General features: G+C 69.0%; 57 protein-coding genes, 2 tRNA genes and 1 other RNA gene (1 of these 60 only partly in view). 24 read left to right on the forward strand and 36 right to left on the reverse strand.

Features of this window, described 5'->3' with window-relative positions; genetic code table 11:
• Positions 1-56: 56 nt before the first annotated feature.
• Positions 57-899 (reverse strand): maleylpyruvate isomerase family mycothiol-dependent enzyme, encoded by an 843-nt coding sequence (locus tag ACTH43_RS01745; protein ID WP_441443205.1) that lies wholly within the window; start codon positions 897-899, stop codon positions 57-59.
• A 136-nt stretch (positions 900-1,035) separates the two neighbouring features.
• On the opposite strand from ACTH43_RS01745, the gene ACTH43_RS01750 reads away from it, so the two are divergent.
• The 5 genes from ACTH43_RS01750 to ACTH43_RS01770 all read left to right on the forward strand — a co-directional run bounded on the left by ACTH43_RS01750 (position 1,036) and on the right by ACTH43_RS01770 (position 5,238).
• Positions 1,036-1,251 carry a heavy-metal-associated domain-containing protein gene (locus tag ACTH43_RS01750; protein WP_299304866.1) on the forward strand — a complete coding sequence of 72 codons (216 nt, stop codon included), beginning with the start codon at positions 1,036-1,038 and terminating at the stop codon, positions 1,249-1,251.
• Entirely contained in the window at positions 1,251-1,388 is a 138-nt protein-coding gene (locus ACTH43_RS01755) for a hypothetical protein (protein ID WP_345078976.1), read from the forward strand. Before ACTH43_RS01750 ends, ACTH43_RS01755 begins: the two co-directional genes overlap by 1 nt.
• Positions 1,389-1,473: 85 nt before the next feature.
• A complete protein-coding gene (locus ACTH43_RS01760) occupies positions 1,474-3,852 on the forward strand; it encodes a heavy metal translocating P-type ATPase (RefSeq protein ID WP_441443206.1) in 2,379 nt (792 codons plus the stop codon).
• Positions 3,853-3,923: 71 nt separating this feature from the next.
• The gene (locus tag ACTH43_RS01765) at positions 3,924-4,262 is read left to right on the forward strand and encodes a metal-sensitive transcriptional regulator (protein WP_441443207.1); all 339 of its coding nucleotides are present in this window, start codon (positions 3,924-3,926) and stop codon (positions 4,260-4,262) included.
• A 202-nt stretch (positions 4,263-4,464) separates the two neighbouring features.
• Positions 4,465-5,238 (forward strand): TetR/AcrR family transcriptional regulator, encoded by a 774-nt coding sequence (locus ACTH43_RS01770; RefSeq protein WP_441443208.1) that lies wholly within the window; start codon positions 4,465-4,467, stop codon positions 5,236-5,238.
• A 62-nt stretch (positions 5,239-5,300) separates the two neighbouring features.
• Here the strand turns inward: ACTH43_RS01770 and ACTH43_RS01775 are convergent, their stop codons facing one another.
• The 5 genes from ACTH43_RS01775 to ACTH43_RS01795 all read right to left on the reverse strand — a co-directional run bounded on the left by ACTH43_RS01775 (position 5,301) and on the right by ACTH43_RS01795 (position 9,672).
• On the reverse strand, positions 5,301-5,864 hold the full coding sequence (locus tag ACTH43_RS01775; RefSeq protein ID WP_441443209.1) for a cysteine hydrolase family protein: 564 nt from the start codon (positions 5,862-5,864) through the stop codon (positions 5,301-5,303).
• Positions 5,861-6,754, reverse strand: a complete 894-nt coding sequence (locus ACTH43_RS01780) for an SDR family oxidoreductase (protein WP_441443210.1) — start codon at positions 6,752-6,754, stop codon at positions 5,861-5,863. The genes ACTH43_RS01775 and ACTH43_RS01780 overlap by 4 nt, the downstream gene beginning before the upstream one ends.
• 120 nt (positions 6,755-6,874) lie before the next feature.
• Positions 6,875-8,080, reverse strand: coding sequence for a zinc-dependent alcohol dehydrogenase (locus ACTH43_RS01785; RefSeq protein WP_441443211.1), 1,206 nt, complete (start codon positions 8,078-8,080; stop codon positions 6,875-6,877).
• A gap of 57 nt (positions 8,081-8,137) precedes the next feature.
• A complete protein-coding gene (locus ACTH43_RS01790; RefSeq protein WP_441443212.1) occupies positions 8,138-9,151 on the reverse strand; it encodes a cation diffusion facilitator family transporter in 1,014 nt (337 codons plus the stop codon).
• Positions 9,148-9,672, reverse strand: a complete 525-nt coding sequence (locus tag ACTH43_RS01795; RefSeq protein WP_441443213.1) for a transporter substrate-binding domain-containing protein — start codon at positions 9,670-9,672, stop codon at positions 9,148-9,150. The genes ACTH43_RS01790 and ACTH43_RS01795 overlap by 4 nt, the downstream gene beginning before the upstream one ends.
• 185 nt (positions 9,673-9,857) lie before the next feature.
• Here ACTH43_RS01795 and ACTH43_RS01800 point away from each other — a divergent pair, with 185 nt between their 5' ends.
• The 4 genes from ACTH43_RS01800 (at position 9,858) to ACTH43_RS01815 (ending at position 13,902) form a co-directional block, all read left to right on the forward strand.
• Positions 9,858-10,598 carry an ANTAR domain-containing protein gene (locus ACTH43_RS01800; protein WP_441443214.1) on the forward strand — a complete coding sequence of 247 codons (741 nt, stop codon included), beginning with the start codon at positions 9,858-9,860 and terminating at the stop codon, positions 10,596-10,598.
• Positions 10,599-10,684: 86 nt separating this feature from the next.
• Entirely contained in the window at positions 10,685-11,725 is a 1,041-nt protein-coding gene (locus tag ACTH43_RS01805) for a TetR/AcrR family transcriptional regulator (RefSeq protein WP_441443215.1), read from the forward strand.
• Between the two features lie 92 nt (positions 11,726-11,817).
• The gene (locus ACTH43_RS01810) at positions 11,818-12,591 is read left to right on the forward strand and encodes an ABC transporter ATP-binding protein (protein ID WP_441443216.1); all 774 of its coding nucleotides are present in this window, start codon (positions 11,818-11,820) and stop codon (positions 12,589-12,591) included.
• Between the two features lie 180 nt (positions 12,592-12,771).
• Entirely contained in the window at positions 12,772-13,902 is a 1,131-nt protein-coding gene (locus ACTH43_RS01815) for a ScyD/ScyE family protein (RefSeq protein ID WP_441443217.1), read from the forward strand.
• A gap of 390 nt (positions 13,903-14,292) precedes the next feature.
• Here the strand turns inward: ACTH43_RS01815 and ACTH43_RS01820 are convergent.
• Positions 14,293-14,369: transfer RNA gene (locus ACTH43_RS01820), tRNA-Lys, on the reverse strand.
• A 221-nt stretch (positions 14,370-14,590) separates the two neighbouring features.
• Between ACTH43_RS01820 and ACTH43_RS01825 the strand changes: the two genes are divergently transcribed.
• Positions 14,591-15,487 (forward strand): NAD-dependent epimerase/dehydratase family protein, encoded by an 897-nt coding sequence (locus tag ACTH43_RS01825; protein ID WP_441443218.1) that lies wholly within the window; start codon positions 14,591-14,593, stop codon positions 15,485-15,487.
• Positions 15,488-15,593: 106 nt separating this feature from the next.
• Here the strand turns inward: ACTH43_RS01825 and ACTH43_RS01830 are convergent, their stop codons facing one another.
• Both ACTH43_RS01830 and ACTH43_RS01835 read right to left on the reverse strand, forming a co-directional pair.
• A complete protein-coding gene (locus tag ACTH43_RS01830; protein ID WP_441443219.1) occupies positions 15,594-16,178 on the reverse strand; it encodes a sugar O-acetyltransferase in 585 nt (194 codons plus the stop codon).
• 63 nt (positions 16,179-16,241) lie between these two features.
• A complete protein-coding gene (locus ACTH43_RS01835) occupies positions 16,242-16,706 on the reverse strand; it encodes a GNAT family N-acetyltransferase (RefSeq protein ID WP_441443220.1) in 465 nt (154 codons plus the stop codon).
• Positions 16,707-16,754: 48 nt separating this feature from the next.
• Here ACTH43_RS01835 and ACTH43_RS01840 point away from each other — a divergent pair, with 48 nt between their 5' ends.
• Positions 16,755-17,171: a YchJ family protein gene (locus ACTH43_RS01840; RefSeq protein WP_441443221.1), complete on the forward strand. Its 417-nt coding sequence runs from the start codon at positions 16,755-16,757 to the stop codon at positions 17,169-17,171.
• A gap of 144 nt (positions 17,172-17,315) precedes the next feature.
• Here the strand turns inward: ACTH43_RS01840 and ACTH43_RS01845 are convergent, their stop codons facing one another.
• Together ACTH43_RS01845 and ACTH43_RS01850 are read right to left on the reverse strand one after the other, a co-directional pair.
• Complete coding sequence (locus tag ACTH43_RS01845) at positions 17,316-17,711, reverse strand: hypothetical protein (RefSeq protein WP_441443222.1); 396 nt, start codon at positions 17,709-17,711, stop codon at positions 17,316-17,318.
• Between the two features lie 69 nt (positions 17,712-17,780).
• Positions 17,781-18,536, reverse strand: a complete 756-nt coding sequence (locus tag ACTH43_RS01850) for an SDR family oxidoreductase (protein WP_441443223.1) — start codon at positions 18,534-18,536, stop codon at positions 17,781-17,783.
• Between the two features lie 81 nt (positions 18,537-18,617).
• Between ACTH43_RS01850 and ACTH43_RS01855 the strand changes: the two genes are divergently transcribed.
• The 3 genes from ACTH43_RS01855 (at position 18,618) to ACTH43_RS01865 (ending at position 19,950) form a co-directional block, all read left to right on the forward strand.
• Positions 18,618-18,699, forward strand: a tRNA-Leu gene (locus ACTH43_RS01855).
• A gap of 31 nt (positions 18,700-18,730) precedes the next feature.
• Complete coding sequence (locus tag ACTH43_RS01860; protein WP_441443224.1) at positions 18,731-19,411, forward strand: histidine phosphatase family protein; 681 nt, start codon at positions 18,731-18,733, stop codon at positions 19,409-19,411.
• Positions 19,408-19,950, forward strand: coding sequence for an NUDIX hydrolase family protein (locus tag ACTH43_RS01865; RefSeq protein ID WP_441443225.1), 543 nt, complete (start codon positions 19,408-19,410; stop codon positions 19,948-19,950). The genes ACTH43_RS01860 and ACTH43_RS01865 overlap by 4 nt, the downstream gene beginning before the upstream one ends.
• A gap of 179 nt (positions 19,951-20,129) precedes the next feature.
• On the opposite strand, the gene rdgB is transcribed toward ACTH43_RS01865, so the two are convergent.
• The 6 genes from rdgB to clpS form a co-directional block, all read right to left on the reverse strand.
• A complete protein-coding gene (rdgB, locus tag ACTH43_RS01870; protein WP_441443226.1) occupies positions 20,130-20,768 on the reverse strand; it encodes an RdgB/HAM1 family non-canonical purine NTP pyrophosphatase in 639 nt (212 codons plus the stop codon).
• The gene (gene rph / locus ACTH43_RS01875) at positions 20,765-21,523 is read right to left on the reverse strand and encodes a ribonuclease PH (RefSeq protein ID WP_441443227.1); all 759 of its coding nucleotides are present in this window, start codon (positions 21,521-21,523) and stop codon (positions 20,765-20,767) included. Before rph ends, rdgB begins: the two co-directional genes overlap by 4 nt.
• Positions 21,524-21,605: 82 nt before the next feature.
• Positions 21,606-22,388 (reverse strand): MBL fold metallo-hydrolase, encoded by a 783-nt coding sequence (locus ACTH43_RS01880; RefSeq protein WP_441443228.1) that lies wholly within the window; start codon positions 22,386-22,388, stop codon positions 21,606-21,608.
• Positions 22,385-23,197 (reverse strand): glutamate racemase, encoded by an 813-nt coding sequence (murI, locus tag ACTH43_RS01885; protein ID WP_441443229.1) that lies wholly within the window; start codon positions 23,195-23,197, stop codon positions 22,385-22,387. The genes ACTH43_RS01880 and murI overlap by 4 nt, the downstream gene beginning before the upstream one ends.
• 102 nt (positions 23,198-23,299) lie before the next feature.
• The gene (locus ACTH43_RS01890) at positions 23,300-23,935 is read right to left on the reverse strand and encodes a DUF2017 domain-containing protein (protein ID WP_441443230.1); all 636 of its coding nucleotides are present in this window, start codon (positions 23,933-23,935) and stop codon (positions 23,300-23,302) included.
• Entirely contained in the window at positions 23,935-24,258 is a 324-nt protein-coding gene (gene clpS, locus ACTH43_RS01895; protein WP_441443231.1) for an ATP-dependent Clp protease adapter ClpS, read from the reverse strand. Before clpS ends, ACTH43_RS01890 begins: the two co-directional genes overlap by 1 nt.
• Positions 24,259-24,368: 110 nt before the next feature.
• Here clpS and ACTH43_RS01900 point away from each other — a divergent pair, with 110 nt between their 5' ends.
• Positions 24,369-25,748 carry a nicotinate phosphoribosyltransferase gene (locus tag ACTH43_RS01900; RefSeq protein WP_441443232.1) on the forward strand — a complete coding sequence of 460 codons (1,380 nt, stop codon included), beginning with the start codon at positions 24,369-24,371 and terminating at the stop codon, positions 25,746-25,748.
• A gap of 46 nt (positions 25,749-25,794) precedes the next feature.
• Here ACTH43_RS01900 and ACTH43_RS01905 read toward each other — a convergent pair whose 3' ends face one another.
• Both ACTH43_RS01905 and ACTH43_RS01910 read right to left on the reverse strand, forming a co-directional pair.
• The gene (locus ACTH43_RS01905; protein WP_441443233.1) at positions 25,795-27,612 is read right to left on the reverse strand and encodes a DEAD/DEAH box helicase; all 1,818 of its coding nucleotides are present in this window, start codon (positions 27,610-27,612) and stop codon (positions 25,795-25,797) included.
• Between the two features lie 103 nt (positions 27,613-27,715).
• On the reverse strand, positions 27,716-28,084 hold the full coding sequence (locus ACTH43_RS01910; RefSeq protein WP_441443234.1) for a DUF3039 domain-containing protein: 369 nt from the start codon (positions 28,082-28,084) through the stop codon (positions 27,716-27,718).
• Positions 28,085-28,254: 170 nt separating this feature from the next.
• On the opposite strand from ACTH43_RS01910, the gene ACTH43_RS01915 reads away from it, so the two are divergent.
• A complete protein-coding gene (locus tag ACTH43_RS01915; protein WP_441443235.1) occupies positions 28,255-28,728 on the forward strand; it encodes a VanZ family protein in 474 nt (157 codons plus the stop codon).
• 185 nt (positions 28,729-28,913) lie between these two features.
• Here ACTH43_RS01915 and ACTH43_RS01920 read toward each other — a convergent pair whose 3' ends face one another.
• Positions 28,914-30,371, reverse strand: coding sequence for an NAD-dependent malic enzyme (locus ACTH43_RS01920; RefSeq protein WP_441443236.1), 1,458 nt, complete (start codon positions 30,369-30,371; stop codon positions 28,914-28,916).
• Between the two features lie 182 nt (positions 30,372-30,553).
• Between ACTH43_RS01920 and ACTH43_RS01925 the strand changes: the two genes are divergently transcribed.
• The 3 genes from ACTH43_RS01925 to ACTH43_RS01935 are packed head-to-tail and all read left to right on the forward strand — an operon-like array spanning position 30,554 to position 32,502.
• On the forward strand, positions 30,554-31,663 hold the full coding sequence (locus ACTH43_RS01925; RefSeq protein ID WP_441443237.1) for a C2 family cysteine protease: 1,110 nt from the start codon (positions 30,554-30,556) through the stop codon (positions 31,661-31,663).
• Positions 31,656-31,991, forward strand: a complete 336-nt coding sequence (locus tag ACTH43_RS01930) for a hypothetical protein (protein WP_441443238.1) — start codon at positions 31,656-31,658, stop codon at positions 31,989-31,991. Before ACTH43_RS01925 ends, ACTH43_RS01930 begins: the two co-directional genes overlap by 8 nt.
• Positions 31,984-32,502: a hypothetical protein gene (locus tag ACTH43_RS01935; protein WP_441443239.1), complete on the forward strand. Its 519-nt coding sequence runs from the start codon at positions 31,984-31,986 to the stop codon at positions 32,500-32,502. The genes ACTH43_RS01930 and ACTH43_RS01935 overlap by 8 nt, the downstream gene beginning before the upstream one ends.
• Before the next feature lie 107 nt (positions 32,503-32,609).
• Here the strand turns inward: ACTH43_RS01935 and ACTH43_RS01940 are convergent, their stop codons facing one another.
• On the reverse strand, positions 32,610-33,251 hold the full coding sequence (locus ACTH43_RS01940) for a hypothetical protein (protein WP_441443240.1): 642 nt from the start codon (positions 33,249-33,251) through the stop codon (positions 32,610-32,612).
• Positions 33,252-33,695: 444 nt separating this feature from the next.
• Positions 33,696-37,619, reverse strand: coding sequence for an ATP-dependent RNA helicase HrpA (gene hrpA / locus ACTH43_RS01945; RefSeq protein WP_441443241.1), 3,924 nt, complete (start codon positions 37,617-37,619; stop codon positions 33,696-33,698).
• Between the two features lie 168 nt (positions 37,620-37,787).
• On the opposite strand from hrpA, the gene ACTH43_RS01950 reads away from it, so the two are divergent.
• Positions 37,788-39,191, forward strand: coding sequence for a hypothetical protein (locus ACTH43_RS01950; RefSeq protein WP_441443242.1), 1,404 nt, complete (start codon positions 37,788-37,790; stop codon positions 39,189-39,191).
• A 383-nt stretch (positions 39,192-39,574) separates the two neighbouring features.
• A complete protein-coding gene (locus ACTH43_RS01955; protein WP_441443243.1) occupies positions 39,575-40,156 on the forward strand; it encodes a hypothetical protein in 582 nt (193 codons plus the stop codon).
• A 51-nt stretch (positions 40,157-40,207) separates the two neighbouring features.
• Here the strand turns inward: ACTH43_RS01955 and ACTH43_RS01960 are convergent, their stop codons facing one another.
• Positions 40,208-41,155 (reverse strand): phosphotransferase, encoded by a 948-nt coding sequence (locus tag ACTH43_RS01960; protein ID WP_441443244.1) that lies wholly within the window; start codon positions 41,153-41,155, stop codon positions 40,208-40,210.
• A gap of 190 nt (positions 41,156-41,345) precedes the next feature.
• On the opposite strand from ACTH43_RS01960, the gene ACTH43_RS01965 reads away from it, so the two are divergent.
• Entirely contained in the window at positions 41,346-42,227 is an 882-nt protein-coding gene (locus ACTH43_RS01965; RefSeq protein ID WP_441443245.1) for a sugar phosphate isomerase/epimerase family protein, read from the forward strand.
• Positions 42,224-44,251, forward strand: coding sequence for a glycoside hydrolase family 3 N-terminal domain-containing protein (locus ACTH43_RS01970; protein ID WP_441443246.1), 2,028 nt, complete (start codon positions 42,224-42,226; stop codon positions 44,249-44,251). Before ACTH43_RS01965 ends, ACTH43_RS01970 begins: the two co-directional genes overlap by 4 nt.
• 247 nt (positions 44,252-44,498) lie before the next feature.
• On the opposite strand, the gene ssrA is transcribed toward ACTH43_RS01970, so the two are convergent.
• Positions 44,499-44,869: a transfer-messenger RNA gene (gene ssrA, locus ACTH43_RS01975) on the reverse strand.
• Between the two features lie 213 nt (positions 44,870-45,082).
• On the opposite strand from ssrA, the gene ACTH43_RS01980 reads away from it, so the two are divergent.
• The gene (locus tag ACTH43_RS01980; protein WP_441443247.1) at positions 45,083-45,655 is read left to right on the forward strand and encodes a hypothetical protein; all 573 of its coding nucleotides are present in this window, start codon (positions 45,083-45,085) and stop codon (positions 45,653-45,655) included.
• A 90-nt stretch (positions 45,656-45,745) separates the two neighbouring features.
• On the opposite strand, the gene smpB is transcribed toward ACTH43_RS01980, so the two are convergent.
• The 12 genes from smpB to ACTH43_RS02040 form a co-directional block, all read right to left on the reverse strand.
• Complete coding sequence (gene smpB / locus ACTH43_RS01985) at positions 45,746-46,252, reverse strand: SsrA-binding protein SmpB (protein WP_299306216.1); 507 nt, start codon at positions 46,250-46,252, stop codon at positions 45,746-45,748.
• Between the two features lie 190 nt (positions 46,253-46,442).
• Complete coding sequence (locus tag ACTH43_RS01990; RefSeq protein ID WP_441443248.1) at positions 46,443-47,777, reverse strand: peptidoglycan DD-metalloendopeptidase family protein; 1,335 nt, start codon at positions 47,775-47,777, stop codon at positions 46,443-46,445.
• Positions 47,778-47,779: 2 nt separating this feature from the next.
• Positions 47,780-48,697: a permease-like cell division protein FtsX gene (gene ftsX, locus ACTH43_RS01995; RefSeq protein ID WP_441443249.1), complete on the reverse strand. Its 918-nt coding sequence runs from the start codon at positions 48,695-48,697 to the stop codon at positions 47,780-47,782.
• Positions 48,694-49,644, reverse strand: a complete 951-nt coding sequence (ftsE, locus tag ACTH43_RS02000; RefSeq protein WP_441443250.1) for a cell division ATP-binding protein FtsE — start codon at positions 49,642-49,644, stop codon at positions 48,694-48,696. Before ftsE ends, ftsX begins: the two co-directional genes overlap by 4 nt.
• A gap of 282 nt (positions 49,645-49,926) precedes the next feature.
• Positions 49,927-51,042: a peptide chain release factor 2 gene (prfB, locus tag ACTH43_RS02005; protein ID WP_441443251.1), complete on the reverse strand. Its 1,116-nt coding sequence runs from the start codon at positions 51,040-51,042 to the stop codon at positions 49,927-49,929.
• A 93-nt stretch (positions 51,043-51,135) separates the two neighbouring features.
• Entirely contained in the window at positions 51,136-52,287 is a 1,152-nt protein-coding gene (locus ACTH43_RS02010; RefSeq protein WP_441443252.1) for a glycerate kinase, read from the reverse strand.
• Entirely contained in the window at positions 52,284-52,691 is a 408-nt protein-coding gene (locus tag ACTH43_RS02015) for a pilus assembly protein TadG-related protein (RefSeq protein ID WP_441443253.1), read from the reverse strand. Before ACTH43_RS02015 ends, ACTH43_RS02010 begins: the two co-directional genes overlap by 4 nt.
• Positions 52,692-52,744: 53 nt before the next feature.
• Positions 52,745-53,137: a hypothetical protein gene (locus tag ACTH43_RS02020; RefSeq protein WP_441443254.1), complete on the reverse strand. Its 393-nt coding sequence runs from the start codon at positions 53,135-53,137 to the stop codon at positions 52,745-52,747.
• A 95-nt stretch (positions 53,138-53,232) separates the two neighbouring features.
• On the reverse strand, positions 53,233-53,703 hold the full coding sequence (locus ACTH43_RS02025) for a TadE/TadG family type IV pilus assembly protein (RefSeq protein ID WP_441443255.1): 471 nt from the start codon (positions 53,701-53,703) through the stop codon (positions 53,233-53,235).
• Positions 53,704-53,731: 28 nt separating this feature from the next.
• Complete coding sequence (locus tag ACTH43_RS02030; protein WP_441443256.1) at positions 53,732-53,992, reverse strand: hypothetical protein; 261 nt, start codon at positions 53,990-53,992, stop codon at positions 53,732-53,734.
• A 137-nt stretch (positions 53,993-54,129) separates the two neighbouring features.
• Complete coding sequence (locus ACTH43_RS02035; protein WP_441443257.1) at positions 54,130-55,074, reverse strand: type II secretion system F family protein; 945 nt, start codon at positions 55,072-55,074, stop codon at positions 54,130-54,132.
• Positions 55,071-55,083: the final stretch of a type II secretion system F family protein gene (locus ACTH43_RS02040; protein ID WP_441443258.1), read on the reverse strand. Its footprint extends 860 nt past the window's final position; the window shows 13 of its 873 coding nt (coding positions 861-873); the start codon falls outside the window, past its right edge; its stop codon occupies positions 55,071-55,073. Before ACTH43_RS02040 ends, ACTH43_RS02035 begins: the two co-directional genes overlap by 4 nt.

Here is a 55,083-nt window from a genome sequence, read left to right on the forward strand (position 1 = left end):
TCAGTCGTGAGGGGTCAGTCGTGGGGGCTCAGTCGTGAGGGCTCAGTCGTGAGGGCTCAGTCGTGCCCCTCGGCGATCAGCGCCTCGAGCTGCCTGATGGCCTCGGGGTCCCCGTGGATCTCGACGGCGTCCGGGCCGTCCGCGAGGTGGTCGAGCGCCTGGGCGCGTCCCCAGGCCCAGAGGTTCGCGCTGATCGCGCTGCCGGAGACGGTGGCCCGCGGGAGGCCCTCGGCGTCAGCGGGCTCCTCGAGCAGCCGGCCGACGGGCGCGTCGAACTCCTGCCCATCCCGTGGTCTCGTGCCGGACCAGCGGCTGATGCCCAGCAGCTGGGGTGCGCCACCGTCGGGACGGATCTCGATCGCGGCGACCGGCGTCGTGCTCGCCCAGTCGGGGATCCATTCATGGCCGGCCGGCCACATCACGCGCAGGACATGGTCCAGTCCTGCCGCAGCCACCTCGGGACTGATCGAGGTGACCGGGCGACCGGCGGTGAGCTCGGCATCCACCCGGTGGATGGTCGCCTCGTGGGTCTGCATCCGGCGGGTGACGCCGACGGTCTGCTCCTGGGAGAACCAGAACCAGGCGGCCTCCTCGTCGCTGCGCGCAGTGAGCTGGGCGAGGAGGGACTTCGTCGCGGCCTCGCGGCGGGCACTCAGCACGTCCTGCTCAGCGGGGCGCGGGGCCTTCGCCTCCTCGATCGCCATCACCTCCTGCTCGGTGGTGGCTCGGGAGGCGAGGATCGCCGCCCAGAACTCATGGACCTCGGTGAGATGCCACAGGAGGTCCGCTGCGGTCCAGTCGGGGCAGGTGGGGACCCGCTGTGCGGGATCGGTGGCCGCGAGGACGGTGGCCAGTCGGTCCGCTTCCTGCTGGATGATGGTCAGGGAGTCGATGCTCATGACCCCATCGAAGCACCTGGGAGTGACGGGCGACACCCCCGCGAGAATCGATCATCCTTGCCCCTCATACCCCTTGGGGGTATAAATAGGAGGAGCCGATACCCCGCCGGGGTATCCCGAGAGCAAGGAGAACCCCATGAGCGCAACCACCACCCAGTTCCAGGTGACCGGCATGACCTGCGGCCACTGCGAGATGTCCGTGCGCGAAGAGGTCAGCGAGCTGGCCGGGGTCCAGGGCGTCGAGGTCAGCCACGAGACCGGTCTGCTGAGCGTCTCCTCCGAGCAGCCCGTGGATGAGGCCGCGGTGCTCGCAGCTGTCACCGAGGCCGGCTATTCAGCGGTGCGCGCCTGATGAAGGCCGGCACCACCGTCGCACTGTACGGCCTGCTGCTGGTGGCGCTGTTCTTCGCGTCGTACCTGCTGGCCGGGGTGCTGGTCCCCTCGGAGTGGGTGGACAGCTGGTCGAATTCCGGTGGCTCCGGCCACTGACCGGCTGCTCCCCTCCGCCGAGCTCTGCCACTCCAGTCCCGTCCGTGCGCGATTCCTCGGATTCGCGAGAGAGAAAAGGCCCATCATGACCACTCCCCCGTCCCCGCTGCAGGTGATCACCACCGATATCGAACTCGAGATCGGTGGGATGACCTGCGCCTCGTGCGCGAATCGGATCGAGCGGAAGCTGAACAAGCTCGACGGGGTCACCGCTGCGGTCAACTACGCGACGGAGAAGGCGCGGGTCACCGTGCCCGAGGACTATGACCCGCGGGATCTGGTCACGGTGGTCGAGCAGACCGGCTACACCGCCGCCCTCCCCACCCCGCCCGAGGCGGAGCAGGAGACGTCAGGAGCGCACGAGCGTGAGGACCCGGAGCTGACCTCGCTCCGCCACCGCCTGATCGGCTCGGTGCTGCTGTCGGTTCCGGTGATCCTGATCTCGATGATCCCGGCGCTGCAGTTCACCTACTGGCAGTGGGCGGTCCTCACGCTCACCGCTCCCGTGATCGTCTGGGCCGCCTGGCCCTTCCATCGTGCGGCGGCCGTCAACCTGCGCCATGGCGGGGCCACGATGGACACCCTGATCTCGGTGGGCACCATCGCCGCCTTCCTGTGGTCGCTGTACGCCCTGTTCCTGGGCACGGCCGGCGTGCCCGGCATGACGCATGAGTTCTCGCTGACCATCGGACCGTCTGACGGGGCGGCGAACATCTATCTCGAGGTCGCGGCCGGGGTGACCATGTTCATCCTGCTGGGCCGCTACTTCGAGAAGCGCTCGAAGCGACAGGCCGGAGCCGCGCTGCGCGCCCTGCTGGACATGGGCGCGAAGGACGTCGCCGTGATGCGCGACGGGGTCGAGACCCGTCTCGCGGTGGCTGACCTCGCCGTCGGCGACACCTTCGTGGTGAGGCCCGGCGAGAAGATCGCGACCGACGGCGTGGTCGCCTCCGGCACCTCGGCGGTGGACGCCTCGATGCTGACCGGCGAGTCCGTCCCGGTCGAGGTCGGGGTGGGCGACGCAGTCACCGGCGCGACCGTCAACGCGGGCGGCCGCCTCCTGGTGCGGGCGACCCGCGTGGGCGGCGACACCCAGCTCGCCCAGATGGCGAAGATGGTCGAGGACGCCCAGTCGGGCAAGGCCGAGATCCAGCGCCTCGCTGATCGGGTCTCAGGGATCTTCGTACCGATCGTGATCGCCTTCGCAGTGGTGGTGCTCGGCGCCTGGATCGGTGCCGGGTTCCCGCTCGAGGCGGCATTCACAGCGGCGGTCGCGGTGCTGATCATCGCCTGCCCGTGCGCGCTGGGGCTCGCGACTCCCACGGCGCTGCTGGTCGGCACCGGCCGCGGTGCTCAGCTGGGCATCCTCATCAAGGGACCCGAGGTGCTCGAGTCCACCCGGAAGATCGACACCGTGGTGCTCGACAAGACCGGCACCGTCACCACCGGAAAGATGACGCTGGCCGACGTGGTCACAGCCGAGGGTGTGGAGCGCAGCGAGCTGCTGCGCCTCGCGGGCGCGGTCGAGGATGCCTCCGAGCATCCGATCGCTCAGGCGATCGCGAAGGGCGTCACCGAGGAGATCGGTGCCCTGCCCGGCGTCGACGAGTTCGAGAACCTCGAAGGTCGGGGCGTGCGCGGCACGGTCGAGGGGCGCTCAGTCCTCGTCGGCCGCACGACGCTGGTCCCGGGGCAGGAGCTGCCCCCGCTGCTGGCCGAGGCGAAGGCCGCTGCGGAGTCCCGCGGGCAGACGGCGGTCGTCGTCTTCTGGGACGGCCGGGCCCGCGGCGTGCTGGTCGTCTCCGACACCGTCAAGCCCACCAGCGCCGAGGCGATCGCGCAGCTGAAGGGTCTGGGGCTCACCCCGATCCTGCTGACCGGTGACAACCGTGCCGCCGCCGAGCAGATCGCCTCGGAGGTCGGCATCGACCAGGTCATCGCCGAGGTCCTCCCGCAAGACAAGATCGATGTCGTCCGCCGCCTGCAGGCCGACGGCAAGGTGGTGGCGATGGTCGGTGACGGTGTGAATGACGCCGCCGCCCTCGCTCAGGCAGATCTGGGCCTGGCCATGGGCACCGGCACCGATGTCGCCATCGAGGCATCGGACATCACCCTGGTGCGCGGCGATCTGCGCAGCGTGACCGACGCGATCCGGTTGTCACGCCGTACTCTCGGCACCATCAAGGGCAACCTGTTCTGGGCCTTCGCCTACAACATCGCGGCGATCCCGCTGGCCGCGCTGGGGCTGCTGAACCCGATGCTGGCCGGCGCCGCGATGGCGTTCTCGAGCGTGTTCGTGGTGGGCAACAGCCTGCGGCTGCGTTCGTTCCGCAGCCGTGCGCTCACCGCCCCGGCGGGTGCCCCCGCCCTGGCTGGCTCAGTCCCGGCTGCCTCCACCCCGGTCACCTCCACCACCCCGGTCACCTCCACCGCGCCGGCAGAGCCACCCGCCGCGGGAGCCTGAATGTCCGCCGCCGAAGATCCGTTGCATGCCCGTATAGCAGACCCGCCCCGCTCTCTCCGCTGGAGGACCTCATGACCACCACCGATGCCACGCCCAGTCCCGCTCCCGTCCCGGAGGGGCATGAGCACCATCATGGCTATATCTCCGACCGGGCCCGCTATCTCGCGCGTCTCAAGCGCATCGAAGGACAGGCTCGCGGCCTGCACCGCATGGTCGACGAGGAGAAGTACTGCATCGACATCCTCACCCAGATCAGCGCGCTGAAGAGCGCCCTGGACGGGGTGGCGATGGGGCTGCTGGACGACCACCTCCAGCACTGCGTGCTCGACGCCGCCCGCACCGGTGGCGACGAGGCCGAGCAGAAGCTGAAAGAAGCCTCGGCGGCGATCGCTCGTCTCGTACGCTCGTGACCCGTTGGGTCACACCCGGAGCTCTACCGGCACGCATCATCTGCCGAGGTGGGAGCGCATCTCACCCATGACGATTCCCTCCTGCATGCATTAGAGTCCCAAGTGATCTGTATGACCGGTCAAGCAGTCCATCTCGCCGCACGCGCAGTGCGACGGCTCCGACCAGACGCATGGTGATACGAACGCGGAATCGAGGAGACGGATGACCGACAAGACTGCGCCGCCGCACTCAGAGGCAGAGCACGGAAGTGTCGCGGAGGCGCCCTGGCCACAGGGAGTTCCGCGCGCCGAGCCCGCCTTGGATGAGTCCAGGGCCATTCCGAGCCTGCCTCCGGCCGGTCTCTCCAGCGATGCCGGCGAATCCGCTCCCGCGCGCACCGGACGGCGCGAGGAGATCCTCGACGGCGCAGCGGAGATGTTCGCGGAGCACGGGTACCACGGCTCGAGCCTGCGGGACATCTCGAGCCACATCGGCATCTCCCATTCCGGGATGCTGCACCACTTCGGGTCGAAGGACGCTCTGCTCGACGGCGTGATCGACCGGATGGAAGAGCACGCGCAGGCGGCACTGGACCGGATCCATGAGATGGGCGGCGGGCGCGAGGTCCTGCTGCGCGGGCTCGCTGAGGTGTGGCATCCTGCGTCGCTTCCGATCAGGCTCCTGGCCACCCTCGATGCAGAGAGCGTCAGCGAGGACCATCCCGGCCGCTATCGGCTCGCGCGACTGCGGCGCGTCCACGAGAACCTGCTCGAGACGTGTTTCACGACGATGGGCGAGAAGGGCCTGCTGCGCACGGACACCGACCCCGCCTTCGCGGGACGTGCACTGCTGGGGGCGGTGCTGAACCTCGCCGTCCGTGAGAAGACGGTCCGCACGCTCCAGCATCGGGGCTACGGCGATGCCCCGCTGGAAGATCTGGCCAAGCAGGTCGAGGCCTTCCTCGATGCACCGGAGGACTCGACGCCGCAGCGCTGACCGCTCGCCTCGCTCGTCATCGGCGACAGCCGCTGCGGCGAGGTCCGATCCGCTTCGCGGGGTCACCGTGCCCACCGCCCCAGGAGTTCGTCGACCGTCACGAGCTCGGCCTGGCGGTCTGCGGCGAGCTGGTCGAGCACCCTCTCCTTGTGGGCGGCTCTCTCGTCAGCCACCGCATCGGTGACGATCACGGCGCGGACATTGTTCGCGTAGGCGTCACGGGCGGTCTGGGCGATGCAGGCATGCGTGGAGACCCCGGCCATCACCACCCGTTCCACCTGCAGGTTGCGCATTCGCAGCAGCAGATCGGTGCCGAACCAGGCGCTGTCGCGGGTCTTCTCGATTCGCGTCATCCCGGTGGTGTCGAGCTCGTGGACCACCTCGGTGCCGGGATCCCCGTGGAACAGAAAGCCCTGATCGTCGTCGAGCATGCTCAACGTCCACGTCGAGCGGTCGCGGCTGTGCTCGGTCGTGATCAGGAGGATCGGCACCTCGGCGCGGCGCGCGGCCTCGGCGAGCGTGGTGACCGCACGGATCACCTCGGCGCGGGCCTCCGCCAGCGCAGGCTCCTCGAAGAAGGATTCCTGCAGATCGATCAGCAGCAGCGCACTGCCCTGGCCGCTCACGGGGTGGGGCTCCCCCCGGTGACGGCGAGGGTCTCGCCGAGCACATAGCTCGACTCGGGAGAGGTGAGGAAGACGTACGCCGGAGCGAGCTCGGTGGGTTGGCCGGCCCGGCCGAGCGGCGTGTTCTTCCCGAACTCGGGCAGGGCCTCCTTCGGCTGGCCGTCCGAGACCTGCAGCGGGGTCCAGATCGGGCCTGGAGCCACGGCGTTCACCCGGATGCCACGAGAGGCGACCTGCTGTGCGAGCCCCTTGGTGAAGTTGTTGATCGCCGCCTTGGTCGAGGCGTAGTCCACGAGCGTCGGCGAGGGCTGGTACGCCTGGATCGAGGTGGTGTTCACAATCGTGGAGCCGGCGGGCAGGTGCGGGAGCGCGGCTTGGGTGATGCGGAACATCGCGTGGATGTTCACGGCGAAGGTATCCACCCACTGCTGGTCCTCGATCTCCTCAAGGGTCTCCACCGCGATCTGCCGGCCAGCGTTGTTGACCAGCGCGTCGAGGCCGCCGAGCTCGCGCACCGCATCCGCGACCAGGCTGCGACAGAAGTCCGCGTCGATCAGGTCCCCGGGCAGGAGCACAGCCTTGCGACCCTCCTTGCGGATCACCTCCGCGATGTGCTGGGCATCCTCCTCTTCCTGCGGCAGGTAGTTCAGGGCGACGTCCGCGCCCTCGCGGGCGAAGGCGATCGCCACTGCGGCTCCGATGCCGGAGTCAGCGCCGGTGATGAGCGCCTTCCGCCCCTTCAGCCGGCCGGTGCCGCGATAGGACTCCTCGCCTCGGTCCGTGCCGGGAATCAGCTCCGCATCCAGTCCGGGCTCGGGCTGGTCCTGCTTCGGCGGGGTGATGTCGGGGAAGCGGGTGACGGGATCGGTGAAGGTGAGCTGGTCGGCCATGGGGTTCCTCCTGGGACTGGGCGGTCTCGGTCAACGCTCTCGGGCGGGGCCGGGAGACAGGGCACGTTCAGGGTCAGGGTCGTCGGGGTCACAGGCGCGAGTGGGGCGCCTGCGCCGGGTTCAGGGGATCTGCGTCGGAGCGGGGGCGATCGTGGGATCGAGGACGACCTTGATGCAGCCGTCGTGCTTCTTCTGGAACAGGTCGTAGCCAACGGCAGCTTCCTCGAGGGGCAGCCGGTGGGTGACGAGGTCCCCGACCCCGAGCGGGTCGGCGGGGTCTTCGACCAGCGGCAGGAGGTCGTCGGTCCAGGCGCGCACGTTGCATTGGCCCATCCGCATCTGGAGCTGCTTGTCGAACATCGTCAGCAGCGGCATCGGGCTCGCTGCTCCGCCGTAGACGCCGGACAGCGAGACGGTCCCGCCGCGGCGAACGAGATCGATGGCGGTGTGGAGGGCCGCGAGCCGGTCCACTCCGGCACGCTCCATGAGTGGCCGGGCCACGGCGTCAGGCAGTTTGCCTGCGATGGTCTGGGCGAGGCCCGCGACGGGGCTGCCCTCCGCTTCCATTCCCACCGCGTCGATGACGGCGTCCGGGCCGCGCCCCTGGGTGCGCTCGCGAATCTCACCGACGGTATCCTCCGCGAGGTCGAACACCTCGACGCCGTGGCGTTCAGCCATGGCTCGTCGCTCGGGCACGGGATCGATGCCGAAGACCCTCGCCCCCAGGTGACGACCGATCCTCGCGCACAGCTGGCCCACGGGGCCGAGACCGATCACCGTGAGGGTGCGATGAGCGGGGACCCCGGCGTACTGCACTGCCTGCCAGGCGGTGGGGAGGATGTCGCTGAGGAAGAGGTAGTTCTCATCCGGGAGCTCGGTGCCGACCTTCATCAGCCCGTAGTCCGCATGCGGCACCCTGAGGAACTCGGCCTGACCGCCGGGCACCTGGCCGTACAGCTTCGAATAGCCGAGCAGTGCGGCGCCTGAGCCGTGCTCGGTGACCTGGGTGGTCTCGCACTGCGAGGGCAGTCCCTGGGAGCACATGACGCAGTGGCCGCAGGAGATGGTGAAGGGCACGACGACGCGGTCGCCGGGCCGCACATGGGTGACGCCCGCTCCGACCTCCTCGACGATGCCCATCGGTTCATGGCCGATGATGTCGCCGGCGGTCATGAAGGGGCCGAGCACCTCGTAGAGATGCAGGTCCGAACCGCATATCGCCGTCGACGTGACGCGGATGATCGCATCAGTGGGGTCTCGGAGTATCGGGTCGGGCACGGTCTCCACGCTCACGCGCTCGGTGCCCTGCCAGGTCACTGCTCTCATCATCCTGCCTTCCGGTGGTGATCGCGATCGTCTCTCCACGCTATGGGCGGTCGCCGCTCATGTCCTCAATGTCGACCGAAAGGTCTGCCTCGGGGGCAGCTCAGGCACTGGGGCCACGACCACGTCATGGACCTTCCAGTCGAGCTCGTGGATCCGGTCTCGCAGATCTGCGACCTGTCGAACCGACGGCTCGATTCCCGGCCGGGGAACGACGAACACCTCTGCGTGGAAGACGTGTCCCTGGTCGCGGACGCGAGCTGCGGCCTCGCCCACCCACGGCTCCTGCCCCGCCCGCACCTCGATCTTGCGGGTCAGCGGGTGGGGCTCGGAATCGTCATAGGTGCGGGCCTCGGCATCGGTGAGACCACCGATGGAGCCGCGCAGATTCTTCAGGCCGTCGCGGAGGATCGAGACGGACACGAGCAGCGCCGCGGTGGCGTCCGCCCACCACAGCCCGAGCCCCACACCGAGCACGCCGGCTATGGTCGCGATCGCGGTGGTCCAGTCGGCCTTGCTCATGTCGGCGTCCGCGAACAGGACCTTGTCGTGCAGCTGCTCGGAGAGTTTGAGCTTCTTCAGCCCCAGGATCACCGGACCGATGCTCGTGACCACCATGACCGCGACCATCAGCCAGCCGGCCCAGATCCCCTGCCCGAACAGCACCGTGAGCCCGATCGGGGGGCGTTCGACCTTGACCAGACCCATCACGGAGTCGAACACCAGATAGCCGCCCATGGTCAGCAGCGCGATCGCGGCGACCAGGTGGGCGACACCGATGGACCGGTGATAGCCGTAGGGGTGGCTGCGATTCGGCGTCTTGCGGATCCGCCGGGTCGCGACGAGGAAGGCGATCGGGGGAAGGAGGGAGAGCATGTCCTCGGCCCAGGCCGCCTGCATCGCCTGCGACTGCCCGGCGACCAGTGCGACCAGCACGACGGTGCCCGTCATCCAACCAAGCGTGATCCATTCCAGCCGGATCGCTCGCTGCAGTGCCTCGCGCTGTGCATCACCGAAGGCGTCGTGCCCCGATCCGGTGTCCTCCTCGCCACCCTCCGACTTGGTGCCGTTCACAGCTCACCACCCCGTTCGGCGAGGTATCGCTCGAGGTCCACCAGCAGCGCGTTCTCTCCCGGCCGCACTCCCATCACGATGTCGACGGGCTTCCCATCCGGGCCCTGTGTGGTGGTGTAGGGCCGCGTCAGCGCGATCTCCGACGTCCAGGGGACATCCGAGGCGAGGCCGCCGACCACCAGATCGAGGTTCCCCTCCTTCATCTCGGCAGCCAGCACGTTCTCTCCCCCGGGGACCCAACGGATCTCGGCATCGATCGTCTCGGCGTAGTCGCTCAGCAGATCGACCTCGCTGCCGCTGACCGCACCGTCGGGAGCCACCTCGGTCCAGGGCGGATTCTCGGCGATCCCGACGCGGAGCTCGCCCCCGGTCGCCCGCTCCAGGGTGCCCTGCGTGTCGGCGGGGATGCTCCCCTGGCAGCCCGCAGCCACCAGCAGGAGGATTCCCGCCAGGACCACGTGCCGTATCCGTTGCCACACAGACATGTCCACATCCTCACCGTGCTCTCCACGGGTCGCCACGCCTTGGTTCCTCGTGCTCATGCACTCTAGGCAGTAGCCGCCGCGAGGGTCCGTCCGATCGGTCGAGGCCCGCGACCTGCACTGGATGGCGTCGCCTGTTGACCCTCCCCCCACGGAGCGCGTGGGATGACTCCGTGGGCCACGCCCCGCAGGGAACGCCAGCACCCCACGAGGGAGGACCCAACATGCTCGATGATGTCGACGACGCAACGCACCAGCACCTGAGCACGATGCAGGCGCTGCTGCTCGAGAGCGAGGACATCGCTTCGTTCCTCCGGGACTTCACGGAGCTGCTCTCGGGCCGGCTGACGGGCGCCGAGGGGCACCGGTGGTGCGCCATCACGCTGCAGCGGGACCGCAAGGCCGTCACCGCCGTGTCCTCCGGTCCCGAGGCCCGGGAGCTCGACGCGCTGCAGAACTCCTTCACGCAGGGACCGTGCATGACCGCGATCCGCGAGAACACGGTGATCCGAGCCGGGGACCTGCGCACCGACGACCGCTGGCCCGCGTACCAGGCAGCGGCGGTGGCCCAGGGCGTGCGCTCCGTGCTCGGGATGCCCTTCGACCTGGATGAGGACGCCAAGGCGGGCCTGAACATCTACTCCGAGATCCCGCACGATTTCGACCGCGAGATGATCGACTCCATCGAGTTCGAGAAGAATCTTGCGGCCGGTGCACTGCGCCTGGCGGTGCGCATGGCAGGCCAGCGGGAGTCGGAGAGCGACCTGCGGGCGGCGATGGAGTCCCGGACGGTGATCGACCTGGCGGTAGGCGTCATCATGGGCCAGAACCGGTGCAGCCAGGAGGATGCGGTGATGATCCTCAAAACAGCGTCCAACCACCGCAACGTCAAGCTGCGGCAGCTGGCGGCAGAGCTCGTGGCCTCGGTGAGCTCCACGCCGACGCGCACCGCGTTCGAGACCTGATTGTGTCCCGGGAGGACCCCGGATACTCTGACCACGAGGTCTAGCAGGAGGCCTTCTCTTCATGCTGCACGGAACGGCCTCCGCTCATGCCCCACACCCTGTCGGTGACCGTCCACGTCGATCTGGACCTCCGTGAGATCCAGCTCGCCGTCTCCGGGTGCCTCACCGCCGACACCCAGATCGCTCTGCTGCCCATCGTCCGCCAGGCGCGCGGACTCGAACCGGCCCCCTGCCTCACGCTCGATATGACAGGAGCGGAGCACGTCGACCAGGACGGGCTGGTGCAGCTGCAGCACGCCATCGCCCGTGAGACCGTTGACGGCACGAGTCCCGTGGACTATCGCCTCCCCGAGCCCCTGCCGACGTGCCAGCGCACCATCGTGGCTCCGCGCCTGTCGGGCACTGCCGAGGATCTGGTCCTGGAGCGCGCGAACCGGGTCGCTCCCCTCGCGCTCGTGCGCGGCGATGAGGACCCCGCACCCGCGTCTCCGGCGCCGACACCGGAAGCAACGCCCGACCGCACTCGCACCTCTCGAGCCCGCACTCGGCGGGAGGAGATCCTCGAAGGCGCGGCCGAGATGTTCGCCGAACACGGATACCGCGGGGCGAGCCTGCGCGATATCAGCCGTCACATCGGCATCTCCCACCCGGGACTCATGCACCACTTCCCGTCCAAGGAGATCCTGCTGGACAGTGTCATCGACCTTCTCGAGGCCCATGCGCAGAGGATCCTCGACCAGCTCGAGACGATGAGTGCGGACCCCGACGAGATGCAGCGGGCGCTCGCGGTGCACTGGAGCCCTTCCTCGCTGCCGACCCAGCTGCTGGCCACCCTCGGCGCGGAGTCTGTGAGCGGGGATCACCCCGGACGGTTCCGGCTGGCACGGCTGCGCCGTGTCCACGAGCACGTCTTCGAAGAGTGCTTCACGGAGTTCAGGACGCTGGGCATGCTCCGCCCAGGGCTCGATCCCGGTTTCGCGAGCCGTGCGATGCTCGGTCTCGTGCTGAACCTCGCGGTACGGGAGAGAACGGTGCGCACCATGCAGATCGGGGTTCATGACGACGCCCCCGCGAAGGAGATGGCGCGGCTGGCACTCTCGTTCCTGCGGACCGACTCCACAGACTGACGTCGAGATCTCGCCGCGCGAGCCGACGGCGGGAGCCCCCAGGTCTGCTGACTACAGTGCCTCTGTTCCCTCACCCGCGAGAAATGACCTTGATGCCTGCTTCGACCATGCTCACCGCCACCTCCCTGCATGCCGGATACCCCGGTGAGCAGGTGCTCCAGGGCATCGACCTCACCCTCAGAGCCGGTGATCCGCCGCTGGGCCTGCTGGGCCCCTCAGGCGCCGGGAAGACGACGCTGCTCGCCTCGCTGAGCGGAGAGCACATCCCCGATGCCGGGGAGGTCACCTGGAACGGGCGCCGAGTCTCGAAGCTGCGCGGGAAGGACCGCAAGACGTTCAGGGCCGCGGTCCGTTTCGTCTCGCAGTACGCGATGACCATCACCGATCCCCGCGAGACGGTCCGCTCCCGACTCGAGCTGGCCGCGAAGGTGGCGCGCAAGGGAGGCCGCACCCACTCCGTCTCCGCTGCGGAGATGCTCGAGTCCGTCGGCCTCGCCGAGCACTTCCTGCCCCGCACCATGCGCACCCTCTCCGGCGGGGAGATCCAGCGGGTCGCGCTGGCGACCGCGCTCGCCACCCGCCCCGAGCTCCTGGTGCTCGACGAGCCGCTCACCGCGGTGGATCCGAATACCAGGGCCCGGATCGCGGCCACCCTCGCCGCCACCATCCAGCGCCTTGGCATCGGCACCCTGATCGCCTCCCATGACGTCGAGCTGCTGCAGCGGCTGTGCCCGCAGATCGTGTTCCTCGGTGACGGGAAGCTCCTGGCCCGCGGCACGCTCTCCGAGGTGCTCGCCCAGACCGAGCACGAGTCGATCCGGGAGCTGGCCGAGGCGAACCCGGCCGCGGTGCGGCGCTTCCGCTGAGGGGAGCCCGGCTCCTCGGGCTCGCCCTCGCATGTCCACCGACAGGCCAGGCCTGCTCGCACCACCTCCCCCAAGTCGGACAAATCGGATGAGCCTCGGCCTATCCAAGGCCTCCACGGCGGACTAGTGTGGCGAAAAGCCGCCGCAACGATGCCGCGGTGTGGTACAGGAGGTTTTGCCATGCTTCTTCATCGGACCACTCGGCTGCTGGCGACGGTCGGCACCCTCGCCCTCGGGGCGGCTCTCCTCGGAGCGTCCCCGGCCGTCGCGCAGGACGCCGCCGAGGTCGACATCGAGATCGTCGCCACCGGAATGAACAGTCCCCGCCATCTGACCTTCAGCCCAGGAGGAACGCTCTACGTCGCCGAGGCGGGCACCGGAGGGCCCTCGGCAGAGGACGGCGGGAACTGCCATCCGCTCACCGCAGCCGCCAGCGCCTGCCTGGGCGCCACGGGCTCGATCGCCCGGATCACGGATGACGGCGTCGGACGCGTGGTCACCGGGTTGCCGTCGGTCGCGAACGACACCGAGGCCATCGGCCCCTTCGACATCGCCTTCACCGGGAACCACCGCTTCGCGATCACCATCGGCCTGGGCGGCTCCCCAGCCCATCGCGACGCCTTCGGCGCAGAGGGGAAGCGCCTGGGAACCATCGTCACCGGCAGCCTCAAGCCCCAGCACGACGGAGGCGATCGCACCCTGGCCTTCGATGCCGTCGCGCACGAGGACGCGCACAGCGTCGATGACGACGTGGACAGCAACCCCACCGGGCTCGCTCGCTCCGGGAACGGGTACGTCTATACGGACGCTGGAGGGAATTCCCTGGTCTCCACCCGGAAGGGTGGGGACACGATCACCGGGTTCGACCCGGTGATCACCCCTCAGCCCGGACCGGTGCCCGCAGGGTTCCCCGCCGATGCCGTCCCCAGTGATGTGATGCAGGGCCCTGACGGCGCCTGGTACGTCTCGCAGCTCGTCGGCTTCCCCTTCGAGCAAGGATCCTCGACGATCTGGCGGGTCGAGCCCGGGCACGCCCCCGAGGCCTACGCCACCGGGCTCACCAACGTCACCTCCCTCGCCTTCACCGACGACGGGACGCTCTATGCCGTCGAGCTCGCGACCGGCGGGCTGCTGAACGGGCCCATCGGCGCGCTGCGCGAGGTCACTCCCGGCAGCGACGAGCACGACGTGGTCGCGGGCGGCCTGGATCAGCCCTACGGGCTCGCGATCCGCGGAGGAGATGCCTACCTCACGCTCGGCGCAGCCGCACCTGTCCCGGGCGGTGGCAGCGTGATGAGGATCGGGCTCTGAGCCCATATCCGTCCGAGACCCGACAAGGAGAGGCCCCACCGACACGATGGGGCCTCTCTCTCCGATCCGCGATCAGCGACTCCAACCTCGGACCGCATGAATGAGAGCCCCCTGGCGATCAGGCTGTGCCCGAGGGCAACCATCGCCGTCCGTGAACGGAGTCGCTGCGTGGCGCGATGTGCGCAGCCGACGATGGTCCCGATCGTCAGGGCCAGGGGCACGATCCACGGAGGCTGGCTCAGGATCCTGCCCATGATGACGGGCGGGAGGAGGCCACCTTCGATCTGGATGCCGCGGGCGCGATCGACGCTGCGCAGCCTTGACCGCACCGGGCATCGGAGGCATCCGGAATGCGAAGAGGCCCCACCTGGAAGGTGGGGCCTCTCTCGCTGGTGCGTCATCAGGGATTCGAACCCCGGACCCGCTGATTAAGAGTCAGCTGCTCTAACCAACTGAGCTAATGACGCGAACAGAAAAGAACTTTACCCCCAAGTCGCCGAGCGTCCAACTCGAGGGGCCACTGTGTGAGCGAGCGAACAGCAACGGCTCCGGGTCCCCCGACAACGGGCCCCTGGATCCACCAGGACGTCCGGCGGCACGGGGACCTGCCAGAATCCCCTAGACTCGATCCTCACAGGAAGCTCGGCGCGCGAGGGCCTCAGCAGGTCGCTCGCCAGAGGAGGTCAGAGTGCGGATCGCGATCACCGGTGCCACAGGTGTGCTCGGCCAGGAGGCCGTGGAGGCGTTGGTCGCCGCCGGCCACGAGGTCACCGGCATCACCCGCCGCGACTCCGGGGTACCGATCGTCGAGGGCCGGGGTGGCAGCGCTCTCGTCGCCGACGTGTTCGACGCTGACGATCTGACTCGGGCGTTTCGCGGTCACGACGTCGTGATCAACACGCTCGCGCACGTCCCGGTGGGCATGTCGGGGCTGCGACCCCTCGCCTGGCGTGAGGACGACCGCCTCCACCTCGAGGCCTCCGTCGCGATCGCGAAGGCTGCTGCCCAGGCCGGCGCGCGGCGCCTGATCCAGGAGTCCACGATCTTCCTCTACCCGGACCACGGCACGGAGTGGATCAGCGAGGATCTCGCGCTGAGCGTCCGCAACCAGGCGTTCCGCCCTCGGGTGAAGGAGATGCGGGCGGCGGTCGACTTCGCGACCTCAGGTCGCAGCGCCGTGATCCTGCGCCTGGGGCAGCTGTTCGGCCGGGACCAGCACACGACCCACGCGCTGAAGGCGACCCGCGCCGGCGATCCGATCCTCCTGGGCAAGCCGGATCACTACGTCACCCTCCTGCACCATTCCGATGCCGGGCGCGCGTTCGTCGCCGCTCTGCGCGCCAACAGCGGCTTCTACAACGTCGGCGGAGAGCCGATCACCAAGAAGCGCTGGGCGAAGGACCTCTCCACGGAGGCCGGGACCGAGAACCCCGCGAAGTTCTACCCGGAGATCACCCAGGCGATCGTCGGCACCCGGCTCGATGTGCAGCGCCGCTCGCTGCGGGTGTCCTCGGTGCGGTTCATGTCCGAGACCGGGTGGCGGCCCACCGTGGGGCCCTCCACCCCGGGCTGGTCGCGACGCTGAGTCCTGCCGGTGCGCCAAGTGCCGCGGCGGCACTGAGTGCTGCCGCGGCGCTGAGCCTTGCCACGCCGCTGAACCCTGCCGGCGCGCCGCGCCCCCGGGGCGCCGTTCAGAGCTCGCGGATCACCCGCGCCGGGTTCCCGACCGCCAGGCTGCGCGGGGGCACGTCCTTCGTGACCACGCTGCCCGCGCCGATCACGGCTCCGTCGCCGATGCTCACGCCAGGCAGCACGGTCACTCCCCCGCCGATCCAGACGTCATCTCCGATGATGATCGGCTCGGCGGCCTCCCAGCCCTGACGACGCGGCTCGAGCTCGAGCGGATGGATCGGGGTGAGCAGCTGGATGTTCGGGCCCAGCTGGCAGTTCTTCCCGATCCTGATCTCGACCACATCAAGCGCGGTGAGCTGGAAGTTCACGAACGTGCCCGCACCGACGTGCAGCTGGGTGCCGTAGTCCACCAGCAGCGGTGCCCGCACATGCGCCCCCTCGCCGAAACTGCCCAGCAGCCCGCGCAGGACCTCTTGAGCGGCATCGGGATCTGCGGTGTATGCACCGGCGAAGCGCTCGGTCTCGACCAGAGCATGGCGGAAGGCCTGCTGGATCTCCGGGTCGTCCGCGATGTACCAGTCGCCCGCGACCATCTTCTCCCAGGAGCTGCGCGGATCGTTCTCGTCGATGTGGAAGCTCTTCATGACGCTGAGCGTAGGCGGCTCCCCCAGCAGCCCGCATCTCTGGCCCCGGAGTGGAGCGGCAGGTCACCGTGGCAGCCGCATCCCCACGCTCGGGGCCGAGTCGACGAACCCCAGGGAGCGGTAGAGGCTCTGCCCGGGCGGATCGGCGAGGAGGGTGATGTAGGGATGCGGCGGTGCGGCGTGATCGATCCGTGCGATCAGCCGCTCCATCACGACCCGTCCCAGTCCCCGACGCTGGTGGGAGGGGGCGGTGGCGATGTCGGCGAGGTGGAAGTACCAGGTGCCGTTTCCGACCACGCGCCCCATCGCTGCGAGGGCGCCGTCGGCGGTGCGCACCGAGGTCCAGGCCCAGCTGGCGCTGAGCGCACCGGCGGCCTGCGCCGCGGTGCGGGGGCTCAGGCCGGAGTCGCGGCGCAGGCTCACGTACTCCTCGCTCGTGGGCGGCTCCTCGAGCAGCCGATAGCCGGCGGGCAGCGGCGTCGGGGTGAGCGGCTCCTCGGTGCCGGGCGGGGGCGAGTTCTCGAGCATGAGCCGATCCTGTCATCCCCGCTCGCCGCCGGACGGGATACTCGAGGGATGAGCATGCCTCCCACTGCCCTGCCCGACAGCCCGCGATGCCCCTGCGGCAGCGGTGACACCTTCGGCGACTGCTGCGGCCCGGTGCTGCGGCAGGAGCGTCGCGCCGGCACCGCAGCCGCGCTGATGCGCTCGCGCTACACCGCCTTCGCACTGAGGGATCTCGAGCATCTGCTGCGCTCCTGGCATGCGCGCACCCGACCTCCTCACGAGGAGCTCGCAGAATCGCTCGCCCAGGAGCTGCGCTGGCTGCGGCTGGACGTGCTCGCCACCCACGAGGGCGGGCCGTTCGATGACGCCGGCACCGTGGAGTTCGTGGCGATCTCGAAAGGCCCGCAGGGGCGCCAGGAGCAGCATGAGATCTCGCGCTTCGTGCGGGAGGACGGCAGCTGGTTCTACCTCGACGGCGAGGTCTGAACGGCCCTGTCGGCCGCTGGCTCTGTGTCCCCACGCGTATTACCGATCGGTGGCTGCAGGTCCCGGACAGCATTCGGCGCCGGTCGCGAGTGCGACCGGCGCCGAACGCCGAACACTGCGCAGGGCCGAGCGCCCGCGCGAGGGTCAGTCCTTCGCGGCGCGGACCTTCTCCTTGGCCTTCTGCTTCGCGGCCTTCGCCTTCTCGACCTCGTGATCCTTCCGGGCCTTCTCGCCCGCCTTCTTCGCTGCCTTCGCTGACGAGTCGTCGCCACCAGTCAGCGCGACCGCCGCAGCGATCCCTGCACCGATGAGGACCACGCCGATGACGCCGCCTGCGATCGCTACGGGGAGCGTTGCAGGGGACTTCCCGTCACCGGCTGCGGAAAAACCCTTCACAGCGCCGGTGATCTCGTTCTTCCAGCGTGTGACCGCGTTCTTCGGGTTCACGCGGTTGATCAGCTCGTCGATGTCGGACGCGAGGTTGTCCTGCCGGCGATATGCCTCGTCGCGCATCTCGTCCAGGTTCTTGTTCTTGGCCACCACTGCCTCCGGGGGTCGTCAGGGTCTGCTGTGCAGATCGTATCGCGGTCAGGGACGCTGCAGGCACCGTCAGCCCTTGGGACGGGCCAGGAAGTCGTCGGCGCCGCCGACCAGCTCGATGTGTCCGGTCTCGACATCCGCGCTCGCCATCTTCGCGATCTCGGCTGCGAACTCCTCGACGGAGTAGAGCTTCCCGGCCGCCTCTCGACGCGCCTCGAGCGCTCCGGGGCGTGCCCGGTCGAGCAGGGTCGCGGTGACGGTGCCCTCGATCATGTCCGCGGAGACCACCACGAAGGAGACCCCGGCGCCGGACATCTCCGGCAGCCGCTCGGTCAGCGCGGTCTCGCCTGCCCGCTTCGACCTCGCGACCTGCTCGTACTCGGGCATCGTCTCGACTTCGTCGATGAAGTGCGCCTGATGACTGGTCACGAAGACCACCCGACCGCCCTCGGGGAGGTGCTCGAGCCCGGCGGTCAGGGCCGCGGACTGGGCGTCGCGGTTCAGCCGCATCGCGTAGTCCTCACCGAGATCCTTCTCCATCCCGCCGGAGGCGTTCAGGACCAGCAGGTCCAGGCCGCCGAAGGTGTCGACCGCAGTCTGCATCAGGGTGCGCAGGCCCTCGGCCTCGGTGAGATCCGCGCCGACAGCGACCGCTTTGCCGCCCGCAGCCTCAATCTCGGCCACCACCTTGTTGGCGCGCGGCGCCTTCTGGCGGTAGTTGATGACGACGTTCGCACCGTCGGCGGCGAGCAGCTTCGCGGTGGCAGCACCGACTCCTCGGGACGAACCGGTGACGACGGCGGTCTTGCCTGCGAGGGCGCTCATGGATGCTCCTGGGATGTCGAGGTCTGGAAGACCACCCGAGCCTACCGGAGCATCACCGGGGGACAGTTAGGCTTGGTCCGCGCGCGAGTGGCGGAATTGGCAGACGCGCTGGATTTAGGTTCCAGTGCCCCAGGGCGTGAGGGTTCGAGTCCCTTCTCGCGCACGCATCAGCCCCGTGTTGAGGAGACAGCTTCATGACCCTGTTCGGACTCGTCCGCCATGGGCAGACGGACTACAACCTGAAGAACCTGTTCCAGGGGTCCTCCGACATCCCCCTGAACGCGACCGGGATCGCGCAGGCGCACGCCGCCTTCGACGAACTCCCGGCGGTGGACTGGGACGTGGTGATCACCTCACCGCTCCAGCGCGCCGAGCAGACCGGGCGGATCATCAGCGAGGACCACCACATCCCCTTCGGCGGCACCGACGCGCGCCTGGTAGAGATCGACTGGGGCGCCGCCGAGGGCCACCCCACCCACGAGATGGAGCAGGCCTATCCGGGACGCTCGTTCCCCGGGCGTGAGGACCATCAGGCGGTCGCCGACCGCGGATACGACGCCCTGGAAACACTCGAGGAGCGCTATCCGGGGCAGAAGGTGCTGGTCGTCGCCCATGGCACGCTGATCCGCTTCCTGCTCTCGGGGATCATCGAGCAGCCGCTGCCGTCGATCCCGAACGCGACACTGTCCCTGGTCGAGCTCGAGGACACGACCTGGCGGGTGCGGATGATCGCCGGCGCGGAGGTCGACCATGCGGTCCAGGTCGTCTCCCGTGCGCAGAACCCCCGCTTCCACGTCGAGAAGTCCCAGCTGGCCCCGGCGCAGATCGCCGCTGCCGCATCCCGGAGCACCACCGCAGAAGGAGACCCCGCATGAACAGCCGCACCGCCGTCGATTCCGAGGGGTCCTGGTTCGAGCCCGAGCAGGTGAGCGAGCTGCGTCGCCGCCTGCCGATCCCCTACGTCGACATCATCCCGGTGCGCACCGATGTGGACGGCTCCGTCGAGGAGATCGGCCTGCTGCTGCGTGCCTCCGGCACCGGGCAGATCGTGCGCGCGATCGTCTCCGGGCGGGTGCTCGTCCACGAGACGATCCGTGAGGCGATCGCCCGACATATCGAGAAGGACCTCGGGCCGATGGCCATGCCGCGGATCCCGGTCTCGCCCGTGCCCTTCACGGTCGCCGAGTACTTCCCCACCCCTGGGGTCTCGCCTTTCCATGATCCGCGTCAGCACGCGATCTCGCTGGCCTATGTGGTGCCGGTGGACGGGGAGACCGCGCCTCAGGAGGATGCTCTCGAGCTGGCCTGGTTCGGGGTCGACGAACTGCTCTCGGAGTCCTCGCCGCTGGAGGAGATGAACGGCGGCCGGGATCTGCTGATCCGGCGCGCGCTCGCCCACGTCGGCGCTGCCTGAGCGGCAGCACCCACTGCGAAGCGGCGGCACCGGAGCGCCGACCAGTCGACGAGCTGACGAGCTGACGAGCTGACGAGCTGACGAGCTGACGAGTTGACGACACCGCCCAATGCGACATCCCCGGCCCCGGAGGAACACCTCCCGGGCCGGGGATGTCGCACTCTCCGTGCTCTGACGGCTCAGCCCAGCAGCTGGGCGACGTGGCTCGCGAGGGCTCGGAAGGCCTTCCCGCGATGGGAGATCGCGTCCTTCTCCGCCGGGCTCAGCTGCGCCGACGAGCGCGTCTCACCCTCGGGCAGGAACAGCGGGTCGTAGCCGAAGCCGCCCTCGCCATGACGCTGCCCCAGCAGAGTCCCGCGCATCTCGCCGAGCTCGACGCTCTCGGTGCCGTCCGGCGCCACCAGCGCGGCCGCGCAGACGAACCGTGCCCCCCGATGCTGCTCGGGGACATCACCGAGCTGCGCGAGGAGCAGGTCGTTGTTCGCCTCGTCGTCTCCGTGCCGGCCGCTCCAGCGGGCGGAGAAGATGCCGGGGGCTCCGCCGAGCACGTCAACTGCGAGTCCGGAGTCGTCGGCGACCGCGAGCAGCCCGGTGGCCGCCGCTGCGGAGCGGGCCTTCAGCAGAGCGTTGCCCTCGAAGGTCACCGCGTCCTCGACCACATCGGGAAGATCGATGCCGGCCGAGGAGATGATCTGCTCGGGAGCGAGACCGGGTACCGCTGCGGCGAGGATCCGCTGCAGCTCGGCCAGCTTCTTCGCGTTGTGCGAGGCGAGGATGACCCGCGACCCGTCAGGGATCGCAGCGTGCGGTCCGCTCATCGCTGCTCGGCGAGGACGTCGCGCTGGATCTGTGCAAGCTGCGCGCAGCCGTCCGTGGCGAGATCCAGCAGTGCTCCCAGCTCGGTGCGGTCGAAGGGTGCGCCCTCGGCGGTGCCCTGCACCTCCACGAAGGAACCGGGGCCGGTGACCACGACGTTCATGTCGGTCTGCGCGGTGACATCCTCGCGGTACTCGAGGTCCAGCAGCGGTCGTCCCTCGACGATGCCGACGCTGATCGCGCTCACCGAGTCGGTGAGAACCTGCTTCGCCGCCGGCAATGCGGTGTGCTGCTTGCCCCACGTGATCGCATCGGCGAGCGCGACATACGCACCGGTGATCGCGGCAGTGCGGGTGCCGCCGTCGGCCTGGAGCACATCGCAGTCCAGCTGGATGGTGTTCTCCCCCAGGGCGTCGAGGTCGATGATCGCGCGCAGCGAGCGCCCGATCAGGCGGGAGATCTCGTGGGTGCGGCCGCCGATCTTGCCCTTGACGGATTCGCGGGGGGACCTGGTGTTGGTCGCGCGGGGCAGCATCGCGTACTCGGCGGTGACCCAGCCGGATCCGGAGCCCTGCTTCCAGCGCGGCACACCGGCGCTGAAGGAGGCGGTGCACAGCACGCGGGTGCGGCCGAACTCGATCAGGGCGCTGCCCTCGGCCTGGTCCAGCCAGCCGCGGGTGATGCGCACCTCGCGCAGCTGGTCGGGGGTGCGGCCGTCGACACGATCGCCGGCAGGGGTCTGGTTCGTAGAGCTCATGGAGCTCCTTCCTCGAAGTGGGGAGAGAGAATCAGCCTGATCAACAGCCATCGACAGTCGCTCGTCCTTCACAGCACGTCGATCAGGGATGCACCTCGAGGATATCCATCGGACGGACCACCGTGATCGGACCGGAGTGCACCGCGCGCGCCTCCGCGAGCGGGATCTCAGGATCCGTCCACGCGGGGATGTGGGTCAGGGCGAGATGCCGCACCCCCGCTCGAGCCGCGCTCTCCCCGGCGCGACGGCCGGTCAGGTGCACACCGGTGAAGCGGTCATCTCGTCCCTCGATGTACCCGGCCTCGCACAGGAAGAGGTCCGCGCCGTGCGCGAGCTCGTCGAGCGCGTCGCAGGCGTCGGTGTCGCCCGAGTAAACGAGCGTGCTGCCGCCGCCCGTGACCCGGAAGCCGTAGGCCTCGACCGGGTGGAGGACGGCGCGGGTCTCGAACTCCAGCGGGCCGATGGTGAAGCGATGGTGGTCCGTGAGCACATGGTGCTCGAAGGGTGCACAGTCCACGCCGTCGGGGATGTCACCGTCGCGACCCAGCACTGCGGAGATCCGCTCGGGCAGCGGCGCCGGGGCGAAGATCGGCAGCTTCCCCAGGTCGTTCCGCTCGTGATAGGCCCAGAACACCTCGAGGCCGGTGAGGTCGAGATAGTGGTCGGGATGCAGGTGGGAGACGACGACCGCGTCCAGTTCGGCGGGGTCGATGACGCTCTGCAGAGGGCCGAAGGCGCCGGAGCCAAGGTCCATCAGCACCCGCCAGAGACGGCCCTGTGCGTCCTCCTGCTCGATCAGGTAGCTGGACGCCGCCCCGTCGGGCCCGGCGAAGCTGCCGCTGCAGCCGATGATGTGGACCCTCATGCCTGCACCACCGGCAAGGAGGCGGTCACGTCGAAGGTGGGGCCCAGGAACCGGCGCGAGAGGCGGGCGAAGTGGGCACTGCCGTCCCCCGCTGCCGTCTGGGAGAACACGTGGCGGGGCGCGCGCTCGGTCTCCCGCAGCTGGTCCGAGGCACGCAGCTGCCGGTACACATCCAGCGCGGTCTCCTCCGCGGAGGAGACCAGGGTGACGTCCGGCCCCATGACGTAGCTGATCGGGCCGGCGAGCATCGGATAGTGGGTGCATCCAAGCACCAGGGTGTCCACGCCGGCCTCTCGCACCGGGGCCAGGTACCGCTCGGCGACCTCGATCACCTCTTTGCCGCTGACCACGCCGTTCTCGACGAACTCGACGAAGCGCGGGCAGGCCTGCGCTGTGAGGGTGAGATCGGGGGCGGCCGCGAAGGCGTCCCCGTAGGCACGGGAGGTGACGGTGCCCTGGGTGGCGATCACCCCGACCCGTCGGTTGCGGGTCGCGGCGACGGCGCGGCGCACGGCCGGCTGGATGACCTCGACCACGGGCACGTCGTACCGCTCTCGGGCATCGCGCAGCACGGCGGCGGAGGCGGTGTTGCAGGCGATGACGAGCATCTTCACGCCATGGCCCACGAGCTCGTCCATGATCTCCAGCGCGAGTGACCGGACCTCCGCGATGGGCCGCGGCCCGTACGGGCCGTGCGCGGTGTCGCCGATGTAGACCAGCTCCTCCTGTGGCAGCTGGTCGAGGACGGCGCGGGCGACGGTCAGCCCGCCCACCCCGGAGTCGAAGATCCCGATCGGCGCGTTGTTCATCCGGGCAAGGCTAATCTCGACAGCCGTCCATAGCAGTGACGGCACGCTCACTGCGTGCGGTTTCACAATTCGCGCACTGTCAGCCCAGGGCGCGGAGCGCCGTCAGTCCAGGGCGCGCAGCAGGCTCTCCTGCAGCCAGGAGAGCAGTTCGTAGACGGCGATCACGATGTCGGAGCTGACATGCTCCTCGTCGCCGGAGCGATCCGCCCCCTCGACCCGTTCTCCGATCTGCTGCAGCATCCGTACGGTGTCGAAGTCCCCGTCGCGCTGGAGATCCAGGCGATCGGCGAGGACGATCCTCACGTCGTTCAGGGCGCGCAGCATCGCCATCGCCCCTGCGTCGTCGAGCACGATCTCGCTGTGCCCGCCGCCGGTCGCATCCAGCACCTGCATCACCGTGCGGAGATCCGCGAGCTTCCCGTCGGCGAGGTCCTGCTGCCCCAGTCGGCGGTATTCCGCCGCGAGCTCCGGATCCTCCGAGGCTGCGGGGAACAGCCGCTTGACCGCTGAGTCCGACGGTTCTCGGGCGTCCCGGCCGGCGAACTCCGCTTCGAGCCGGCGCAGCGGGTCCTCGCTCTCGGCGGCTCGGCGCAGCACGTCACGCCCGGTATCGATTCCGAGATCGGCACGGATCAGGTCCGCCGTCTCCTGGGCGACCTGGGTGAGGATCGCCTTCTCCTCGCCGTCGAGCCTGCAGGCCAGACTGCCGTCGGCCCGGCGCCGGAATGCGTGCGCCATCAGTCCTCCCCCGCCTTCTCGAGCGTGGCCCGCAGACCGAAGGAATGCATGGCCTGGACGTCGGTCTCCACCCGCTCCCGGGAGCCGTGCGAGACGACCGCGCGGCCCTCCTCATGGACCTGCATCATCAGCTGCTCCGCCACCAGGCGCGAGTATCCGAAGTAGCGACGGAACACGAAGACCACGTAGCTCATGAGGTTCACGGGATCGTTCCAGACCACGGTGCGCCAGGGGCCATCCGCCTCGCTCATCACCTCCACGCCGGGAGAAAGAGCGGTGCGCGTCCCCGTCGCCGGGTCCGCCCTCGGCATCTCCACCGGCATGCACATTCCTCCTGAGCTCCGTCGTGCCTGCTGAGATCGAGACACAACAGGACGAGTCTACGGGGCGCGCCCCGCCTCTCGCAGACGCGGCACGCATTACCGTGGACACCGTGACTTCTGCCCTGCTCACCGACCTCTACGAGCTGACGATGCTGGAGGCCGCCCGTGAGGCCGGCACCGCCTCGCGGCGCTGCGTCTTCGAGGTGTTCACCCGTTCGCTCCCTGACGGGCGCCGCTACGGCGCGCTCGCGGGCACCGGGCGCGTGCTCGACGCGATCGCCGACTTCCGCTTCGATGATTCCGACCTGCGCTATCTGCGCAAGGCCGGCGTGCTGAAGGAGGAGACGCTCGCACACCTGTCGGACTACCGGTTCACCGGTGATGTCCACGGCTATGAGGAGGGCGAGCTCTACTTTCCTGGCTCGCCCGTGCTGCGCATCGAGGGCAGCTTCGAGAACGCGGTGCTGCTCGAGACCGTGGTGCTCTCGATCCTCAACCATGACAGCGGGGTCGCCTCCGCCGGCTCCCGCATGACCACCGCCGCCCGTGGCCGGCCCTGCATCGAGATGGGCGGGCGCCGAGTGCATGAGGACGGGGCGATCGCCGCGGCCCGCGCCGCGTACGTCGTCGGCTTCGCCTCCACCTCGAACCTCGCCGCAGGCGCCCACTACCGGATCCCCGTCGCCGGCACCGCCGCTCATGCCTTCACACTCCTGTTCGACACCGAGGAGGAGGCGTTCCGTGCCCAGCTCGCCTCCCAGGGCGTGGGGACGACGGTGCTCGTGGACACCTATGACGTGGAGACCGCGGTGCGCACCGCGGTCGAGCTGGCCGGGCCGCAGCTCGGTGCCGTGCGTCTGGATTCCGGCGACCTCGGCGAGCAGGCGGTGCAGGTACGTGCGCTGCTGGATTCCCTCGGCGCGACCGGCACCCGCATCACCGCGACCGGCGATCTCGACGAATACCGGGTCGAGGAGCTGAAGGACGCCCCACTGGACGGCTACGGCATCGGCACCCGCCTGGTCACCGGTGGCGGGCACCCCGCTCCCGGCTTCGTCTACAAGCTGGTCGAACGGGAAGATGCCGAGGGGCAGATGCAGCCCGTCGGGAAGCGATCCAGCGGCAAAGCCACCCTCGGCGCCGGCAAGGCCGCATACCGGATGCTGGTGGGCGAGCGCGCCCACGCCGAGCTGGTCCTGCCCGGTGAGGCGGAGGTCGCCGAGTTCGAACGCGAACTCACTGCGGAGCTGACCTCGGAGTCAGCGAATCCGGACTGGGCCCGCACCTCGCTGCGACCGCTGCAGAAGCCGCTGCTCCTGGGCGGCGAGCCGGTGGACGCCGCGAGGGCGCCCGATCGGGTCCAGGCGGCGCGGGCGCGCCACGCCACCTCCGTCGCCGAGCTCGGATTCTCCGCCGACGACGGGCCCGACGGACCGGTCGCGATCCCGACCCTCACCGATGGCACGGAGTCCGCGCGGATCCTGCGCTGAGCAGATCCAGCGCTGAGCAGATCCAGCGCCGTGCGGGTCGAGCGGCTCAGCGGCGGCCGACGAACCAGCCGCGCACGATCCCGATCCGTTCCTGGATCTGTTCGGCGCTGGCCTGGGCGACGGCTGGCCCGCCGCTGCGGCTGCGCAGCGTGTTGTGGACCGAGCCGTGCGGGGTGCCGGACTTCTTCGCCCAGGCGGAGACCAGGGCGCTGAGCTCCTTGCGCAGCTCCATCAGCTGCCGGTGGTCGACCACGCCGGGAGTGACCGGGGTGTTCGCCGTCCCGTTCTTCTGCCGGCGCGCCTGCTGCTGGGCCTGCTGCTGCTGGAGCACCTCACGCATCTGATCGGCGTCGAGCAGGCCCGGGATGCCCAGGAACTCCTGCTCGTCCTCGGAGCCGATCATGCCGCCGGCACCGTATTCGCCGCCGTCGAACAGCACCCGGTCGAAGGAGGCCTCGGACTCGAGCGCCTCGAAGGTCATCTCCAGCTGATCGCTCGTCTGCTCGGGACGGTTCGCCTGCTCGATGAGGCTCTCGTCGAGGCCGGTCTCCTCATCGCCGCCCTTGGGCCGACGATCGAGGACGTGGTCGCGCTCGGCCTCCATCTCGGCGGCGTGGCCCATCAGGATCGGGACCGTGGGCAGGAAGACGCTGGCCGTCTCGCCACGGGTCCGCGAGCGCACGAAGCGGCCCACGGCCTGGGCGAAGAACATCGGAGTGGAGGTCGAGGTGGCGTAGACGCCCACGGCCAGGCGCGGCACGTCCACGCCTTCGGAGACCATGCGCACCGCGACCATCCACCGGTCCTCGGAGGTGGAGAAGTCCTCGATGCGCTTCCCGGCGCCGACGTCGTCGGAGAGGACCACGGTGGGCGCCTGCCCGGTGATGTCCTGGAGCGTCGCGGCATAGGAGCGCGCGGCCTTCTGGTCAGTGGCGATCACGAGTCCACCGGCGTCGGGCACATGGCGCCGCACCTCGGTGAGGCGGCGATCGGCCGCGGAGAGCACCGACTGGATCCACTCCCCCTTGGGGTCCAGCGCTGTGCGCCAGGCCTGCTGGGTGATGTCCTTGGTCTCGAGCGCGCCGAGCTGGGCGGAGACCTCGTCACCGGTCTTGGTGCGCCAGTGCATCCGCCCCGAATAGGTCATGAACAGCACCGGGCGCACCACATGGTCGCGCAGCGCCTCGCCGTAGCCGTAGGTGTAGTCGGCCTTGGAGCGCAGGAAGCCCTCGCCGTCCTGCTCGTAGGTGACGAAGGGGATCTGTGAATCGTCCGAGCGGAAGGGGGTTCCCGTCAGCGCGAGCCGGCGGGTGGCCGGATCGAACGCATCCCGCACGCCGTCGCCCCAGGTGCGGGCGTCGCCCGCGTGGTGGATCTCGTCGAGGATCACCAGGGTGCGGTCGGCTTCCGTGCGGGCACGATGCAGTGCCGGGTGCATGCCGATCTGCGCATAGGTCACCGCGACGCCCTGGTAGTGGCTGCCGTGGGCGCCCTGGGCGTTGGAGAAGTTCGGGTCCAGCGAGATGCCCACGCGGGCGGCGGCATCAGCCCACTGGGTCTTCAGGTGCTCGGTCGGCGCGACCACCGTGATGCGGCGAACGGTGCCCTCGGCGAGGAGAGCGGCCGCGATCTGCAGTGCGAAGGTGGTCTTGCCGGCGCCGGGTGTCGCGACGGCCAGGAAATCCTTGGGGGCGCGGGCGCGGTACAGCTCGAGCGCCTCGGCCTGCCAGGCACGCAGCTTGGGGACGGTGCCCCAGGCGGCACGTTCGGGGTACGCGACGGGCAGCGATCGCGCGGCCGCCTCGGAGGGCTGGCGGGGATCGCTCGTGGAGAAAAGAGAAGGGGTACTCACAGCGTGGACCACCGTACCGCCGACGGGTGACGACCCGCCGACGGACGCGGTGTGAGGAAGGTCCGGCGCGCCCCCGGGCTCTGAAGAGCGCGCCTGGTCAGCAGCGCCTGGCGGGTCAGCGCCGCCCGCCGAAGAAGCCGCGGAAGCCGCCGCCCTTGCCGGAGCCGCCCTTGCCGTCGCCGCCGTCGTTCGGCTCGCGCATCCCCTCGTAGATCTCCTTGCACTCCGGGCACACCGGGTACTTCTGGGGGTCCCGGCCGGGCACCCACACCTTTCCGCACAGCGCGATCACGGGCGTGCCGCCGAGGGCGGCCTGGGTGACCTTGTCCTTGCGCACATAGTGCGCGAACCGGTCATGATCGCCGTCGTCGGTCTTCTGGTCCTGTTCCTGCAGCTGTCGGTCCAGCACCGCGGTGCTGCCGGGCGCCGCGCCCGGATCGTCGCTGTAGGGGTCCATCCGGGACGGGTCGGAGGTGGAGGACATGACTGCTCCCTGGCTAGGTGACGTGATGCCTCGATCGTACCGGCACCCTTCCCGACGGGCCGGTCCCACTCGGGTCCCCGTTGCCCTCCCGCCGTCCCCTCGATGCTCCGCGACGGCGTGACGGCCTCGCCTCCCCGATCGCTGGCCACGGGGCTGGAAGAATGCTGGCCATGGACGTCGCCGTCGATTTCATCCGCCGCCTGCCCTCGGAGATCCGACGGGTGGGTGGCTCGCTGGTGTGGCGGCTGGGCCTGCTGGCCCTGGCACTGCTGCTGAACATCGGCTTCTATCTGCCCTCGCTCCCGGAGGGAACCCCGGGCACCGACATGCCCGGCCTCGACAAGGCCGTGCATCTGCTGGTGTTCGCGCTGACCGTCTTCGCCGCGGGCCGGGTGCTGGCACCGCGGAAGCGGTTCCCGATGGGCTGGGTGGTGATCGTCGCCCTCGCGCATGCGGTGCTGATCGAGCTCGTGCAGCTGGTGGCGATGCCGGCGCGCAGCGGCGACGCCGCGGACGTCCTGTTCGATGTGGTCGGCATCGCGCTCGGGCTCGCCGTCTGGGTGGGGGAACGGGTGCTGCGACGAGCTGCCGCCCAGCACCAGGTGGACCCAGAGGACGAGCCTGCGGAGCTCAGCACGCGCTGACCCGCAGAGGTCGAACAGCAAGAACGGCGCGCACCGTCCGGTGCGCGCCGTTCTTGCTGCTCAGGTCCTGCTCTCAGCCTCTGTGCTCTTCGCTGAGCTCCTCCCGCTCGCACGCTCGCAGCACGTCGCTCAGCCTCTGTGCCCTTCACTGAGCTCCTCCCGCTCGCATGCTCGCAGCACGTCGCTCAGCCTTCGAGCGTGATCTCGTCGGCGTAGACGGCCGTCATCGCGCCGGTGATGGTGTCGACCGTTCCGGCCTCCTCGCGGGCCACCGTCTCAACGGCGCTCGCCACCGCCTTGGTCACGCCCTCGTGGAAGACGCTGGGCACGATGTAAGTGGGGTTGAGCTCGTCGGCGGAGACGACGTCGGCGAGGGCCTTGGCCGCCGCCAGCAGCATCCGGTCGCTGACCCGGGTGGCATGGGCGTCCAGCAGCCCTCGGAACACGCCGGGGAAGGCGAGGACATTGTTGATCTGGTTCGCGAAGTCGCTGCGACCGGTCGCGACCACCTCGGCGTGCTTGACCGCCTCGGCCGGATCGATCTCGGGGGTCGGATTCGCCATCGCGAACACGATCGAGCGCTCGGCCATGGTGGCGACGTCCTCGGCGGTGAGGATATTCCCGGCACTGACGCCGATGAACACATCCGCGTCGACCACCGCATCCCGGAGGGTGCCGGTGAGCTCTCGCGGGTTGGTGACCTCGGCGATCCAGGGCAGGCGCCCTTCGAGCTGCTCGCGGCCTTCATGGACGATGCCGTCGATGTCGGTGACCACGACGTCACGAGCACCGGCCGCACGCAGGAGGCGAAGGATGGCGGTGCCGGCCGCTCCCGCTCCGGAGAGCACGATGCGGGCCGTGGAGATGTCCTTCTCGACCACGCGCAGCGCGTTGCGCAGCGCGGCGACCACCACGATCGCGGTGCCGTGCTGGTCGTCGTGGAAGACGGGGATGTCGAGCTCGGCGCGCAGCCGATCCTCGATCTCGAAGCAGCGCGGGGCGGAGATGTCCTCGAGGTTGATGCCGGCGAAGACCGGCGCGATCGCCTTCACATGGGAGACGATGTCGTCCACCGAATGGGCGTCCAGGCAGATCGGGAACGCGTCGATGCCGGCGAAGCGCTTGAACAGCGCGGCCTTGCCCTCCATCACCGGCATCGCGGCGAGCGGGCCGAGGTCCCCGAGCCCCAGGATGGCGGAGCCGTCGGTGACCACGGCGACGGTGTTGCGCTTGATGGTCAGGCGCCGTGCATCCTCGGGATTCTCGGCGATCGCCTTGACCACGCGTGCCACACCCGGGGTATAGATCATCGAGAGGTCGTCACGGTGACGGATCGGGAGCTTGGACTCGACGGTGAGCTTCCCGCCGAGATGGGCGAGGAAGGTCCGATCGGAGACCTTGCCGAGCTCGACCCCCTCGATCCCGCGCAGCTCGTCCACGACCTCCATGGCATGGTCATGGCCCGCGGTGAGCACGGTGATGTCCGCGCGCATCCGCTCCGGCCCGGAGGCGGAGACGTCAAGGGCCGTGACGGTCCCGCCGCGTCTCTCGATGCGACTGGTGATGTCGCTGACGGCGGCAGAGCGGGCGGCGAACTCGAGACGGATCGTGATGGAGTAACTCACGGATGGCGACGGTGACATGAGGCACAGCCTAACGAGATCAGCGGCTCCGTAGGGACAGCACGCGGCATCAGAAGAAAGCGGAGCGTCGTGCAGTCGCACGATGGAGCGCCGCGACCCCACAGCCGTCCTGATCAGTACCCGCAGATGACCCGCACTGGCCCTGCGTTGCGTGCGTCACAACATCCGTGGGACCCTCGGGCATGACGTTCTGGGGGGCCGATACGGCAGAACTGGTGGCGCTCGCACGCCGGTTCAGGGATCACGACGGGCAGCTCACGGGGACTGCGGAGGCGCTGCAGAGTGCTGTCGCCGTCGTCGGCTGGGAGGGACCTGACGCCACCGACTTCCGTGAGCGCTGGGAGCAGTGCCGTCAGAAGCTGTCGCTGACGGCAGGCCATCTGGGCAGCGCGGCCGAGCATCTCGCACTCCAGGCAGCGCAGCAGGACGCCGCCTCCGATCCCGAGGGCCGTATCGATGCCGGGGACTACGGCGGGATGCTCGGAGGCGAGTTCCTGGACTGGTCGGACCTGATCAACGCCGGTGAGCGCGTCGGTGACATATGGCGCGACCGCATCGAGGCGGGCGATCCCGAGAGCTCTCTCGGGTCGCGGTACACCGTGGAGAATCCCCAGTGGGATCCTGCCGATGTCGACATCGATCAGAACGGCATCGAATCCTCGCTCGTGAACCAGGGATCCCTCGGCGACTGCTGGTATCTCGCAGCACTGATGGCAGTGCAGCAGACGGACCCGGGCCTCCTGGCCGAGAACATCAGCGGCGTCGGTGAGCCACCGGGTGCCGACGGCTGGGAGGTGCAGCTCTTCCTCGACGGCGAGTGGCAGGACGTCCCCGTCAGCCCCGAGGATCTCGGCGTCAACGGCACCATGGATGATGGAACCGGCGACCCCAGCTGGGCGACCATCTATGAGATGGCGATGATCAACGCGAATGATGGCCGGGCCTCGGCCGTCTCCGCGGACACCCCTGCCGCCGGCCTGGAGATGATCACCGGCGAGTCCGCACGGGAGTCAGACTCCATCGGGCAGCCCTCCTTCGACGAGTACAAGCAGGCGATCGATGAGGGCCGCCCGATCACGGTGATGACCGATCCGATGAAGCCGATCGGGCCGGCCCGCGACGACCTGGTGGCCGCGCACGTCTACCAGGTCTCCGGATACGACGAGGAGACCGGCGAGATCATCCTGACCAACCCTCACGGGCCGAACGGCTCGACCACCTACGAGGTGAGGATCGACCCTGACGATCCGATGTATGCCACCTCGATCTTCATGACCGGGATCGGTGAGTGAGCCGATGTGGACGCAGCATCTCATCCAGCAGTCGGGCCAGCTCACGCTCGGCACGCTCCGGGTAGGGGTCTTCCGCACTCTTGCCGACGAGGACGGGCCGTACGCGGTGCTGCGCCTGTCCGTATCCGGCGCAGAGCACGTCCAGGAGCTGACGATGCGTCCCGGTGACGCGACCGAGCTGGAGGGGATCGGTGATCTGCTGCTGCTGGTGGCCGAGCCCTCGACTCGGGAGCGCCGCGGATCGGTGCGCCTGGCACTGGCGAGCGCCCGCACCGGAACAGAAACCGGAACCAGAACCAGAACCGACGACGGTGCCGCCCATGGGTGAGCAGCGGTCGACATGCAGCCGGCTCCTCCCCCGCCGCGCCACCCTGCTCGCAGCGGTGCTGCTCGTGATCTCGGGATGCGGTGGCGGTGGCGGTGGCGACGCGATGCCTGCGGAGGAGGCGGTGGCGCAGTACGAGGTCGTAGCGGAGGACGTCCTCGAGGCGCTCACCACAGTGCGGCCGCTGGCCTGGGAGCGTGGCTCACAGGAGATCATCGAACCCGGCGCACAGGACTGCCGCTATCGGCCAGGGATATGGAAAGCGGACGACGTCCTCTACCCGGAGCCCGGCCAGGGCCGGGACTGGGACCCCTGGCGTGAGGCGCTCGACCCGGTGCTGGAGGAGCATGGATTCGAGGCCCTCGGGCGCGAGCAGAGCTCCGGCAGCGCCTATTGGCTGGAGAGCCAGGGACCGAACGGGTCGCGGCTGCAGCTCTACATCGACGGAGAGCTGCGCATCACCGATGTCCGGGTCGATGCCGAGCCATGCGAGGACGCCACCCTGGGCCTGTGACCACGGCTGGTGCCCCTGGGCCTGTGACCGAGGCCGGTGAGAACACCGTGTGCCGGTCATCTCCACCTGCGGTGGCGCGGGGCACCGGCGTCTCCACCCGCCGCGCCTCAGGCGGTGAAGGGCGTGACCTCGGAGGCGTAACGCTCCCAGATCTGGCGCGCCGCGGTGACCTGCTCCGCATAGCGCTCAGGGTGCGCGGAGGACTGCACCGTCTGTGCGGCGGCGCCCGGTTCCCAGCGCGTGACGTCAGGGATGACCTGGAGCAGGCCCGGCGCGTCGGTGTCCTCCGCGAGCCCGAGGAAGGCGTCCAGGGCGTGCTGCTTGTGACGCACCTGGTCATAGGTTCCCCAGCCCATCGAGGGACGCTGCTGGAACAGGCCGCCGGAATCCGCGTCCACGGCCGGCTCATAGTTGTACAGCCATGACTCGACGATCGCCGTGATCAGCGCGATGACGGCGACCTCCTCACCCAGTTCGTGACCCTTCACCGCGGCGATGATGAACTTCGCGTTGGCGAGCTGCCAGTCGTCCATCGCGTCCACGAGGAAGCCCTCACGGGTCTCAGGTCGGGTGAGGAACTCCTCGGTCCACTCGTCGGCGCCGATCGCCTTCTCCGCACCGGGCTCGACCGCGGAGGCAGGAGCGAGGACACCGAGGCCTGTCGTGGAGGCGAGGCCGAGGGTGCCGGCGGCGATGAGGCTGCGGCGAGAGAACGGGGCGGCGGTACGGACGGTGGTGGCAGATGCCATGAGGATGGGGGTCCTTCGTTCCGAGACGGTGGGCGATGCCCGGTCATCCCGAGCTGTGCCAAGGTAACGAAGCGATCACGGCGAGGGAAGGAGGCAGGTCACGTCTCCCCTTGCCTCCGGGGACGCGGAGCGTCCCGACTTGTGCGAGCCATGACCGAAGCACGCCCGGGGCCAGAGGTGCGAGCTGCGGGCGTCACCGCCGGTCATCACGCCACGAAAGGGAGCCAGCCTCATTCCGGCGCGCACGCCGTCGGCTCCCGCAGCCGGCGCGGGTAAAAACTTCGTCACGTGACCGCGCAGACACGCTCCGGGTGCCGTGCGCCACGCCAGCCACCGTGCCCGGCAGGCTCTGCTCTTGTCCGGCTCGGCTCTTGACCTGCTCGGCTCTTGACCTGCTCGGCTACCGCCGAGCCGGCGCTATGCCCATGACACCCCTGACCGACCTCAGGAGAGCTCGGCGATCGCCTTGCGGATCCGCTTGTCCGAGACCGTCTGCTTCGTGCCGAGCGTCTGGGCGAACAGGCTCACCCGGAATTCCTCGAGCAGCCAGTCGATCTCGCGGGCGGCGGGTTCGGCGCGGCGGCGGGCGGAGAGCTTCGCCCGCTGCGTCGCCCAGTGCTGCTGGAGATCTCCGATCTGCCAGGCGAGCTGCTCATCGCGTCGTGGGTTGCCGGGCAGCTTGTCCAGCCGGATCGAATCTGCTTCGAGGTACCGGCGCAGGTCCGGGAGGTGCGTGATGCCGGTGCGGGCGATGAACCCGTCACCCAGCAGCGAGGCGGCGTGCTCCCGGATCTGGGTGAGGTGGGAGAGCACAGCCAGCGATGGTGCCCGCGAGAGCTCCTTGTGCAGCTTCCCAGCGGTGGCGAGCGCCGCCGCCGCATCCTTCACCGCCTGGGCGGCGAGGGTGACGTGCTGAGTGCGCACACGATCCAGGAGGGCGTCGTACTCCGCCCGCGTGCGCACCACCGCCGTGCCCGCAAGGTGCACGGTCGCCGCCGTCGAGGCATCCGCGAGCAGCGCGGCGGTGGAGGCGTAGTCCGAGCCCGCGACGGCGAGCTTCGTCGGATTCGGCAGCGCGTTCAGGACCGCGCCGAGGTCGGCCCCGAGATCGCGGTCCAACAGGGCGATGACGCCCTCACGGTGGGCGAGTGCCTGCTCATCAGCGGTGGCGAGCACGGCGAGGTCCACCTGCCGCAGGCGGCCGTCCTCACCGCGGCGCGCCACCAGCGCCGGGTAGCCGGTGACCTTCAGCCCGCCGACGGTGGATTCCCGCAGCGCCGGCACGCCCTCGGCGGGGAAGCTCGGCAGATCCTTCTGGGCCAGGTCATCTGCTTGCGCGGAGACCGAGGCGTCGACGCGCTGCTTGAGCCGCCCCTTGAGCGTCTCGAGGTCGTCGCCGGTGCCGATCTGTCGGCCCTTGTCGTCGACCACGCGGAAATGCATCCGCAGATGCGGGGGCAGCTTCGCGAGGTCGAACTCGGGGCCGTACAGCGGGAGGTCGTCGGGGACCCCCGGCAGGGCGACCAGCTCGTCGGCGACGGCTTCGAGGAAGATCTCTCCGGCGTCCGGATCCTCGTCGTGGAGCGTCACGGCGACCGTCTTGGCTCGTTCCGGGGCGGGGACCAGGTGGCGGCGGATGGGCTTGGGCAGGGAGCGGATCAGCTCGGTGACCAGTTCCTCGCGCATGCCGGGCACGAGCCAGTCGAAGCCGCGCTTCTGAAGGCGGTTCAGCACGGCCAGCGGCACGGTCGCGGTGACGCCGTCGATGCCCTTCGCTCCCACGTCGCCGAAGGAGTAGCTCAGCGGCAGGGTGATGTCTCCCTGCACCCAGGTGTCGGGGAAGTCTGCGGCGATCGCCTCCGCCACGCTCTCGTCGGCCGCGAGCAGATCCTGCTCGGTGAGGGTGAGCAGGTCCGGGGTCTCGTGGCGCTGCGTCTTCCACCAGGTGTCGAAGTGTCGACCGGAGACCACGGTGGCAGGGATTCGCTGGTCGTAGAAGCTGAACAGCTGCTCGTCGGAGATCAGCAGATCGCGGCGACGGGTCTTCGCCTCGAGCTCCTCGAGCTCCTTGATCAGGGACCGGTTGTCGCGGAAGAAGTGGTGGCGGGTGCGCCAGTCCCCTTCGATCAGGGCGTTCTGGAGGAAGATCTCCCGGGCGGCCTCGGGATCGATGCGCCCGTAGCCCACGACGCGGTCGGCCACGATCGGCACCCCGAACAGGGAGACCTTCTCGTGCGCCATCGCGGAGGCCTGCTTCGAGGACCAGTGCGGGGCGGAGTGTGAGCGCTTGACCACATGGGAGCCGGTCTCCTCCGCCCAGGCCGGGTCGATCCGGGCGGCGGTACGGCCCCAGAGCCGGGAGGTCTCCACGAGCTCGGCGACCATCACGTAGTCGGGCCGTTTCTTGGACAGTGCCGAGCCGGGCCAGAGCGCGAAGCGGGCGCCGCGGGCGCCGGCATACTCCCGGGTGCGGTCATCCAGCAGGCCGACGTGGCTGAGGAGCCCGGCGAGCAGCGACTGGTGGATCGCCTGCGGGGAGGCGTCGTTGTCGTTGCGGGAGAGCTCAGCGTCTTTGGCCATGTCCTTGAGCTGGCTGTGCAGGTCCCACCATTCGCGGATCCGCAGGTAGTGCAGGTGCTCGGAGCGCACCTCGCGGCGGAAGGCGGAGTTCGACAAGGACTTGCGCCGTTCCTGGAGGTGGTTCCAGAGGTTGAGGTAGGCGAGGAAGTCGCTGGTCTCGTCCTCGAAGCGCTTGTGCTTCTCCTTGGCCTGCTGCTCCTGGCCCAGCGGTCGCTCACGCGGGTCCTGGATCGACATCGCGGCGACGATGATCAGCACCTCCCGCAGCGCACCAAGACGGTGCGCCTCGATCAGCATGCGCGCCATCCGCGGATCCAGCGGGAAGCGGGCGAGCGTGCGCCCCACGGGCGTGAGTCGGCGGCCGCCGGGCTCGCCCGGGGCGTCCTCGATCGCGCCCAGCTCGTCCAGCAGCCGCACCCCGTCGGTGATCGCGCGGGAGGCGGGCGGTTCGACGAAGGGGAAGGACTCCACGTCCCCGAGCCCCAGCGAGGTCATCAGCAGCACCACGGAGGCGAGCGAGGTGCGCAGGATCTCGGGTTCGGTGAACTCCTCGCGCCCCTCGAAATCCTCCTCGGAGAACAGCCGGATCGCGATGCCCGGGGCGGTGCGGCCCGAGCGGCCGGAGCGCTGGTCGGCGCTGGCCTGGGAGATGGGCTCGATGGGGAGGCGCTGCACCTTGGTGCGCTGGGAGTAGCGGGAGATGCGCGCCAGGCCGGAGTCGATCACATAGGTGATGCCGGGGACTGTCAGCGAGGTCTCGGCGACGTTCGTGGACAGGATGAGGCGGCGGTAGGTGCCGGCCTTCGGCGGGGAGAAGATCCTCTGCTGGTCCTGGGCGGAGAGCCGCCCGAACAGCGGGAGCACCTCGACCGGCAGCGCGGAACGACCCCGGGTGCCGCGATTGAGATGGGCGGTCAACGCCTCGGAGATCTCACGGATCTCGCGCTCGCCGGGGAGGAAGACGAGCATGTCACCGGGGCCCTCGGCCGCGAGCTCGTCGACCGCGTCGGTGATCGCCTGGGTGAGGTCACGTTCGACGGAGTGGATGTCCTCGAGCTCGTCGTCCTCCTCGACCTCCGGCTCGAGCACCAGGGGTCGATAACGGATCTCGACGGGGTAGGTGCGCCCGGAGACCTCGATGATCGGGGCTGGCCGCTTCTCACCCGAGGGCGAGGTGCTCGCGAAATGCTCGGCGAAGCGTTCGGGGTCGATCGTGGCCGAGGTGATGACGACCTTCAGATCCGGCCGCTGGGGCAGGATCTGGCGCAGATAGCCGAGGATCACGTCGATGTTCAGGGACCGCTCGTGGGCCTCATCGATGATGATCGCGTCATAGCGCTTCAGCAGCCGGTCACGGCCGATCTCCGCCAGCAGGATGCCATCGGTCATGAGCTTCAGCCGGGCATTGCGGCTGGTCTCGCGCGTGAAGCGGACCTGGAAGCCGACGGTCCCCTCCCCCAGCTTCTCACCGAGCTCGCTCGCGATGCGCTGGGCGACCGAGCGGGCGGCGATCCGGCGCGGCTGGGTGTGGCCGATGAGCTTCCCGCGCTTGCCGTAGCCGAGCTCGAGCAGCATCTTGGGGATCTGAGTGGTCTTGCCGGAGCCGGTGGCGCCGGCGACCACGACCACCTGGTGCTCGCGCAGCGCGTCCAGGATGTCTTCGCGCTGCTGGGAGACCGGGAGCTCCGCGGGATAGTTCAGGCGCAGCCCGGTGTCGGAGGCAGAGGCTGGCGTGGAGGCGGGCTCAGTGGCAGGCGCGGAGGCAGGCGTCGAAGAAGGCGTGGTCATGGCGGGCCCACTCTACGTGGCTCGGCCGCTGCGGGTCCCGGTGATTTCCCTCGACCGGGCGCCGACCGATATCTCGTGGACCGCTCAAGAGTGGTGATCCTGCGCGCAGGTGGCGGATGTGCCGAGGACTTGGCCCCGGCAGGGCTCCGCGCAAGGTAGACACAGCGCATGTCGATCATCCGTGGACGTCGCTCCGCCCGTGGCCTCGCGCGCGCACTCCTGCTCGTGCTGCTGGTCGTGGCGGTCGTGGTTGCGAGCGTCGTCTTCGGGGCGAGACGAGCTTCCCATGACGCATCTCCCATCACCTCGACCACGCAGTTCAGCGCCACGATGGACCGCATGGTCCCGGTGCTCGGAGAGCTCCTGGGGGCGATGGGCGTGCGCTCCCCCGCACATCTCGCCGCCAAGCTGGGCTCGATCCGTCCGGTTGCCCTCGCCCATCCCGCGTGGCCAGATGCCGACTATGCGCTGTTCTCTCCCGAGGACTCGGAGGGGCCCGAGGAACCGGCGCTCGGAGCGATCGTCTGGTCGTCATCCTCCCCGGCCCAAGACGACGCGGACCGGTCATGGTCCGCGCACTGCGTATTCCTGCAGATCGATCAGCAGGAAGCCCGGATCGCCTGGCAGGAGGTCCAGTGCCCGCAGGAGACCCCCGAACAGCCTCCGTCCGAGAGCTCTCCGGACGACCCCGCCGCCACCCTGGAGCGGCCGGAGCTGCGAACGGGCACAGCGTTCCGCTCCGCCGACAACACTTCTCACGGCTCGAGCAGCGACCCCATCCAGCGCGGTTTTCCGGCCAGCGGGCTCGTGCCGACCGATCGGCCGCCGACGACGGGCGACTGCGGACCGGAGGCCCTGGACGCGGTGCTCGACTCCGCCAGCGGCGCCGGCCCTGAGGACAGCGTCATCCTGCGGATCCAGAACGTCTCACCGAGCTCCTGCACCGTGCCGACGCTCTCCGGACTGAGAGTCGACCGTCAGGGCGAGCCCGTCGTCCCCTTCCTGACCCAGGCTGGGGCACCCCTCGACCTCGCTGCCTGGGAATCTGCCGCCACCTTCCTCTCGTTCCGTCCTCATCAGATCAGCCCCGACGGTGACGCCCTCACCCTCATGCTCGGTGGCAACTGGGTAGCGCTCGCAGATCCGAGTGACCTGACCCTCCGGGTGCGCGACGGCGATGAGATGACAGCCTCGCCCTGGCAGCACGCGGGATACGGGGTGCTCCTGGGGACCGATGAGAACTGGCGTGAGGACCTGGACATCGCACCGCCCTGCGCTCCGGAGCAGCTGGCGGTGACGGCCCGTCCCCGGTCCTCCTCAAGCGGAGACGAGGACGGGCTCCCTGATCCCACGCCGTTCACCGTCCTCAACATCAGCACAGCAGGTTGCAGGATCGAGTCAGGGACGCTCGCAGGGATCCCAGCAGTCCCAAGGCTGACCATCCCGTCTACGGTGCTGCTTCAGAGCGGCCACAGCCTCGATCTGTTCGGGCCTGACAGCGCACCGAACCTCACCGGCCAGTTGATCGTCGACGGCGTCACGCACCCGGTGGCCCCTCTGCAGACTCCCTGATTCGGGGCCGACTCCCTCACAAGATGCGGCCGCGATCCGCGGCCAGGAGAACCACGACGTCCCACCCCCACGATTCAGTCGTGGCTCCCACCCCCACGATTCAGTCGGGGCACAGCTCGGGGCACAGCGTTGTGGAGGAAACGTTCTCCAGGCCGTTGACCAGCAGGATGTGCATGGACAGGACGGCGCTCGCATCGTAAGAGGCATGCTCCGCCCATGAGCGCCACGAGCACAGCCCCTCCCCCGCACGGGCCCTTCTGCCAGGGGCGGGCACCACACCGATCGCGCTGCGGAAGCGACGCGCGATGATCCGCACACTCGTTCTCTGGCCCGGTCCCTCCCCGGCAGACTCTGCCTCCGCGTGCCACGAGTATTCCTCCAAGATGATCAGCCATGGCATCTCCTGGTACCGCCATGGCACCCTTCCGAGCCAGGACCCCGAGGTCTTGGATTTCTGTCGGGCGGCGGTGAAGAGTCTCAGGGCGTCGTCGGCCGGCCGGGAGAGCCCCTGGGAGGTGCCCGGGGAGTACGGGACGCTCTGGGGTGAGGTCCTCACCGTCGAGTTCGATGGTCCGCAGCCGGCGGCTGTCGCCACAGTGGCGCGCCTCGCCCACGAGCACGGGCTGGTCCTCTTCGATCTGCCTGCACACCGGGTGCTGACCACTGCGGATATCACGACCACCTTCGGCGTGCCGATGATCCCCGCCGCTGCGCCCAGGTCCTTCTTCGAGCTGATGATGGAGTGCAGACAGCGCTGGAGGTGCGTCGATGAACTGCGAGTGCTCGGGTCGGAGCTGATGAACTGCACCTTGCCGGTGGATCCCTCCCTGGTGACACCGATCCAGGAGGAGCTCGAAGTCTTCGAGGAGGTCCTGGACCTGCTCGGGTGCTATGACCTGGAGGACCTCAAGGAGCGACTCGAGGAGCTGATCCATGCGACCGCGGAGGACGACGTGTGGCGGTGAGGTGCGCCGAACGCGGGCCAGAAATATTCGGGAAGCTGACGGCGCCCGGCCTCAGCGTGATAGCAAACTGTGCCCGGCGGCGCCCAGGCTGTGCGTCGGCGGATAGGCGCTGACCAGTGCGAGAGCCATCCGGGTCCCCCACGCCCACGCCCTGGACACCAGCGCATCCCAGATCGCATCATCGTCGATCCCGGTCCAGGCGGCCGTCTCGCGGTAATCCTCCAGCACCGTGGTCGACGGCACGTGCAGCAGCAGGCCTCCCAGGTCGCTCGCCGGATCACCGCGGGTGGTATCGCCCCAGTCGATCAGTGAGGCCCGTCCTCCTGTTCCAGGCAGGGGGACGACGACGTTCCCGGGGTGCGGGTCCCCGTGCAGCAGCAGCTCCCGGCCTTCCCAGGGAGCTGCGGCCAGTCCGGTGCTCCACCGAACCTCTGCCCGCTCACGCACGGCGTCCGGCAGGTCTGCACGGTCGAGATCAGCGGCGAACGCCGTGATCCGTTCCGCGAGCGGGACGCCTCGCGCCGGGTTCCGACCGACCTCCGGCGCGGGCCCGGAATGGATCGTGGCGAGCATCCGAGCGAGGTCCTGTGCGACCAGTTCGCGGATCATCTGGGGCGCCTCATCCGCGGTGCTGCCGTCGATCCACAGCGCCAGCACGGCATCGTCGGCAGTGGCCAGGATGATCGGCAGCCCCATCGGCAGCGGGATCCCGAGCCCGCGCAGGCGTCGCAGCACCGTCACCTCGCGGCCCAGCAGCGCCCGAGCGGACTCCCGCCGTGCGACTCTCAGCACCAGCGGACGACCCTCCAGCTGACCCACCGGCCACAGCGCGTTGTCCCAGCCCTCGCCCCGCGGGGCACGCCCGATCGTCCAGTCGATCCGCTCGAGCTGGAACCCCTCTTCGGGGCGCAGCCGCGCGCACAGCAGCTCGACGCGCCGCAGATCCACGGGCAGGTCGGCTGGTGGCAGGAAGGGAGCCGTACGCGGCAGGCTGGTCATCCGGCCACCGTACGGTGGCCAGGCATCGTCGGCAACGATCTCGACCTCTCCGGCGGGGCGCGCCTGCCTCCGGGGCAATCCCAGACAACTGCTGCAGGTCGAACGGTTCGATGGCTACCGTGGGCCTCCTGCGGCCGTTCGGCATCCGCCATCGACCGCCACATCCCTGCAACGACCCGGAGGTCCCCTCGTGGCCCGAATCGGAATCCAGCTGATGATGCTCAAGGACCACGTCCGTGACCAGGGCATCGGCCCGGTCCTGGAGCGTGTGAAGGAGACCGGCTTCGAGGTGGTGGAGGTCTCCCAGATCCCGATGACCGAGGAGAACGTCGCCGGCATGGAAGCCGCGCGGGCGCGCCTGGGCATCGAGGTCGCCGCGATCTCCGCCAAGACCACGGTCCCGTCGGGCAGCGACGAGCTCAGCCTCGCAGAGGATTTCGACCTCCATGTCGAGCATGCCCGGCGCCTGCGCACCACGATGATCCGGATCGGCATGATGCCGATGACGGCGCTGCGCTCGCCGGAGGCGTTCGATGACTTCGCCGCCGAGGTCGACGGCTATGCCCAGCGCCTCGCCGAGCACGGGATCAGCCTCAGCTACCACAACCACCACATCGAGTTCGCGAAGCGTGAGGGCATCACCCTCCTGGACCGGCTGCGCCAGCGCGCTCCCCATCTGCGCTTCGAGATCGACTGTCACTGGGTCCAGCGCGGTGGGCAGGATCCCGAGCGCACCTTGCGGGCTTTCGCCGGGGTGCTGGATCTGGTGCATCTCAAGGACTACCGCATCGCGATGCCGTCGGCGGAGATCCTCGATGCCCGAGAGTCCGGAGACGCCGAGACCTTCTCCCGCTTCTGGCTCGGGGACATCGTGCAGTACGCCGAGGTCGGTGAGGGCACCCTGGACTGGACACCGGTCATCGAGCAGGCCATCGCCTCCGGCGCACAGCATCTGCTCATCGAGCAGGACCAGACCTACGGGCGCGATATCTGGGAGTCACTGGCGATGAGCCGGCGACACCTGGTCTCGCTGGGCTTCGAATCACTCATCACCACAGGAGGACAGCGATGACCGAGCAGGTTCCACTCTCGAGCAGGGTCAAGCAGATCATCGAGGTCGACGGGCTGCAGTTCCGCGACCTCGACGGCGACGGCGCACTCACCCCCTTCGAGGACTGGCGGCTGAGCCCCGCTGAGCGCGCCAAGGACCTCGCGGCGCGGATGTCCCCGGACGAGAAGCTCGGCCTGATGGTCATCACTTCCCGGCCGATGGGCATCTCTCAGCACAACAAGGACTTCACCAGCCACGACGGCGTGCTCGATGAGCAGTACCTGCCGATCAAAGTCGACCCTCACACCAGCGCCGGCATCCCCTTCGAGGGGACCACGCAGATGATCGCGGAGCTGAACATCCGTCACTTCATCATGCGCGAGGAGCCCACCGGATCCCGCATCGCGACCTGGATCAACACCATGAACGAGGTGGCGGAGGAGTCCCGCTGGGGCATCCCGGTGATCGTCGCTGCGAACTCGAAGAACGAGGCCGGCGCCTTCAAGATGGGCGGCACTCCCGAGGACCAGCCGTTCACGGAGTGGCCGGGCACCCTGGGCCTGGCAGCGACCGGCTCGCTCGAGGTGATCGAGTCCTTCGCGGAGCATTCCCGCGCCGAGTGGCGCGCCTCAGGCCTGCGCAAGGGCTATATGTACATGGCCGATGTGTTCACCGACCCGCGCTGGTTCCGCGGCCAGGGCACCCTCGGCGAGGACCCCGAGTTCGTCGGCCAGGCGATCGGGGCGCTGGTGCGTGGATTCCAGGGCAAGGACGGGCTCTCGGCCAATGGGGTGGCGCTGACCACCAAGCACTTCCCCGGCGGCGGCTCTCGCGAGAACGGTACCGATCCGCACTATGCGGAGGGCCGGTTCAACATCTACCCCACGCCCGGGTCGCTCGAGGAATACCACCTGCCGCCGTTCCAGGCGGCGCTCGACGCCGGGACCTCCTCGATCATGCCGTACTACGCGATCCCGTCGGAGGAGAAGTCCTCGACCCCGCAGGGACGGGTCACGGAGTTCGAGCAGGTCGGCTTCGCGTTCAACCACGAGATCCTGAACCTGCTGCGCGAGATGGGTCATCGCGGCTACATCAACTCCGATTCGGGCGTGCTCTCGAAGATGGCCTGGGGCGTCGAGGAGCTCACCACTGCGGAACGGGTGGGCGCCGCCGTCATGGCCGGCACCGATATGTTCGCCGACACCAATGATGTCGCCGCCGTGCGCGGGGCATACGTCAAGGGGCTGTTCACCTCGGAACGGCTCGACGAGGCCGCGGCCCTGCTGCTCGAGGAGCTGTTCGCCCTGGGCCTGTTCGAGAACCCGTACGTGGACCCCGAGGAAGCGGATCGGGTGGTGCAGAATGCCGAGGCCCGCGCCGCGGCCGAGGACGCGCACCGCAGGTCCGTGGTGCTCGCCAAGAACCATGACGGGGCGCTGCCGCTGACCGAGGAGACCCTGGCCGGCAAGCGAGTGTATGTGGAGCTGTTCGCGACCCGCCTGACCGTCAAGGAGCTCGACGCGCTGCGCCGCCGCCTCGCCGCCGCGCATCCCGGGATCTCCTTCACCACCGACTACCACGACGCGGACGTGGCGATCCTGCTGCTGCGCCCGTTCATCGGCTCGTACTTCGAGTTCGTGGGGATCGGCGACCTCGGCATCGATGACCACTCGCATGTGGACATCGAGAAGGTCCGTGACATCCGCAAGCACGTGGACACGATGGTGGTGGGCCTGAACACCCTGTTCCCCTGGCTGCTCGACGGCATCGAGCCGCTCGCCGACGGCCTGCTGATGGGCTTCGAGACCGACTACGGGATCATGGTCGAGGCGATCCTCGGCGGGTTCTCCCCCACCGGGAAGCTGCCGATCACCTTCCCGATCGACGCCGCCGCGATCGCGGTCGACGAGAACGGTCATTGCGCCTCACCGAATGACGTCCCGGGTTTCGCCAAGGAGCAGCACATGGACGGGCGTCCGTATGTGTACGTCGATGCCGACGGCAACCGCTACGAGCTCGGACACGGCCTGACGTACAGCGGCTGAGCAGATGGTGCGCGCTGGCAGGGCCGACGGTGCGCACCATCGCTGGTGGCGCGCACCATGGCCGGTGGCGAGCAGCATGGCCGGTGGCGCACACCATGGCCGGCGGCGCTCCGGTGCGCAGACCGCGCCCCCGGGGGCCGACAGCATGCCCCGGTCGTCGGCCCGCGGTCCGCTCGGACGGCAACAGAAAAAGGCCCCCTCCCCCGCGCTCTCGCGCAGGTGAGGGGGCCTTTCGTAGTGAGTGCAATGGTGGAGCCGGCGGGAATCGAACCCGCGTCCGATAGTGCGGAGCCAGGGCTTCTCCGGGCGCAGTCCGTATTGACGTTTTCTCAGTCCCGACGTTCGCACGGACACGACGTCGACAGACTCAGTCACTCTGAGGTGTTCATCCTTCCCCGATGACGAGGGTCGGCAGCAGTGGCTTCTTAGATGATGGAACGATCCGGGTCAGAAGCACGCCCGGGGTTCCAGACTGCTAACGCTGATCAGGCAGCGAGAGCGAAGTCAGTGCGCTTAGGTTCGGCACTTATTGGTTTCCAGAGAACGTTTACGAGATGACTCTGGCTTCTCGGCCCGCTTCCCCTTGCTGGACAACTACCGTCGAAACCGATCGGCCCCCAGCGTGGGTATGCAGCACAGATATCGACGGCCCCTCAGGGCCGTCCTTGCACTCACTCTTCTGTTGTCAAACACCCACTGACGACGGGTCTCCCCGTGCGTCGTGGTCCCACTCTACCGCGCCCGGCCGTGGTTCTGAAGCGAATATCCCTCAGCTCACGGCGAAGCCCGTCGGCCTGGACCCCGTACGGTCCCGGCCGCGATGATGGGGCGGTGAGCGGTTTCGAGGCAGCAGACGTCCAGGTCCGGATCGATGACGACAGCCTGCGGGAGGTGGTCTCCGATCCGGCGACGCTGGCCGAGTGGTGTGCGGTCCATCCGCGGGATCCTCGTACCGTCGCCTATCTGAGGATGCTCGGACGGCTTGACGAGGCCGCGATCGCCGGCCGCGCAGCCCTCGAGGACAGCGGTCTCTCACCGGTGATGCGGGCCGTGCGCCGGGCGCGCTACGCCCATGTGCTGCAGTGGCAGGGGGCGTTCCTCGCCGCCGAGGAACAGCTGGATCTGGCCGCGGAGGAGACCGGGCTCGAGGATCCCACGTCACCGTCATCCCTGTCGGTGCTGGCCGCCGTCTTCCAGCATCGTGCGAAGTGCCGGTTCGAGCACGCGCTGGCGGAGCATGGCGCCGGACGCACCCAGGCCGCCGCACGGACGTGGGACCTCGCCCTGGAGGATGCACGGCGAGCGCTGTACATGCGCGAGCACCTGGGAGTCGCTGACGAGGGTGTCATCAGCTCGAGCAGGCAGACGGTCGCCCGGCTGGAGCGACGGGACTTGGACAGCTGACAGGATCTGGAGGGCTGACCGCCCAGCCGAGCTGACAGCACCGCCGGCCCGCACCGCTCGAGTCTGGTTGCGGCTCTGCGGCTGCTCGGTTCAGGCGATCTCGCGCTGGCGCATGGCGCGCTGTGCCTCGCGCAGATCCTGCTTCTCCCGCAGGGTCTGGCGCTTGTCCCATTCCTTCTTGCCGCGGCCCAGGCCGATCACGACCTTCGCATGCGAGCCCAGGAAGTACATCTCCATCGGAACGATGGTGAAGCCCTTCTCCCGTGACTTGCTGGCGAGCTTCTCGATCTCCTGCTTGTGGAGCAGGAGCTTGCGCTTGCGGCGGGCGGCATGGTTGGTCCAGGTGCCCTTGACGTAGGGAGCGATGTGGGCGTTGTCCATCCACACCTCACCGCCCTCGATGTAGCAGTAGCCATCGATCAGGGATGCTCCACGATCGCGCAGCGACTTCACCTCGGTACCGGTCAGGACGATGCCTGCTTCCCAGGTCTGGTCGATGTAGTAGTCGTGGGTGGCCCGCTTGTTCGAGGCGATGCGCTTCTTCGGGGGGCCTTCCTCCGCAGCGGCCTTCTTCGCCGCAGCCTTCTTCGCCGCCATCGGGGGGTCCCTCCTGCCATTCGTCGTGGTCTGTGCGTGCTCCGGCCACCCCTGGCGACCGGACACCCCAGCTTACGCGGTGGTCATCGCCGGTCGCGAACGCTTTTCGCAGGCAGCGGACACCGCTGACACCGTCCGTGGCCCTCCCGTGAGCCCGTGAGCCCGTGAGCCCGTGAGCGGGCGCCGGGGCTCAGAGGTACTTGCCGGGGTTGACGGCGTTCCCGTCCTCGTGGATCTCGAAGTGGAGGTGGCAGCCGGTCGAGGAGCCGCTGTTGCCCACATAGCCGACGGTGGTCCCGGCAGAGACCTGCGCACCGACCGGCTGGGCGTAGCCCTGCAGATGGTGGTAGGAGCTGGTGATCAGGCGCCCGTTGTGGATGCCATGGCTGAGGATGATCTTGTTGCCGGCGCCGCTGTTGTAGGTCCTGGCGATGACGCGGCCGGAGTGAGTTGCTCCCACCGGGACTCCGCAGGCCGCCGGGAAGTCGACCCCGGCATGGAGTTTCCGGGTGCCGTAGATCGGGTGCACGCGCCAGCCGAAGTTCGAGTTCAGCCGGGCGTTGACGGGATAGATCCAGCCGCCGCCGGTGTCCGCCGAGCTGCTCGAGGAGCCTCCCCCGCCGCTGCTGCCGCTACCGCTGCTGCTCTGCTTCTCGCGCTCCCGCTGGGCCCGCTCCTCCTTCTCCCGCTCCTGCTGGGCGAGCTTCTCGATCTCCCCGTCCAGGGTGGTGCTGCGGGTCTCCAGGGTGGTGGTGTCACCCTCATACTTCGTCTTCTGCTCCTCGAGGGTGTCCCGCTGGGTCTTCTGCGTCTCATAGAGCGCATCGAGATCGATCTTCGCCTGAGACGCCACTTCCTCGGCGGTCTTGGTCCGTTCGACGGCTTTCTCGGCGTCGATCTTGAGCTGCTTGATCTCCTCGCGCACAGCGGTGAGGCGCTCGGCGGAGTTCTCCGTCACCACCTGATCCGTGCGGAGGGTGTCGAGCCGGGTGCCCTGGGAGGCCATGGTGATCCGGTAGTTCATCGACCGGTCCACGGCATCCTGCGGGGACTGGTTGCCGAGGTAGATCGTGGAGGGGTTCGGTATGCCGCCGCCCTTGTAGGCGGTCAGCGCCACGGTGGCGAGCTCGCCGCCGCTGCGCTCCACCTCCTCTTTCCCTTCCTCGACCTCTCCCGAGAGGCGCTGCTCCTCCTTCTGCGCGGTGGTCAGGCGTTCCCCGATGATGCGGTCATCCTCGCGCGCTTCCTCGAGCTCGGCCTGGGCGAGCTCGAGGTCTTCCTGCGCCTGCGGGATCAGCAGCTCGGTCTCGGCGAGCGCGAGGTAGGTCTCGGCGAGCTCGGTGTTGACATCGTTCAGCTCGATCCGGAGGTCCTCGAGCTTCTGATCGATCACGGAGCGCTCGGCGATCTTGTCTTCCTTGGTGCCCTCGGCCGAGGCTGGGGAGACCGGCATCATCAGCATCGGCAGCACCATCAGGGCTGCGGCGAGCATGCAGAGGGGGCGGCGCAGGATGCTCTGGGACATGCTCACACCTTCAGATAGCGATTGAGGGAGACCACCGAGGAGGCGATCGAGAGCGCGGCTCCCAGCACGATCAGGAGAGGCGCGGCCCAGACCAGATCGGCGGGGCCGACGGTGATGAGCTGCTCGCCGAGGGTGGGTGCGAGCCAGCCCTGGACGATGTAGTGCAATCCCAACCAGAGCATGCCGGAGGCGATGACGCCACCGATGATCGCCGCGACCGCGCCTTCGAGCAGGAATGGGAGGCGGATGAAGAGGTTCGAGGCACCGACCAGGCGCATGATCGCGATCTCTCGACGGCGGCCCGCGACGGACATCCGGATCGTGGTCGCGACCAGCAGCAGGGCCGCGATCAGCATCAGCACGGCGAGGCCAAGGGCGAACATCGTGGACTGGTTCAGCACGTCGATGAAGGGCGCGAAGGCCCCGAGCAGATCCGTGACCTCGTCCACCCCGTCCCGGCCTTGGAAGAACTCGACCACGGCCGCGGAGTCGTCGGCGTTCTCGAGGGTGATGTGGAAGGAGACCGGCATGTCCGCGGCGGTGAAGTTCGAGACGAAGCTCTCCCCGGCGAACTGCTCCTGGTAGATCGCGAGGGCTTCGTCCTGGGAGCGCTCGGTATAGGAGGCGACATACGGGGAGAGCACATCGCCCTCGAGCGCCTCGCGCACGGAGTCGATCTGGGCATCGGTCGCCGCACCGCCGGCACAGGAGGCAGCAGTGGAATGGGGGGAGCATAGGAAGATCGTCACCTGGGACTGCTCGACCAGGGTCGACTTCATGTCCATGATCTGCTTCTGCATCAGCGCGCCGGTGCCGACGAAGGTCAGCGAGACCGCGGTGACGATCACGACGGAGATGACCATGGCGATGTTCCGCCACAGACCGGTGAGGATCTCCCCGAGGATGTACCGCGCCCTCATCGGAGGTCCTCCTCGTCGTCCTCGGCGAAGGGGTCCTCGTCCTGGGCCCGCAGTGCTTCGCGCTCGTCGATCAGCTCCTCCTCGAGGATGTCCTCGGCAGGGGTCTGCGTCTCGGGGGTGTCACTCTCCGCGACGGTCTGAGTCGCAGGAGTCTGTTCCGGGGCCCCGTCCCAGTCGGCCACCAGGTCGGCGTCCTCCAGCGGATGCTCCTCGCGGTAGGACGAGTCGTCGGGAAGATTCCCCGAGATGACGCTCACCGGCGCCGGGGTCTCGTACCCTCCGCCTTCCTCGTCACGCACTACCTGGCCGCCGACCATCTCGACCACTCGGCGCTGCATCCGGTCCACGGCTGTCCGGTCGTGGGTGGCCATCACCACTGTGGTGCCGCGCTCGTTGATCTCGGCCAGGAGGTCCAGGATCCCCTCGGCGGTGGAGGGGTCGAGGTTGCCGGTGGGTTCGTCGGCCAGCAGGATCGAGGGCCGGTTGACGTAGGCCCGCGCGATCGCGACGCGCTGCTGCTCACCGCCGGAGAGCTCATGAGGCAGTCGCCTGCCCTTGTCCTCCAGGCCCACCATCTCGAGCATCTCGGGCACCAGGCGGCGCACCACCTTGCGGGGCGTGCCGATCACGGCGAGCGCGAACTCGATGTTCTGGTAGGCCGTCTTGGAGGGCAGCAGGCGGAAGTCCTGGAACACCATGCCGATGTCGCGGCGCAGCGAGGGGACCTTCCACGATGGGATGCGGGAGAGGTCCTTGCCCGCCACGTAGACCGTGCCGCGGGTCGGTGCGACCTCTTTGAGCACCATGCGCATCAGAGTGGATTTCCCGGAGCCGGAAGCTCCCACGAGGAACACGAATTCCCCGCGGGTGAATTCGATGTCGAGATTCTCCACGGCGGGGTGCTGTCCACGCATGTACGTCTTGGTGACGTCGTCGAAGCGGATCACTGGTGCCTGTCACATCTGGGGGAAGTCGTGCTCCTCCAGCGTAGGGGCGCAGGGACCGGAATCGACGAAGGTGCGGACAGCATCCTGGTCAAAACCTGGTCAAGTGTGGGTGCCTCTGGTCACGCTCGGGCATTCGATCATTCCGGTGCTTGATCGCTCAGGGACTCGATCGCCCCTGTGCCCGAGCACTCAGGCGCTCAATCGTCCCGGTGCCGGAGCACTCAGGCGCAGGCGCTCGATCGTCCCGGCGCCGGAGCGCGTGGCATCCGTTCGCTCAGGCGCTCAGCTGTGGGACTTGTTCTGCTCGGCACGCCAGCGGATGCCGGCATCGATGAACTCATCGATCTCGCCGTCGAACACGGAGGAGGGGTTGCCCTCCTGGTATTCGGTGCGAAGGTCCTTGACCATCTGATACGGGTTCAGCACGTAGGAGCGCATCTGGTCGCCCCAGCTCGCCTTCACATCGCCCGCGAGCTCCTTGCGCTCGGCGGCCTCCTCGGCCTTCTTGAGCAGCAGGAGGCGGGACTGCATGACGCGCAGCGCCGCAGCTCGGTTCTGGATCTGCGACTTCTCGTCCTGCATGGAGACCACGGTGCCGGTGGGCAGGTGGGTCATGCGCACAGCGGAGTCCGTGGTGTTCACGGACTGGCCGCCGGGGCCGGAGGAGCGGAACACGTCGACCTTGAGGTCGTTCTCAGGGATCTCGATCGCGTCGGTGGACTCGATCAGCGGGATCACCTCGACCGCGGCGAAGGAGGTCTGGCGGCGGCCCTGGTTGTCGAAGGGGCTGATGCGCACCAGGCGGTGGGTGCCGCCCTCGACCGAGAGGGTGCCATAGGCGTAGGGCGCGGAGATCTGGAAGGTGACCGACTTCAGCCCGGCCTCCTCCGCGTAGGAGGTGTCCATGACCTTGGAGGCATGGCCGTGGCGCTCTGCCCAGCGCAGGTACATGCGCATGAGCATCTCGGCGAAGTCCGCGGCGTCGACACCGCCGGCGCCGGCGCGGATGGTGACCACCGCGTCCCGCTCGTCGTACTCGCCGGCGAGCAGCGTGCGGACCTCGAGCTCGTCGAGGGTCTTGTGAATGCTGACCAGCTCGTTCTCCGCCTCGTGGAGGGTGTCGGCGTCGTCCTCCTCAGCGGCGAGCTCCACCATCACCTCGAGGTCCTCGATGCGGGAGGAGAGCTCGCTGATGCGGCGCCGCTCGGACTGCGCGTGCGAGAGCGCGGAGCTGACCTTCTGGGCATTGTCGACGTCGTCCCACAGGTCCTGCGCGGACGCCTGCTGCTCGAGGTCGACGATCTTCGCGTCGAGCGCGTCGATGTCCGTCACCTGCTCGATGGAGGACAGGGTCGAGCGGAGCTGGGGGATCTCTACGGAGAAGTCGATGGAAGCCACGACGTCGGAGTCTACGGCAGGGGGCTGGACATGCTGCCCGATGTGCGGCAGATGGTGCTTGCTATATGGCGGCGGCCCGGCGCCTGGGGACGCTCAGTCGCGGGACGACGAGGTTCGCTCCCCCGCCCCTGCCAGCCAGATGCCGAGGTCGCGCCCCACCTCGGCAAGCAGCTCTTCACCGTCCTCGAGAGCACGCTGGAGCGAGCCGGCCCGCGACGTGAGATCCCACGCCTCGAGGATTCCGGCGTCGCGGAGCTGCTCCGGGCTGAGGGTGATCGCGCCGGCCACCGCGGCGACGTCGAGGCCGCGCTCCCGGGCACGGCGGGCGACCTCGGCCGGGCCCTTGCCGTGCAGCGTCTGGGCATCGAGCTTCCCCTCGCCGGTGACCACCACGTCCGCCTGGTCGAGCAGTGCGTCGACGCCGACCAGCTCGAAGACGGCATCGGCTCCTGAGCGCTGGACGGCGCCCAGCAGGAACAGGGCGAAGCCGGTCCCGCCGGCGGCTCCGGCCCCGGGCTGATCGCGGTGGATACGGGCCGGGTCGAGGATCTGGGCTGCGGCGGTGAGCGTCGCGTCCGCCCGGCCGACGTCCTCGGGGTCGAGACCTTTCTGGGGGCCGTAGACGGCAGCCGCTCCGTCGGGACCGAGCAGCGGGTTGGTGACGTCGTTCGCGGCGACGAGGGTCACGCCCTCGAGGGCTTCGAGTGCCGGGGCGAGATCCGCAGAGGCGAGGGTTCTCACGCCGGCGAGTCCGGCACCGATGTCGGTGCCGTCCGCCTGGAGGAGATGAGCACCCAGGCCCTGCAGCAGACCGGCACCGCCGTCGGTGGAGGAGCTTCCGCCCAGGCCGACCAGGATGGTGCGGGCGCCTGCGGTGATCGCGGCACGGATCAGCTCGCCGAGGCCTCGGGTGGAGGCGGTGTGCGGTGCGAGCTCACCGTCAGGGAGCGCCTGCAGGCCGACGGTCTCGGCGAGCTCGAGCACCGCGACGTCGTCCTGGAGGGCCCAGCGGGTGATGCGGGGCCGTCTCGTGGGGCCGGTGATGGAGGTGGTGTGCTCGGTGGCTCCGGCGGCGAGCGCGGCATCGACGGTGCCGTCGCCGCCGTCGGCGATGGGGCAGGAGAGCACGCGGAGCTGCGGGGCTGTCTCGGTGATGCCGCGGCGCAGCGCGACCACCACCTGAGCGGCGCTGAGAGTGCCCTTGAACTTGTCCGGGGCGAGCAGCACGGTGCGGGTGGTGGTCATCGGGCGCGAGCCTCTCCTTCGACGGTCAGTGGGATGGCGGTGCCGGTCCCTCGCGTGAACCATCCTGCCAGGGGCGGGTGGGTGCGGGCGGAGATGACCACGTGGACGGTGCCATCTGCGTCCACGGAGACCTCCGCAAGCTGGATGCTCTCGGTGCTGGCGGTCTCGTGCGGGTAGTCGCGCAGGTGCGCCTCGGCGGCGGCGCGCGCGGTGCTGCGATGGATCGCGGCCCCGTCACCGGCGACGTAGAGGCGTGCGGGGTCGACGGCCTGGGCTGCGGCGAGCGCTGCGCTGTCTGCAGCGTGCTGGAGCCCGTTGCGCTCGAGCTGCACGCCGGTGATCGCGGTGCCGACGGCGATCACCATGAGCACCACGACCAGCACTCCGGTCGTCAGGATCGTCATCGATCCGCGGGCATCCCGCAGGCGATCCCGGAGGACGTCGAACTGATGGCGCATCAGCTGCCTGCCCGGTGCTGATCGACCGGCACCGCATGCGAGGCCCCGACGGCGACCGGCCCGGTCTCGCCGAGGATCGGACCGAGCCCGGGGACCGGGACCGGGATACGCACTCGCACGCTCACCGTTCCTCCCGGGGAGGCGCAGGGATCCTCGCTGCAGCTGATCGTCGCCACCTCCGTCGCGGGCAGGCCATGATCCTCGAGGATCATCTCGGTATGGCGGGCGGCGCGCTGGGCTGCTCGCTCGGGATCGGTGTCGGTCGCGTGGATCCGTGCCACGTCACGGGAGATCGTGTCCGCCGCGAAGACAGCGGCTTGGACATTGCCGAGGGTGAGCACGAGATAGAGGGTCGGGATCAGCAGAGCTGCCGAGAGCACGACGAATTCCACCAGTGCATTGCCTTCCTCCTGGCCGAGCGCATCGCGGATCGGAGCTCGGCCCGGAGCTCGGCGCGGAGCTCGGCCCGGAGCTCGGCGCGGGATCGTCATATCGAGTCCTCATCCAGGGCCCGTCCTTCGACGGACAGCATCCCTCCGGGACCGAACAGCCCGACCAGTGGCAGAGTTGCCGAGACGTGGACGTGGATGGTTCCGTCGGGTTCCTGGCTCGCGGTCGCCGCGGCATCGAGCCCGTCGCCGAAGCGCTCTGCGATCAGCCGTTCAGCACGGTCGGCCCCGTCCTGCGGCGTCGAACCCACCAGGGCTGCGTGGTGAGCGCCCTGGACTGCAGCATCGACCAGAGTGTTCCGGGTGTGGACGATCAGCGCCGCCTGGATGATCAACAGCCCGATCACCACGATCAGCACGGCGACCATGGGGAACTCCGCCACTGCGGCCCCATCGTCTGCTCGCAGCTTGCGCTCGAGGTGGCGCAGGCCACCCGGGCGGTGCTTCGGTCGGCGGCGTGCTGTGTACTCCGCTCCCGATGCTCGGGGACCCTCTCTGATGCTCCTCATGAGGATGACTCTCGAAGTGCTGGTCGGATCAGAGGCTGCCGCCGAGGAACGGCGCCATCGCATTCTCGAAGATCTGCACGATCTGGTCTGAGGCGACGGCCCAGAGTGCGACGACGATCCCGGCGGTCATCAAGGTGATCAGCACCCACCCGGGGACGTCGCCCCGGTCGGAGCCGAGGCGCGCCATCAGCCGCTGGCGGAGAGACCGCCGAGGCGCCTGTTCCGGCATCTGGGCACCAGTTCGCGAGGCGCGGCGGGTGCGATGGAGTGTGGTGCGGTGGACAGTCATATCGGCCTCCTCGGCAGATGGTGCGGAGCGAACTCCGGCGTGCAGGTCTGGTCGGGTCTGGTCGGGTCGGGTCTGGTCGGGTCTGGTCGGGTCGCGTCGAGCCCGACCGGGAACGACGGAATGGGCGGGTGGACTGGTCAGAGGCTGATCTCCAGGACGGCGAGGCCGGGGAAGATGGCGAAGATGATGACCAGCGGCAGCACGAAGAAGACGACCGGAACGAGCATCATGATCTCGCGCTGTCCGGCCGTCTCCATGAGGTCTCGCTTCGATCCTTCGCGGGCATCCTGGGCCTGTGCACGCAGCACCTCGGCGAGCGGAGTGCCGCGCTCGATGGCGATCGAGACCCCTTCGCCGAAGCGGCTCAGGGAGTCCAGAGGTGTGCGAGAGCCCAGGGAAGCGAGCGCCTGGGAGACGCTGGTGCCGGCACGGATGTCGGCGACGGTCGCTGCGAATTCATCGGGCAGCGCTCCCGAAGAGGTACGGGCCACGCGCTCCATGGCGGTGATCGGGCTCTCGCCCGCGGCAACCGCCAGGGCCAGCAGATCCGCGACGGTCGGGAACTCGCGCGCCATCCGAGCTGCCCGATGCTTGATCTCCACCCCCAGCAGGTAATCGCGCAGCAGCACTCCGAGCAGCGTGCCGAGAACCACGATCGTGAAGCCGAGCAGCGGGCTCGTGCCACGCAGCCCGATCGCCAGGACGGCCAGGACGACACCGATCACCATTCCGGCGGCACCGAAGATCACCTGTTCGATGCGGAAGGAATCTGCCGAGGTGCGCCGACCTGCGAGACGCAGGCGACGCTCGAGCTGCTCGGGACCACCGGTGAGCCGTTCGAGCACGCTCAACCCTTGAACCGCGACTGGTCCCATCAATCTTTCCAGCACGATTCGTGCCTGGCTGGTCGCTCGCGGCGCGGCGAACAGCGATGCCGACCGGGAACGACGGAGATATGGATCGACCCGTGCGGCGAGGTCCCGCGAGCGTAGCCATGGCAGCTGCCAGGCGAGGAGGGTGATCCCCACCCCGAACAGGAGGCCGAGCACGATTCCCGAGATCGCGGTGACGGAGCCGTTCATCGCAGCACT

The sequence above is a fragment of the Brachybacterium sp. genome (genome assembly GCF_052095815.1).
In the GTDB taxonomy this organism is placed as follows: Bacteria; Actinomycetota; Actinomycetes; order Actinomycetales; family Dermabacteraceae; genus Brachybacterium.

Coding starts and splice junctions, on each gene's coding strand:
- ACTH43_RS01770 (WP_441443208.1), top strand. CDS start 4,465: ATGACCGACAAGACTGCGCCGCCGCACTCAGAGGCAGAGCACGGAAGT.
- murI (WP_441443229.1), bottom strand. CDS start 23,197: ATGAACAACGCGCCGATCGGGATCTTCGACTCCGGGGTGGGCGGGCTG.
- ACTH43_RS01785 (WP_441443211.1), bottom strand. CDS start 8,080: ATGAGAGCAGTGACCTGGCAGGGCACCGAGCGCGTGAGCGTGGAGACC.
- ACTH43_RS01890 (WP_441443230.1), bottom strand. CDS start 23,935: ATGGCGCACGCATTCCGGCGCCGGGCCGACGGCAGTCTGGCCTGCAGG.
- ACTH43_RS01750 (WP_299304866.1), top strand. CDS start 1,036: ATGAGCGCAACCACCACCCAGTTCCAGGTGACCGGCATGACCTGCGGC.
- ACTH43_RS01830 (WP_441443219.1), bottom strand. CDS start 16,178: ATGAAGAGCTTCCACATCGACGAGAACGATCCGCGCAGCTCCTGGGAG.
- rdgB (WP_441443226.1), bottom strand. CDS start 20,768: ATGAGCGGACCGCACGCTGCGATCCCTGACGGGTCGCGGGTCATCCTC.
- ACTH43_RS01920 (WP_441443236.1), bottom strand. CDS start 30,371: ATGTCACCGTCGCCATCCGTGAGTTACTCCATCACGATCCGTCTCGAG.
- ACTH43_RS02010 (WP_441443252.1), bottom strand. CDS start 52,287: ATGACCACCACCCGCACCGTGCTGCTCGCCCCGGACAAGTTCAAGGGC.
- ACTH43_RS01850 (WP_441443223.1), bottom strand. CDS start 18,536: ATGAGCGCCCTCGCAGGCAAGACCGCCGTCGTCACCGGTTCGTCCCGA.
- ACTH43_RS01800 (WP_441443214.1), top strand. CDS start 9,858: ATGCTCGATGATGTCGACGACGCAACGCACCAGCACCTGAGCACGATG.
- ACTH43_RS01935 (WP_441443239.1), top strand. CDS start 31,984: ATGGGTGAGCAGCGGTCGACATGCAGCCGGCTCCTCCCCCGCCGCGCC.
- ACTH43_RS01755 (WP_345078976.1), top strand. CDS start 1,251: ATGAAGGCCGGCACCACCGTCGCACTGTACGGCCTGCTGCTGGTGGCG.
- ACTH43_RS01835 (WP_441443220.1), bottom strand. CDS start 16,706: ATGCTCGAGAACTCGCCCCCGCCCGGCACCGAGGAGCCGCTCACCCCG.
- ACTH43_RS01805 (WP_441443215.1), top strand. CDS start 10,685: ATGCCCCACACCCTGTCGGTGACCGTCCACGTCGATCTGGACCTCCGT.
- ACTH43_RS01925 (WP_441443237.1), top strand. CDS start 30,554: ATGACGTTCTGGGGGGCCGATACGGCAGAACTGGTGGCGCTCGCACGC.
- ACTH43_RS01765 (WP_441443207.1), top strand. CDS start 3,924: ATGACCACCACCGATGCCACGCCCAGTCCCGCTCCCGTCCCGGAGGGG.
- ACTH43_RS02030 (WP_441443256.1), bottom strand. CDS start 53,992: ATGACTGTCCACCGCACCACACTCCATCGCACCCGCCGCGCCTCGCGA.
- ACTH43_RS01860 (WP_441443224.1), top strand. CDS start 18,731: ATGACCCTGTTCGGACTCGTCCGCCATGGGCAGACGGACTACAACCTG.
- ACTH43_RS01955 (WP_441443243.1), top strand. CDS start 39,575: ATGATCAGCCATGGCATCTCCTGGTACCGCCATGGCACCCTTCCGAGC.
- ACTH43_RS01745 (WP_441443205.1), bottom strand. CDS start 899: ATGAGCATCGACTCCCTGACCATCATCCAGCAGGAAGCGGACCGACTG.
- ftsX (WP_441443249.1), bottom strand. CDS start 48,697: ATGAGGGCGCGGTACATCCTCGGGGAGATCCTCACCGGTCTGTGGCGG.
- ACTH43_RS01990 (WP_441443248.1), bottom strand. CDS start 47,777: ATGTCCCAGAGCATCCTGCGCCGCCCCCTCTGCATGCTCGCCGCAGCC.
- smpB (WP_299306216.1), bottom strand. CDS start 46,252: ATGGCGGCGAAGAAGGCTGCGGCGAAGAAGGCCGCTGCGGAGGAAGGC.
- ACTH43_RS01865 (WP_441443225.1), top strand. CDS start 19,408: ATGAACAGCCGCACCGCCGTCGATTCCGAGGGGTCCTGGTTCGAGCCC.
- ACTH43_RS01810 (WP_441443216.1), top strand. CDS start 11,818: ATGCCTGCTTCGACCATGCTCACCGCCACCTCCCTGCATGCCGGATAC.
- ACTH43_RS01840 (WP_441443221.1), top strand. CDS start 16,755: ATGAGCATGCCTCCCACTGCCCTGCCCGACAGCCCGCGATGCCCCTGC.
- rph (WP_441443227.1), bottom strand. CDS start 21,523: ATGAGCTCTACGAACCAGACCCCTGCCGGCGATCGTGTCGACGGCCGC.
- ACTH43_RS01950 (WP_441443242.1), top strand. CDS start 37,788: ATGTCGATCATCCGTGGACGTCGCTCCGCCCGTGGCCTCGCGCGCGCA.
- hrpA (WP_441443241.1), bottom strand. CDS start 37,619: ATGACCACGCCTTCTTCGACGCCTGCCTCCGCGCCTGCCACTGAGCCC.
- ACTH43_RS01960 (WP_441443244.1), bottom strand. CDS start 41,155: ATGACCAGCCTGCCGCGTACGGCTCCCTTCCTGCCACCAGCCGACCTG.
- ACTH43_RS01915 (WP_441443235.1), top strand. CDS start 28,255: ATGGACGTCGCCGTCGATTTCATCCGCCGCCTGCCCTCGGAGATCCGA.
- ACTH43_RS01880 (WP_441443228.1), bottom strand. CDS start 22,388: ATGAGGGTCCACATCATCGGCTGCAGCGGCAGCTTCGCCGGGCCCGAC.
- ACTH43_RS02035 (WP_441443257.1), bottom strand. CDS start 55,074: ATGAACGGCTCCGTCACCGCGATCTCGGGAATCGTGCTCGGCCTCCTG.
- clpS (WP_441443231.1), bottom strand. CDS start 24,258: ATGCCGGTGGAGATGCCGAGGGCGGACCCGGCGACGGGGACGCGCACC.
- ACTH43_RS01940 (WP_441443240.1), bottom strand. CDS start 33,251: ATGGCATCTGCCACCACCGTCCGTACCGCCGCCCCGTTCTCTCGCCGC.
- ACTH43_RS01970 (WP_441443246.1), top strand. CDS start 42,224: ATGACCGAGCAGGTTCCACTCTCGAGCAGGGTCAAGCAGATCATCGAG.
- ACTH43_RS02025 (WP_441443255.1), bottom strand. CDS start 53,703: ATGAGGAGCATCAGAGAGGGTCCCCGAGCATCGGGAGCGGAGTACACA.
- ACTH43_RS01760 (WP_441443206.1), top strand. CDS start 1,474: ATGACCACTCCCCCGTCCCCGCTGCAGGTGATCACCACCGATATCGAA.
- ACTH43_RS01910 (WP_441443234.1), bottom strand. CDS start 28,084: ATGTCCTCCACCTCCGACCCGTCCCGGATGGACCCCTACAGCGACGAT.
- ACTH43_RS01815 (WP_441443217.1), top strand. CDS start 12,772: ATGCTTCTTCATCGGACCACTCGGCTGCTGGCGACGGTCGGCACCCTC.
- ACTH43_RS02015 (WP_441443253.1), bottom strand. CDS start 52,691: ATGACGATCCTGACGACCGGAGTGCTGGTCGTGGTGCTCATGGTGATC.
- ACTH43_RS01780 (WP_441443210.1), bottom strand. CDS start 6,754: ATGGCCGACCAGCTCACCTTCACCGATCCCGTCACCCGCTTCCCCGAC.